The 57,671-nt window shown below is 39.7% G+C and carries 50 protein-coding genes (2 of these 50 cut by a window edge); 40 read left to right on the forward strand and 10 right to left on the reverse strand.

Translation table 11 applies throughout. The annotated features are described in order from the left end of the window. The 8 genes from JXQ92_RS06750 to JXQ92_RS06785 all read left to right on the forward strand — a co-directional run. A protein-coding gene (locus JXQ92_RS06750) for a serine hydrolase (RefSeq protein WP_421985837.1) crosses the window boundary here: on the forward strand, positions 1-817 show its 3' portion. 659 nt of this gene lie to the left of the window's left edge; 817 of the gene's 1,476 nt are visible here — the last part of the coding sequence; its start codon lies beyond the left edge, outside the window; the stop codon is at positions 815-817. A gap of 296 nt (positions 818-1,113) precedes the next feature. Beyond that, positions 1,114-1,248: a hypothetical protein gene (locus tag JXQ92_RS06755; RefSeq protein WP_421985838.1), complete on the forward strand. Its 135-nt coding sequence runs from the start codon at positions 1,114-1,116 to the stop codon at positions 1,246-1,248. Positions 1,249-1,460: 212 nt separating this feature from the next. Continuing rightward, on the forward strand, positions 1,461-3,095 hold the full coding sequence (locus tag JXQ92_RS06760) for a S41 family peptidase (RefSeq protein WP_421985839.1): 1,635 nt from the start codon (positions 1,461-1,463) through the stop codon (positions 3,093-3,095). A 140-nt stretch (positions 3,096-3,235) separates the two neighbouring features. Further along, on the forward strand, positions 3,236-3,460 hold the full coding sequence (locus JXQ92_RS06765; protein WP_421985840.1) for a putative signal transducing protein: 225 nt from the start codon (positions 3,236-3,238) through the stop codon (positions 3,458-3,460). 33 nt (positions 3,461-3,493) lie between these two features. Further along, positions 3,494-4,066 (forward strand): hypothetical protein, encoded by a 573-nt coding sequence (locus JXQ92_RS06770; protein WP_421985841.1) that lies wholly within the window; start codon positions 3,494-3,496, stop codon positions 4,064-4,066. Between the two features lie 104 nt (positions 4,067-4,170). Next, positions 4,171-4,500, forward strand: coding sequence for an ArsR/SmtB family transcription factor (locus JXQ92_RS06775; protein ID WP_421985842.1), 330 nt, complete (start codon positions 4,171-4,173; stop codon positions 4,498-4,500). Further along, complete coding sequence (locus tag JXQ92_RS06780; RefSeq protein WP_421985843.1) at positions 4,493-4,939, forward strand: SRPBCC family protein; 447 nt, start codon at positions 4,493-4,495, stop codon at positions 4,937-4,939. The genes JXQ92_RS06775 and JXQ92_RS06780 overlap by 8 nt, the downstream gene beginning before the upstream one ends. Before the next feature lie 135 nt (positions 4,940-5,074). Then, positions 5,075-5,935 (forward strand): substrate-binding domain-containing protein, encoded by an 861-nt coding sequence (locus JXQ92_RS06785; protein WP_421985844.1) that lies wholly within the window; start codon positions 5,075-5,077, stop codon positions 5,933-5,935. A 48-nt stretch (positions 5,936-5,983) separates the two neighbouring features. On the opposite strand, the gene JXQ92_RS06790 is transcribed toward JXQ92_RS06785, so the two are convergent. The 3 genes from JXQ92_RS06790 to JXQ92_RS06800 all read right to left on the reverse strand — a co-directional run bounded on the left by JXQ92_RS06790 (position 5,984) and on the right by JXQ92_RS06800 (position 8,185). Next, positions 5,984-6,400 carry a Dabb family protein gene (locus tag JXQ92_RS06790; protein WP_421985845.1) on the reverse strand — a complete coding sequence of 139 codons (417 nt, stop codon included), beginning with the start codon at positions 6,398-6,400 and terminating at the stop codon, positions 5,984-5,986. Positions 6,401-6,482: 82 nt separating this feature from the next. Beyond that, a complete protein-coding gene (locus tag JXQ92_RS06795; protein ID WP_421985846.1) occupies positions 6,483-6,899 on the reverse strand; it encodes an energy transducer TonB in 417 nt (138 codons plus the stop codon). Further along, a complete protein-coding gene (locus JXQ92_RS06800) occupies positions 6,899-8,185 on the reverse strand; it encodes a hypothetical protein (RefSeq protein ID WP_421985847.1) in 1,287 nt (428 codons plus the stop codon). Before JXQ92_RS06800 ends, JXQ92_RS06795 begins: the two co-directional genes overlap by 1 nt. 215 nt (positions 8,186-8,400) lie before the next feature. On the opposite strand from JXQ92_RS06800, the gene JXQ92_RS06805 reads away from it, so the two are divergent. The 8 genes from JXQ92_RS06805 (at position 8,401) to JXQ92_RS06840 (ending at position 17,455) form a co-directional block, all read left to right on the forward strand. Continuing rightward, positions 8,401-11,118 carry a VPS10 domain-containing protein gene (locus JXQ92_RS06805; RefSeq protein ID WP_421985848.1) on the forward strand — a complete coding sequence of 906 codons (2,718 nt, stop codon included), beginning with the start codon at positions 8,401-8,403 and terminating at the stop codon, positions 11,116-11,118. Between the two features lie 149 nt (positions 11,119-11,267). Beyond that, a complete protein-coding gene (locus JXQ92_RS06810) occupies positions 11,268-11,750 on the forward strand; it encodes a MarR family winged helix-turn-helix transcriptional regulator (protein WP_421985849.1) in 483 nt (160 codons plus the stop codon). Between the two features lie 2 nt (positions 11,751-11,752). Then, a complete protein-coding gene (locus tag JXQ92_RS06815; RefSeq protein WP_421985850.1) occupies positions 11,753-12,223 on the forward strand; it encodes an OsmC family protein in 471 nt (156 codons plus the stop codon). Between the two features lie 42 nt (positions 12,224-12,265). Beyond that, positions 12,266-12,634, forward strand: coding sequence for a cupin domain-containing protein (locus JXQ92_RS06820; RefSeq protein ID WP_421985851.1), 369 nt, complete (start codon positions 12,266-12,268; stop codon positions 12,632-12,634). Between the two features lie 2 nt (positions 12,635-12,636). Continuing rightward, positions 12,637-13,080, forward strand: a complete 444-nt coding sequence (locus tag JXQ92_RS06825; protein WP_421985852.1) for a VOC family protein — start codon at positions 12,637-12,639, stop codon at positions 13,078-13,080. Between the two features lie 70 nt (positions 13,081-13,150). Next, entirely contained in the window at positions 13,151-14,257 is a 1,107-nt protein-coding gene (locus JXQ92_RS06830) for a flavin monoamine oxidase family protein (protein WP_421985853.1), read from the forward strand. Positions 14,258-14,418: 161 nt separating this feature from the next. After that, on the forward strand, positions 14,419-14,952 hold the full coding sequence (locus JXQ92_RS06835; protein ID WP_421985854.1) for a hypothetical protein: 534 nt from the start codon (positions 14,419-14,421) through the stop codon (positions 14,950-14,952). A gap of 55 nt (positions 14,953-15,007) precedes the next feature. Next, positions 15,008-17,455, forward strand: a complete 2,448-nt coding sequence (locus tag JXQ92_RS06840; protein ID WP_421985855.1) for a ligase-associated DNA damage response DEXH box helicase — start codon at positions 15,008-15,010, stop codon at positions 17,453-17,455. On the opposite strand, the gene JXQ92_RS06845 is transcribed toward JXQ92_RS06840, so the two are convergent. Next, the gene (locus tag JXQ92_RS06845) at positions 17,452-18,339 is read right to left on the reverse strand and encodes a LysR family transcriptional regulator (RefSeq protein WP_421985856.1); all 888 of its coding nucleotides are present in this window, start codon (positions 18,337-18,339) and stop codon (positions 17,452-17,454) included. The two genes, JXQ92_RS06840 and JXQ92_RS06845, sit on opposite strands and share 4 nt — an antisense overlap. 280 nt (positions 18,340-18,619) lie before the next feature. Between JXQ92_RS06845 and JXQ92_RS06850 the strand changes: the two genes are divergently transcribed. After that, positions 18,620-19,312, forward strand: a complete 693-nt coding sequence (locus JXQ92_RS06850) for an aspartate/glutamate racemase family protein (RefSeq protein WP_421985857.1) — start codon at positions 18,620-18,622, stop codon at positions 19,310-19,312. Here JXQ92_RS06850 and JXQ92_RS06855 read toward each other — a convergent pair whose 3' ends face one another. Further along, the gene (locus tag JXQ92_RS06855) at positions 19,313-21,955 is read right to left on the reverse strand and encodes an ABC transporter permease (RefSeq protein WP_421985858.1); all 2,643 of its coding nucleotides are present in this window, start codon (positions 21,953-21,955) and stop codon (positions 19,313-19,315) included. Beyond that, positions 21,952-22,296, reverse strand: coding sequence for a PadR family transcriptional regulator (locus tag JXQ92_RS06860; RefSeq protein WP_421985859.1), 345 nt, complete (start codon positions 22,294-22,296; stop codon positions 21,952-21,954). The genes JXQ92_RS06855 and JXQ92_RS06860 overlap by 4 nt, the downstream gene beginning before the upstream one ends. A gap of 167 nt (positions 22,297-22,463) precedes the next feature. Between JXQ92_RS06860 and JXQ92_RS06865 the strand changes: the two genes are divergently transcribed. Then, on the forward strand, positions 22,464-23,486 hold the full coding sequence (locus tag JXQ92_RS06865) for a DUF6090 family protein (protein ID WP_421985860.1): 1,023 nt from the start codon (positions 22,464-22,466) through the stop codon (positions 23,484-23,486). Between the two features lie 49 nt (positions 23,487-23,535). Here the strand turns inward: JXQ92_RS06865 and JXQ92_RS06870 are convergent, their stop codons facing one another. Continuing rightward, positions 23,536-25,632, reverse strand: coding sequence for a DPP IV N-terminal domain-containing protein (locus JXQ92_RS06870; protein ID WP_421985861.1), 2,097 nt, complete (start codon positions 25,630-25,632; stop codon positions 23,536-23,538). A gap of 399 nt (positions 25,633-26,031) precedes the next feature. Between JXQ92_RS06870 and JXQ92_RS06875 the strand changes: the two genes are divergently transcribed. The 6 genes from JXQ92_RS06875 to JXQ92_RS06900 all read left to right on the forward strand — a co-directional run bounded on the left by JXQ92_RS06875 (position 26,032) and on the right by JXQ92_RS06900 (position 38,783). Then, on the forward strand, positions 26,032-28,554 hold the full coding sequence (locus JXQ92_RS06875) for an ABC transporter permease (protein ID WP_421985862.1): 2,523 nt from the start codon (positions 26,032-26,034) through the stop codon (positions 28,552-28,554). A gap of 198 nt (positions 28,555-28,752) precedes the next feature. After that, positions 28,753-29,280, forward strand: coding sequence for a DsrE family protein (locus tag JXQ92_RS06880; protein WP_421985863.1), 528 nt, complete (start codon positions 28,753-28,755; stop codon positions 29,278-29,280). A 59-nt stretch (positions 29,281-29,339) separates the two neighbouring features. Beyond that, positions 29,340-30,092 (forward strand): DUF6090 family protein, encoded by a 753-nt coding sequence (locus tag JXQ92_RS06885; RefSeq protein WP_421985864.1) that lies wholly within the window; start codon positions 29,340-29,342, stop codon positions 30,090-30,092. Positions 30,093-30,277: 185 nt separating this feature from the next. Beyond that, positions 30,278-32,086 (forward strand): ion channel, encoded by a 1,809-nt coding sequence (locus JXQ92_RS06890; protein ID WP_421985865.1) that lies wholly within the window; start codon positions 30,278-30,280, stop codon positions 32,084-32,086. A 150-nt stretch (positions 32,087-32,236) separates the two neighbouring features. Continuing rightward, the gene (locus JXQ92_RS06895; RefSeq protein ID WP_421985866.1) at positions 32,237-34,081 is read left to right on the forward strand and encodes an ion channel; all 1,845 of its coding nucleotides are present in this window, start codon (positions 32,237-32,239) and stop codon (positions 34,079-34,081) included. A gap of 250 nt (positions 34,082-34,331) precedes the next feature. Then, positions 34,332-38,783, forward strand: a complete 4,452-nt coding sequence (locus JXQ92_RS06900; RefSeq protein ID WP_421985867.1) for a glycosyl hydrolase — start codon at positions 34,332-34,334, stop codon at positions 38,781-38,783. Between the two features lie 85 nt (positions 38,784-38,868). Here the strand turns inward: JXQ92_RS06900 and JXQ92_RS06905 are convergent, their stop codons facing one another. Then, on the reverse strand, positions 38,869-41,904 hold the full coding sequence (locus tag JXQ92_RS06905; protein WP_421985868.1) for a WD40/YVTN/BNR-like repeat-containing protein: 3,036 nt from the start codon (positions 41,902-41,904) through the stop codon (positions 38,869-38,871). Between the two features lie 99 nt (positions 41,905-42,003). On the opposite strand from JXQ92_RS06905, the gene JXQ92_RS06910 reads away from it, so the two are divergent. Further along, complete coding sequence (locus JXQ92_RS06910) at positions 42,004-42,417, forward strand: GNAT family N-acetyltransferase (RefSeq protein WP_421985869.1); 414 nt, start codon at positions 42,004-42,006, stop codon at positions 42,415-42,417. Here the strand turns inward: JXQ92_RS06910 and JXQ92_RS06915 are convergent. Further along, on the reverse strand, positions 42,404-43,705 hold the full coding sequence (locus JXQ92_RS06915; RefSeq protein ID WP_421985870.1) for a M28 family metallopeptidase: 1,302 nt from the start codon (positions 43,703-43,705) through the stop codon (positions 42,404-42,406). The genes JXQ92_RS06910 and JXQ92_RS06915 overlap by 14 nt on opposite strands. A gap of 74 nt (positions 43,706-43,779) precedes the next feature. Here JXQ92_RS06915 and JXQ92_RS06920 point away from each other — a divergent pair, with 74 nt between their 5' ends. From JXQ92_RS06920 to JXQ92_RS06965, 10 genes are all read left to right on the forward strand, one after another. Then, complete coding sequence (locus JXQ92_RS06920) at positions 43,780-44,064, forward strand: DUF3817 domain-containing protein (protein WP_421985871.1); 285 nt, start codon at positions 43,780-43,782, stop codon at positions 44,062-44,064. Positions 44,065-44,151: 87 nt separating this feature from the next. Then, positions 44,152-46,521 (forward strand): TonB-dependent receptor, encoded by a 2,370-nt coding sequence (locus JXQ92_RS06925; RefSeq protein WP_421985872.1) that lies wholly within the window; start codon positions 44,152-44,154, stop codon positions 46,519-46,521. A gap of 100 nt (positions 46,522-46,621) precedes the next feature. Then, positions 46,622-48,925: a DNA topoisomerase 3 gene (locus JXQ92_RS06930; RefSeq protein ID WP_421985873.1), complete on the forward strand. Its 2,304-nt coding sequence runs from the start codon at positions 46,622-46,624 to the stop codon at positions 48,923-48,925. 68 nt (positions 48,926-48,993) lie between these two features. Then, a complete protein-coding gene (locus JXQ92_RS06935) occupies positions 48,994-49,806 on the forward strand; it encodes a crotonase/enoyl-CoA hydratase family protein (protein ID WP_421985874.1) in 813 nt (270 codons plus the stop codon). A gap of 82 nt (positions 49,807-49,888) precedes the next feature. Next, a complete protein-coding gene (locus tag JXQ92_RS06940) occupies positions 49,889-50,578 on the forward strand; it encodes a DsbA family oxidoreductase (protein ID WP_421985875.1) in 690 nt (229 codons plus the stop codon). 127 nt (positions 50,579-50,705) lie between these two features. Continuing rightward, entirely contained in the window at positions 50,706-51,875 is a 1,170-nt protein-coding gene (locus tag JXQ92_RS06945; RefSeq protein WP_421985876.1) for a redoxin family protein, read from the forward strand. A gap of 68 nt (positions 51,876-51,943) precedes the next feature. Further along, a complete protein-coding gene (locus JXQ92_RS06950; protein WP_421985877.1) occupies positions 51,944-52,765 on the forward strand; it encodes an alpha/beta fold hydrolase in 822 nt (273 codons plus the stop codon). 5 nt (positions 52,766-52,770) lie between these two features. Continuing rightward, positions 52,771-52,989 (forward strand): hypothetical protein, encoded by a 219-nt coding sequence (locus JXQ92_RS06955; RefSeq protein WP_421985878.1) that lies wholly within the window; start codon positions 52,771-52,773, stop codon positions 52,987-52,989. A 75-nt stretch (positions 52,990-53,064) separates the two neighbouring features. Further along, positions 53,065-53,367, forward strand: coding sequence for an ArsR/SmtB family transcription factor (locus tag JXQ92_RS06960; RefSeq protein WP_421985879.1), 303 nt, complete (start codon positions 53,065-53,067; stop codon positions 53,365-53,367). 9 nt (positions 53,368-53,376) lie between these two features. Further along, positions 53,377-53,979 carry a short chain dehydrogenase gene (locus JXQ92_RS06965; protein ID WP_421985880.1) on the forward strand — a complete coding sequence of 201 codons (603 nt, stop codon included), beginning with the start codon at positions 53,377-53,379 and terminating at the stop codon, positions 53,977-53,979. 49 nt (positions 53,980-54,028) lie between these two features. Here JXQ92_RS06965 and JXQ92_RS06970 read toward each other — a convergent pair whose 3' ends face one another. Beyond that, positions 54,029-54,463 carry a DUF2147 domain-containing protein gene (locus JXQ92_RS06970; protein WP_421985881.1) on the reverse strand — a complete coding sequence of 145 codons (435 nt, stop codon included), beginning with the start codon at positions 54,461-54,463 and terminating at the stop codon, positions 54,029-54,031. A gap of 73 nt (positions 54,464-54,536) precedes the next feature. On the opposite strand from JXQ92_RS06970, the gene pdeM reads away from it, so the two are divergent. The 5 genes from pdeM to truB all read left to right on the forward strand — a co-directional run. Beyond that, a complete protein-coding gene (pdeM, locus tag JXQ92_RS06975) occupies positions 54,537-55,169 on the forward strand; it encodes a ligase-associated DNA damage response endonuclease PdeM (RefSeq protein ID WP_421985882.1) in 633 nt (210 codons plus the stop codon). Between the two features lie 73 nt (positions 55,170-55,242). Further along, positions 55,243-56,142 carry a cell division protein FtsX gene (locus JXQ92_RS06980; protein WP_421985883.1) on the forward strand — a complete coding sequence of 300 codons (900 nt, stop codon included), beginning with the start codon at positions 55,243-55,245 and terminating at the stop codon, positions 56,140-56,142. A 4-nt stretch (positions 56,143-56,146) separates the two neighbouring features. Beyond that, positions 56,147-56,356, forward strand: coding sequence for a DUF3098 domain-containing protein (locus JXQ92_RS06985; RefSeq protein ID WP_421985884.1), 210 nt, complete (start codon positions 56,147-56,149; stop codon positions 56,354-56,356). A 3-nt stretch (positions 56,357-56,359) separates the two neighbouring features. Beyond that, positions 56,360-57,151, forward strand: coding sequence for an undecaprenyl-diphosphate phosphatase (locus JXQ92_RS06990; protein ID WP_421985885.1), 792 nt, complete (start codon positions 56,360-56,362; stop codon positions 57,149-57,151). After that, positions 57,152-57,671 carry the 5' portion of a tRNA pseudouridine(55) synthase TruB gene (gene truB / locus JXQ92_RS06995; RefSeq protein WP_421985886.1) on the forward strand. 182 nt of this gene lie beyond the right edge of the window, so only the first 520 of its 702 coding nucleotides appear in the window; it begins with the start codon at positions 57,152-57,154; the stop codon falls past the right edge of the window. It begins immediately after the preceding gene.

Genomic DNA, 57,671 nt, shown 5'->3' on the forward strand with positions numbered 1-57,671 from the left:
AACTAGAAACTTTGCCTTGGGCTATGGCAGGCAAGAGGGAAAAACCAAGCTAGTCGCTTATGAAAAATACAACTCTATTAGACCAGCTGGAGCCATTAAAAGCACTGTATTAGACTTAGCAAATTGGATGCGAGTATGGCTTAATAAAGGGCAACTCAATGACAAACAAATTATTCCCGAATCCTATGTCAATCAGGCTACACAACTCCAAAATACTAAGCGTGAAGAATACGCTGAAGGCGCCTTTTTAATGGGCGAAGGTTTTGGATGGAGACTTAGAGCTTATGAAGGGCATTTTCGTGTTCGGCATGGGGGTAACACATTTGGATTTAGCACTAACCTAGACATGTTTCCTCATCAAGAATTAGGCATTGTGGTTCTGACTAACCAAGACCATTCTTTGTTGCCATACATAATTTGTGATTTGATTAGTAGACGTATACTTGGCCTTAATCCTATTGATGAATACCCTATTGTGATTACCGATCTGTATAAGCCTAATTTGGATAAGAAGCCGATTAATAAAGAAAAAAAACCAAATCGACCTATACAAGATTTCGTGGGCCAATACGCAGCAAAAGGTTATGGTACCATTGAGGTTATTTATGAAGATGATGAGCTTTTTGCGCTCTTACCTTCTTATAAATTCAGACTTCAGCACATGCATTATAACACATTTGATATAAGAGTGACTCAGGATTTTAAAGACTCCTATTCGCCTGAATTCAGCGTAAAATTTACAGACAATTTAAGCGGTGAGATTACAACTTTAGAGCTCTTTTCTCAAAACGAACCCATCCAATTCATTAAAAAATAAATCCAAACTCAATACAACAACATAGTCCCCATCATTATATGGTGGGGGCTTATCAAAAGATCAAAATTCCATTTATAACTTCTTCGTCCCCTCCACTACTAAATCAGTATTAATAGGCAACTATACCCATAGAAAAAGACAATACCGGAGTATCTCAATAAGAACGAAGAACTTCTATTAGCATAGATAGTTTTTAGAAAGCCCAGCTTGTTCAGTCTGCGATAATGATACTTCTCTTCCCGCCCTTGGCATAAAATGATTTTCAGGGTAAAACCTCCTTCATTACGTTTAAACATATGAAAATTACGATTACAACAATTGCAATTCTATTGATCTCAAGCATTACTTATGCGCAAGTTCAAAAAGTTATAGAAGAAAAGACAGTTCAGTACGAAGTCATAAAAATGAAAAGCCAGTATGAAGTACTGTAAAAAGAACTTTAAAGAAAATCGTTATTTCAAAATAGCCGATCTAGAAAAGTTTGAGTACCTCAAATAAGCCATCTGTTCCTAAAATTATTTCATCCTCTATAACACTGACGAACAACAGGTTGAAGAAAGGTGATAAGAAATAAATCCAAAATTTAGTTACAAATGCGGATCAAGGACGTCAAACAGTCATAATAAGCCAACACTCACTGAACATGAAACGAGCCTTACTCCTGCTGATAACTTTTGCACTTGGACTAACTGAAATACAAGCCCAAAATAAATTTTCCGATACTGATAAAATCGCAGTCTTTGCCAAGGTGTATGGTTTTCTTAAATATTATCATCCTAGCGTAGCATCGGGTCAACACAACTGGGATCAAGCTTTTGTAGACGAACTTCCAAAAATGCTTGAAAACAACAATACCGAGTCATTATCAGCTTATTATTACCAATGGATTGAAAGCTTAGGCGTGGTAAAACCATGCGAAAGCTGTGAAGAAGAAAAAGATTTTTTTGAAAAGAACTTTGACCTTTCTTGGACTCAAAATTCTACAGCATTTAACCAAAAAGTAAAAGACCAACTGAAGTTCATTGAAAAGAATAGGCATCAAGGAGAGCAGCACTATGTTGCCACACAATCTGTAGGGCAGATAAAGGTGACTAACCAAACCGAATACACTGACTTTGACTACCCATCTGAAGTTTATCGCTTACTTGGTTTTATTAATTACTGGAATATTATAGAATACTTCTTTCCCTATAAACACTTAACAGATAAACATTGGGATGCTGTTTTATTTGAATCCATTCCGAAATTTAAAAACGCAACAGATAAAACGTCTTATCACAATGCTATAAGAGAATTAGTCGCAAGCATTGACGATTCACATGCCCAAATTTTGTTTGACAGTGAACGCCCCAATTACCTACCGGTAAAATTGGGAAACATTGAAGGCCAAGCCGTTATAACTGGCTTCTATAATGAAGAATTGGCGCTAGAAAGCAACTTGAAACTAGGAGATGTTATTCTCAAAGTTGATGGCAAAGATGTACAAGAAGAAAGAAAAAAGATGGGAAAGTACTTTGCTGGATCGAACCCAAATGCCAAGGCAGAGAGCTATTACTTTTATGATATTTTGATGGGCAAACAAACAAGTGTCGATTTTACTATCAAGAGAGGTAGTGAAATTATTAATACCACCGCAAAAAGGTATGAGTCAAAAGCCTTAGGTGGTGGTACAAAAAAAGAGATCGTAAAGTCAAAAATTATCAATGGCGATATCGGCTATATGGACATGGCCAATATCAAAGCAAATGACATTTTGGATATACTCGAATCCTTCAAAGACAAAAAGTCCATCATCATAGACATAAGAAATTACCCGGAATTCATTTATATGATGATTTCGCAGTTCTTAAATTCAAAAAGCACGCCATTTGCGACTACATACAGACCATACTTGAAGTACCCTGGGAAATTCTTACCGCCATTGAATATTTCTACTCGAAGTAGTGCCGATAATTATAAAGGAAAAATCATCATTTTAGTCAATGGAGAAACAATCAGTAGAGCAGAATTTACGGCTATGGCATTTCAGACAGCCGACAATGCAATAACTGTGGGCAGTCAAACTACGGGAGCTGATGGCGACGTAGTCGGTTTCACTTACATGGGAGGCTACCGCACCAGCATGTCAGGCAATGGCATCGAGTATCCTGACGGCACCCCTGCTCAAAGAGTCGGCATTAAAATAGATGTAGAAGTCAAAAGAACTATTGCTGGAATCCAAGGAGGTGTCGACGAAATATTGGAGAAGGCTATTGCTATCGCCTCCGAAGATAATTGAGCCTTAGGGCATCGAACAATTTCCAATCATAATTATTATCTTAATTGCTGTTCAAAAATAGGGATTGAAACTTAAGCTATGTTTGGTTTGAACCTCTCAAACTATTGAACGTAAATATCTACGTCAACAAACAGCACAACATGAGTGATCTCAAACTAATATATGAAGGTACGGATTTCGAATCTCAAATTCTTAAAGCACAATTAGAAGACGTAGGCATAAAAGCCCTTTTAAGAAGCGAAGCTAATGACGGCAATATTGCAGGCTTCGGTACTGCAGGCTCATGCCGATTATTCATTAATGAATTGGATTTGGAACCCGCACAAACAGTAATCGAGGTTTTTAAGACTAGAAACGAAGCCTAGTTTTTCCAACAAAAATTTCTGATTTCTGAAACTATGAATAGACTTTTAATCTTACTAATTTTTCTTTTTTCGAGCATCCTGACTTATGGACAGATTGACGAAATAGATGAGCCCAGCGTTGAGAATTCTACCATTGGAGTTCAAACAGGAATTCTCGGCATATGGCTCTACAGAGAGGTTAAAATCAAGGAAAGTTTTGCTATAAGAACCGAAATAGGTTTTGAAGGAGAACTCTTTGGGGGTATTAATTTTGATGGGGTACAATATGTTTTCTCTCCCATTTTATCTTTTGAACCTCGTTGGTATTACAATCTTGAGAAACGCGATGCATTAGATAAAAACACAAAAAGTAACAGTGCAAATTACCTTTCCTTTCGCACGAGTCTTTCGCCAAATTGGTTTGAAATCACCAATGTTAACAACCTGTTTCCTGTGAACCAGTTAACCCTTCTCCCTACTTGGGGTATTAGAAGGCAAGTTGGTCAAAAGTGGAATTATGAACTTGGTATTGGTATTGGTTATCAATATACTTTTCATAAAGAAATAGTAAACGTTGGAGAAGCAATTCTACAATTGAACCTTCGGTTTGGGTATCGCATCCTATAAATCTATTGCTCTCACCTATCAAAAAACTACCATTTTTCAGACCACAAAAATTGTGTAACCGAATAGTTACACTTATATTTGTAACTAAACAGTTACATTTAATAATGAGACGAGATGTTTTTCAAGCCATAGCCGATCCTATTCGACGAGACATTATCGAATTGCTTTCAAAAGAACCACTTACCGTAAACGAAGTGGCTGAAGAATTCGCAATAAGCCGTCCTGCTATTTCTAAACACCTCAAAATCTTAAATGAATGTGACATCATAGCCATCGACAAAAAAGGACGTGAACGCTATTGCAAAATTCAACCGCAACAGCTCGTTCCCGCTTTTCTTTGGATGGAACAGTATAAAGTGCTTTGGGAAAATAAACTTGACTCTTTTGAGCGCTATTTGATGGAATTAAAATCTAAAACAGAAAACAATGAGTGATGCTAAAGACAGAACATTAAGCTTAGAAAGAACTTTTGACGCCCCTATCGAACTAGTTTGGGAAGCGTGGACGAACTCAGAACACATTGCCAAATGGTGGGGTCCTCAGGGCATGGAAACCCGTGTACTAGCGCATGACTTTAAAGTGGGAGGTGCATGGAAGTATGCCATGACAATGCCGAATAGTAATGAATTCATAGCTGATGGCGTTTATAAAGCGATTACTGAACTAAAACATATTATTTCATCGGCTAACTTTAAACCTATGACTGAAGGAGTGGAAATACAGGCTTATTTTGAATCGGCTGGAGATAAAACAAAGTTTAAGTTTAGTGTGGTTCACCCTACTGCAGAATATTGTCAACAACAAGAACAAATGGGCTTTATGAATGGATGGGGTTCAGTTTTCGACAGACTCTCAACATTTGTATCGGCATAATATAGATTGGAGTGGTCGTACATTTTTAAGCACCCTCAAATCAGATTAATACCCTTTGTCATGAAGAGCTCTTATTATCTCATTCATTCATATAAATTCGCATTCATAATTTAAATGGCTGAAGCGATAATTTAAATGAGCGAAACTCTAATTCGAATTGGCGGTGTACCGGAGCACTTTAACTTACCCATCCATTTGGCTAATGAAAAAGGCCTGTTTAAGGCACATGGCATTTCCATTGAATGGACTGATTTTTATGGTGGTACAGGGCAAATGACCAAGGCATTGCGGGAAGATCAAATAGATGTTTGCCTGCTTTTGACAGAGGGTATAATTGCTGACATTATTAAAGGCAACCCAAGTAAAATTATAAGCGAATATGTAATCACACCATTAACCTGGGGGATACATACCGGGCTAGATAATCCGCTGCAATACAAGGATTTTACTTTTGACAAAAAACACGCTATCAGTCGTTTTGGCTCAGGCTCTCATCTAATCTCCATTGTTAATGCCAACAGTAAAGGACACACCATTAGGCCAGATCAGTTTACGGTTATTAACAATTTAGATGGTGCACTCAGCTCTCTAAATACACTGGAAACGGATGTTTTCTACTGGGAAAAATATACAACAAAACCTTATGTGGATGCCGGAAAGATTCGTCGAATTGGAGAATACTTAACACCATGGCCTTGTTTTGTCATCGCAGCTTCTGATAAGGTATTAAAAAAGCAAGCAGATGCCATAGACAAAATGCTCGATATAATTCAAGACAGTTGCCAACAATTCATGCATGATAATGACATGATCCCAGTCGTCAGTAAGCGATATGATCAGCAATTAGAGGACATAGAACGTTGGTATCATAGTACTGAATGGGCTGCAGACAGTTGGATTAGTGACAAAATGATCAAGAGCGTGGTGTTTCATCTGAAGGCGGCTCAAATCATACAACAAAACGAAAGAATTCCTGAGTTAATCTGGAAAAGATAAGATTATCAAACGGACAAAGATTTGTCCTTTCCGAGAACTACTATTCGATTAACGATTAGCCCAATAATCAAATACTAAGACATCCGCTAATATGCCATCCAATAAGGCACCAAAGGCTTTATGATCTGGATGAGGTAAATAAACAGCCCTATCTTCTTCACTGGCGAAAGTCAAAAAATAGCAGTGCGTAAAGCCTTTCTCAAGTCCTTCGGGACTATTATTCAGGCCCCATTCCAATGCCTTAATCTCTGATATCTTTGAAGGCAAGCCTAAAAATGCATCTTCCGCTTTTTTTACCGCCTGTGGGTCGGCATCTTGATTAAATTTGAAAAGCACGACGTGCCTTAATTCTTTTTCCGCGGTTATTGTTTCCTCAGATTCATTGTCATAATTCGCAAGACAACCAGTAGCTAATGTTGCACACACTAATAGACAAACGAATAATACTTTTGGGTAGGATTTCATGATGTTAGGTTTTAGAATTGCCGAAGTCCTAAGTTATTAATTCGGTTGAATAAATCCTCAGAGCTCTGTTTTTAACAATACCTCAGATGGAAATCTTATAACTGATCTTTTTTGAATCAGTTTTCGGCTTCTCAGAAGCAGTTATAGTGTAATTGATTGCCAATTTCTGTTCCTTCTTTTTGGGAAGTTTAAAATCAATTTTAAGTTTTTTATGGGCTGTAACCGCCCTCCCTTTATTATAGGCTTTCTCAAATTTGAGTAGTTTAACGAGCCTTATGACTTCTTCATCGCAGCCATAACCTAGCGAATGAATTACTTGTACGTTGGAAACCCTACCTAGCCCATCAACACTATATGAAACCTCTACAGGTCCTTCCACTTTAGCCAAAACCGCTTCCTTGGGATATTTTAAGTGTTCATCAACGAACTTCTTCAAGGCTTCATCCCCTCCACGATATCGGGGCATATTCAGTGGTTTGTCTTTGCGGGGTTTTGACATTAATCTAACTTATACCTTCTGATTTCTATAGGTTTAATCTTTTCAATATCGAGGTTATACTTCAAGTCATAAGCACCCCAAGGGCTATTGGCAAGGTAGTAGAAATAGCCATCTTTAACCTGTCCCAAAGTTGGTTCTCCTAAACTCGCTCCTCCTCTATTAATCACCTCTTCCCGTTCAATTACATCACCCGATTCATTTAAATAATACCGCATCACCTTAAATGGTTTTGCACCATTATGGATAGCAATTAATGAATTCTCATGATAATATAATCCATCAACGCCTTTCAAGAGAATACTTCTTGGCGATTTTACATTTCTAATATTGTCTTCGTTGCCATTGGGATCTAAATTGACTCTGAATATACCTTTAATGTAATCGGAGACATATAAATACTTTTCGTCCTCGGTCAGGGTCAAGCCCTGTAAATTAAAATACCCATCACTCAGGTCGAATTGTTTTCCACTGAAAGCGCCCAAATAGCTTGTGGTATCCGTATCGTTTCGAGTTAAATATGGACTCGCACTATTGGATAGCCATATTCTATCTTCTTTGTCTATGGCAATATCTCCAATGGTGGAATTATCTTCAAAAACAAGGCCTTGCAGAATCTGTGCATCCGACATCCTGATCTGGAGTACCGTGGATTTTCCGGTATCGTTTTTTGAGAACCCAATCGTCTCAGGTAATGACGCGCATGTCACCCACAGAATTCCAGATTCATAGTCAGGCTTCATTGCCATTACACCATAAGGTGTTTCCTCTATCCAATCAGTCATTTGACCATCATTAGATACTTTAACAATTTTCTTTTCTCTAATACTGCCAAGCAAGATTTCTCCATTTTCTAGCACCACAAAACTTTCAGGGTGTAAATGAGCTGCGTTAATTGTTTTGAAAAGCTCATCGTTCACTTCCTCGGTGCTCATCTTTTTCTGTAGTTGAAGCAGTTTTTTGTAGTTTTTATGATTTCTGATGTTGTCAAAATCTACATTATTTTCAAAGTCATATGAAGCATCCATGAGCATCATCTGATTTAGGGTTTGCACAGCCTTAATTTTTCTACCACTAAGGGCCCAAGCTGCTGCCAAACGTGGTACGATAACTGGGTGATTCGGTCTCAGCCTATTGGCACTTCGAATTTCTTTAAGAAATTCATCATAGTCCTTTTGCTCATATGCATTTTGAGCAGCGGTGTAATAATCTTGCGCGCTTTTTTCTTCCTGCGAAAGTGCTGGCAATACCCAGCAACTTATCAGCATAGCTATTAAAAAATTCTTCATATTCATCAATTTCAAAAATGCCCGTTCTACGCAAATATGTCTATTAAGACAAACAAAAAGTACATTTTATTAACAGTCAGAACGATAATTAACCTTACAAGTTGGCATTCTTGACTGAAAGCGTCCTTCAATACCACTTATATAATCTTAGATTCTGGCTTTTGAGGTACCCCGAATTTGCTTTAATTTCAAACACTTCTAACCTTAAAAAGACGATGATTAGAACACTCAACAAACTTAAATCAATTGCTATTTGCTTAATGATAGCCGCACTAGGCTTATCCGAGTCAAATGCTCAGCAAATACCGGCTCAAGTAGTCGAAAGCATCAAATTCCGTGAAATTGGACCTACACGTCAAGGTGGACGATACGTTGATTTTGCGGTTGTAGATAAATCTCCAAAAGTAATTTACGCAGCGACCGCTTCTGGTGGACTCTGGAAAACTGTCAACAATGGACAGTCATGGAAGTCACTTTTCGACAATGAAAACATCATTTCCTTAGGAGCTGTTGCCGTAGATCAAAGAGATACCAGCGTAGTATGGGCTGGTTCTGGCGAAGCCAATAACTCAAGAAGTTCTTATTGGGGAAATGGCATTTATAAGTCTACCGATGGTGGTGAAACATGGAAGAACATGGGTTTGCCCGAATCACAACACATTGGAAGAATCCTAATCGACCCTAAAAACTCTGATGTTGTTTATGTGGCAGCATTAGGCCATTTATATTCTGATAACCCAGAAAGGGGATTATACAAAACCACCAACGGCGGTAAGACTTGGAAAAAAGTTCTTGAAGTAAAGAAAGCTGACGGAAAATATATTGGTGTTGTGGATGTGGCAATGAGCCCAAGCAATCCTAATACACTAATTGCTGCAGCATACGATAAAATCCGTACGCCGTGGACATTCAACGAAGGCGGAGAAGGTAGCGGAATCTATAAGAGTACAAACGGTGGCCGTACCTGGACTAAATTAGAAGGCGGATTACCAGGTGGATTCCTTGGTAGAATTGGTGTGGCATATGCACCTGGAAATTCTAATGTGCTTTATGCCAACATTGAGAATGTAAATGTTGATGGTGTTTCTGTAGAAGAAAGAAGAAGAATGCTAGAAGTGGGTATTCCACTTAAAAGAGGTCAAAGCGTTAAAGGCGTTGAAATGTATCGCTCAGGTGATGGTGGAAAAACTTGGAAGAAAATAAGCCCTGACGGAGTAGATATTGGAGGAGCACCTTCTTACTACTACCAACAAGTAAGAGTAGACCCAAATGATGAAGATCATGTTTATGTGATCGGTATTAGAGTTTGGGAAACTAAAGATGCTGGAAAAAACTGGGGTACTGCCTTCCGTTTTGGAGGGGACAACCACGCCATGTGGATTGACCCAGACGATTCTGAACATATGGTTTTAGGTTACGATCACGGTATGGGAATTACGTACGATGCTGGTAAAACTTGGTATCACCCTGATGAAATTCCTTTAGCCCAGTTCTACGCAGTAGATGTTGATATGGCCTATCCTTACAATGTTTATGGTGGTTTACAAGACAACGGTTCTGTAAAAGGTCCGAGTAGTATGAAAGATGGCAGCGCCATTACTTTCGAACAATGGGCAAGAGTAGGTGGCGGTGACGGCATGTACAATGTGGTTGACAGAACAAACAACAGGTTCCTTTATAACGAGTCGCAGTTTGGCCCTCTGAGCCGATTAGATATGAAAACTGGCATTTCTAAGAGTATCCGTTATAGAGGCAATGGCATGCGTTGGAACTGGAATGCTCCTATTGTTGTATCTCAACACAATTCGGATGTAATCTACCATGCGGGAAACAAAGTATTAAAGTCAACTTACCGCGGTGAAAATTGGCAAGAAGTTAGTGAAGACCTAAGTAACAATGACGAAGTAAAAGCGGCTGGAACTGGTAATATTCAGTACGGAACCATTACGACATTGGAAGAATCACCATTAGATGCTAATGAGCTTTGGGCTGGTACTGATGATGGCAATTTACATGTAACTACCAACGGTGGTAAAAAATGGACAAAACTAAACGCCAATATTCCAAACAACCCAGAATATTGGGTCACAAGAATTGAAGCATCCGCTCACAGCGCAGGTACGGCTTATGTAAGTTTCAATGGAATGAGAAGGGACCAGTTTGGTGCTTATCTCTACAAAACGACTGACTATGGTAAAACTTGGACATCTTTAACTAATGGATTACCAAACGAGCCAGTTAATGTTATCAGAGAAGATCACAAAAACCCTAACCTCCTATTTGTCGGTACAGAACTAGGTGTATATGCAAGTATTGATGGTGGTGCTAACTGGACTAAGTTCATGACTAATATGCCAACTAATCCGGCATATGACATGGTTATACACCCGAGAGAAAATGACTTAGTTGTGGCAACACACGGTCGTGGTATTTTCATTGCCGATATTTCTCCATTACAAGAAATGAACTCATCGATGATGAATGGTGCTGAACTTTTCAACATCACTCCTGCCGTTCAGTTCAATAGAGGTTTAAGACATGTTTCAGCTTACACAAACTTTAATGGTGAAAGTAAGCGTCCAGGTTCTCATATCTATTTCTATACTGCCAATGGTGGAAAGGCCAAAATGACCATTTATAATGGCACAAATGAAGTCTACAAAATGGAAATGGATGCCGAAGCAGGTTTGAATCACCGAATTTGGGGTTTCACAAAGATTATTCGAGAAAGATCTGAAAATCAACTCAAGAATTTAGCCAGTCGCTATAAGCGCTTCGGTATGTCGGATGAAGACATTGCTGCTCAATTGGAAAACATGAAGTACATCACCGGACCTGTAGGCCCTGGTACTTACAAGGTTGTTTTAGAAATTGGCGGAAAAACAATGACTCAGAACGCAGTAGTAATGAAAGATTACTGGTCTGGCAACTGATAAGAATACACTCATGAAAAAGCCATTCCGACGATTCGGAATGGCTTTTTTTATACCTCACTCCTAGGCTACCCATCACGATTAAAATTTAGTTGATAAATAATACGCAGTTAACTGCGTATTATTTATATTTGACTAACCTCTTAAAAATGAACGACGACCTTATTAGAACCTTGGGCTATTCCAACCTAGATGCTAGACTTAAAAGAATAAGCGATAAAATGACACATAGTACGCGTGCTATGTATAAGCAACTTAATATCGATTGGGAGCCTAATTGGTACTTAGTGCTCATTTTAGTCCGTGACACACCGAATATTTCAGTGATGGAAATTGCGAACCGTCTAAAGTTTACCCACCAATCCATTGATATTATGGCAAAAAAAATGGTGAATAAAGGATATCTAACCCACTCAAAAGACAAGGACGATAAAAGAAAGACGGTCTTTCAACTGACACAAAAAGCTAAAGACCGATTACCAATTCTGACCAAAATCTGGAATAGAGGAACTGAAGTCATTTTCGAATTAATGAACGAGGACACGGCTATTATCAAGCACCTAGAAGTACTCGAGTCCAACCTCGAAAAGTCTTCATTCGGCGAAAGAATTATTCAAAAACTCAACGATTAGAAATGAAAGACCATCACTACCAAATTGCGCTAGAATGGACAGGCAACCTAGGAACAGGCACAAAAGACTACCTATCCTATAGCCGAGACCACAGCATTAAAATGGATCACAAACCGAACGATATACTTGGTTCTTCTGATCCATCATTTAGAGGAGACAAAAGCAGGTATAATCCGGAAGAACTCTTTCTTTCTTCTATTTCGGCCTGTCACATGTTATGGTATCTCCACCTTTGTGCTGTTAATCACATCAATGTGCTTTCTTATCAAGATAATGCATCAGGCACTATGGAGGAAAATAAAAGTGGTAGCGGAAAATTTAAGGAAGTAACCTTATACCCTAAAGTGCTCATTGAAACACCGTCACACATTGAAAAAGCAATATCACTACACTCCGAAGCTCATAAAATGTGTTTCATTGCTAATTCATGCAACTTTCCTATTGGCCACCAACCCAAGATCACTTCTAAATAGACTAAGGCAATCTGCATTAAAGCGCCAAACTTTTATACTCAAATGATTGAAATTGAAAAAGTAAACCTACAGTCGAAACTTAATACTTTCGATGCTTATTGGACACCTAAAATTGTTGGGGAACTCAATAAGCAGCACGTCAAACTGGCGAAATTCAAAGGTGAATTTGTTATGCACGAGCATAAGCATGAAGATGAACTGTTCTTTGTCATTTGCGGCGAACTATTTATAGAATTGCAAGAAAAAACGTTGCATTTAAGCCCTGGTGAATTTGTAGTTATTCCTAAAGGAGTGCCTCATAAGCCTTATGCACCAGAAGAAGTGAGCGTTATGCTATTTGAACCAGCTACTACCCTGAACACAGGTAATACCGAAAGCGATCTGACAGTAACGGAATTGGATAAGATATAGGGATGAGATACGCGCACACTAATATTGTAAGTAAAGACTGGGAGGCACTTGCTGAATTTTATGTTAGAACTTTTGATTGTACTATCATCCCTCCTATTAGAAACCAATCTGGTAAATGGCTAACTAAAGGTACAGGGGTAAAAAACGCAAAACTTAAAGGAGCACACCTATTGCTGCCTGGACATGGAGAAAACGGACCTACTTTAGAAATCTATCAGTACGAAGAAATACTCAATCTAGAGTCGATTACACCCAATACAAGAGGGTTTTCGCACATAGCATTTGAGGTAGACAGTGTTGAGACAGTATTGAATAAACTTATGCAGAACGGTGGATCAGCATACGGTGAAATAACAACACGTGAAGTACTAGGTGTAGGAACTATCACGTTTATCTATGCGAAAGATCCTGAGGGTAACTTAATAGAACTTCAAAGTTGGAAATAATCAATAGAGACTAGCGGTAATAGTCGTTTCTTAATTCTCTATTTTATATGTCGAAATAAACTGCTAACGCATGAATAGAAAAGAGTTTGTAAAAATATGCGGTATTTTGGGTATTGGCTTTCCCCTTAGCGGAACACTAGCTGCCTGTAGTAATAATGATGACACAACGCCTAATTTTAATGGAAAAGTCATCATTATTGGTGCCGGTGCCGGAGGACTTTCTACCGGATATCTACTCCAACAACAAGGCATTGAATTTGAAATTTATGAAGCCTCTTCCAATTATGGAGGAAGAATGAAAATCGATACCAACTTTGCCGATTTCCCAATACCACTTGGGGCAGAATGGCTTGAAACAAGTACGGATATTTTCGGACAAATTGTCAATGACTCATCAGTAGATGTGGATATACAAACATTTCCAGATAATCCTGATCGCAAATTCATTAATTCATCATGGTTCAACTTCTTCCAATCCTATATACTCCCATCAGTAGCCGATAAAATCACCTACAATACACCCATTCAATCCATTGACTATTCTCAAGACGAGGTCATCCTTTCAACTCAAAACGGTCAACTTTCAGCCGATAAAGTGGTTGTATCCGTGCCCCTAAAAATCCTTCAAGATGGAGACATTACTTTTGAGCCTGCCCTACCTAGCGCCAAATCTGGTGCCATACAAGAGCTTACTATTTGGGAAGGATTTAAGGCATTTTTTGAATTCTCAAATGATTTCTATGGCGAAGGTCTCGTCATCGATGTAACACCATCCACAGACGGGCAGAAAATTTATTACAATGCGGCATTAGGGCAGAATACTTCAAAAAATATACTGGGCTTATTTGTCGTGGGGAAACCAGCGTTAGAGTTAATTTCAAAATCGGGAAATGATCTAAGAGACTTTATGCTGGTCGAACTTGATGGTCTATTTAATAATCAGGCTACACCAAGCTATCTGAATCATATTACACAAAACTGGAACGATGAACCATTTATAAAAGGCGGATACTTAATCGATCATGCTGATTGGCGCACCGTACAACAATTATCCTCGTCAGTATCTAATAAAGTGTATTTCGCCGGTGGAGCCTATACAGATGGGAATGATTGGGTTTCTGTCCATACGGCGGCACAATCAGCACGCAATGCTATTAATGAACTAATTCAGAATTAAGGAAGCTTTTTCGAAAAGTATCTCATTCGAAAAACTAAAGGATTTCATCTGAAATCAGCCTGAGCAGCATTTACTTTATGAATCTTTAACGAATAGGCTACTCATATCATGAATTATTTTATTTACTTCGTGCTCTTAATAAGATAGTTGAGATGAGAGGTTTGAATAAGCTGTTCGTAGCGTTTACCATTCTACTGTTTGTAGCAAGTTGTGGCAAAAAAGATGTACCACAGAAAACATTTTCGTTTACTTTCAAGGTCGCCATCAAAAAGCAGATTCTGGAGCCAACTATTATCAACGGTTACTATGGGCAAATGAATCTTTATAAAGGAGATTTTAGGGCAAAAAACGATTCAACAGGACTTTCCGAAAATCAACCTGTACCCGCTCGATATAGCATTTTACTCTACGAAATGCAGAACAAAGATGCTATCGACTCAGCTGGTTATACAAAAGACGGTAAGCAGTATTACGATTTAAAGAAGCTAAAGAAAGCCGATGTTCAACCCAAATATGAAATCATCCCCAATAAATCTGGCTTCTATCAAATTGATAACAACGGTATCTCTTACTTAACATTGATTTGCTTGAATAAGAAAACTGGCTATTTCCCTGGTAGCGTTGGCACACTGCCAGGCCTCAGCGGTGAACTCAAACAACTAGAAATGCGCATAGACAACAACGCAACTTTCTAAGACTATTCCATATTTCATTTCCATACTTTAGGTGAATAAGCGTAATTGAAGATGCTTGAAAAATTCACCCGAAATCTTACTTAATACTACCATTGCGGAAGATTGGTTTGCTGCCAAAGGTTGGGAAGCCTTCCCTTTTCAAAAAGAAACATGGCAAGCTTATCTGGCCGGTAAAAGCGGTTTATTAAATGCCCCAACAGGTAGTGGTAAGACTTATGCCGTTTGGCTTGGCTGTGTTATGGAAGCTTTGCACCAGGATTCTCAAGCCAAAGGTTTACAAATTATCTGGGTAACGCCTTTAAGAGCATTGGCCAAAGACATTTGCGCTGCTATGCAAGAGGTAAACCTCGATTTAAACTTGGGTTGGAACATTGCCCTAAGAACTGGCGATACGTCGCAGGCCGAAAGACAGAAACAAAAGCGGAATATGCCGCAAACCATTGTCACAACGCCTGAAAGTATTCACGTACTTATGGCACAAAAAGATGCTAAAAAGACTTTCGGTAATGTTAAAGCGGTAATAGTAGACGAATGGCATGAGTTAATCGGGGGAAAGCGAGGCGTTCAAGTTGAATTGGCTTTAGCCTATATGCGACATTTGAAGGCAAAGCCTATTAAAACCTGGGCTATATCCGCTACAATAGGAAATCTTCAAGAAGCCGCCAAAGTGCTGCTTGGCGATCAGTACGAAACGTGTAAAACTATACGCGCTAATGTTAACAAAAAGATTGAAATAGAATCGATTGTACCGGATTCTGTCAAAACACTTCCTTGGGCCGGACATCTAGGAATTCACCTTTTGGATCGCGTCGCGCCAATTCTAGAAAACCACACCTCAACCCTTATGTTTACGAACGTACGGTCACAAACTGAGATTTGGTATCAGAAAATGATGCAACAAATGCCTGAATATGCTGGATTGGTGGCCATGCACCATGGATCCTTAGATATTGGTGTGAGACAGTGGGTAGAAGATCGCTTGCATAGTGGTAAGCTAAAATGTGTCGTTTGTACTTCAAGCTTAGACCTAGGCGTAGATTTTCGGCCTGTAGATATGGTAATTCAAGTCGGTGGACCCAAAGGGGTTGCACGTTTTTTTCAGCGCGCCGGGAGAAGCGGCCATCAGCCAGGTGCGACTAGTAAGGTATACTTCCTCCCTACTCATTCACTCGAGCTGATAGAAGCTGCAGTGTTAAAAGAAGCCATCGCTAAAAAACAATTTGAGAGTAGAATTCCGTTAAAAAAGTCAATCGACGTCTTAATTCAGTATTTAGTCACTTTAGCCGTCGGGCCAGGTTTCTACGAAGAGGATACTTACAAACAGGTAAAATCTACGCATGCTTATGAGGAACTAACCCAAAAAGAATGGGAATGGTGTTTAGAATTTATCACTACTGGCGGCAGAACGCTGAGTGCTTATGACGAATACTCTAAAGTAGACATTGAACCTGATGGTCTATACAAAGTGAATAGCCGCAAAATTGCAATGCGCCACCGTATGTCTATGGGTACAATTGTTTCGGACCCGATGGTAAAAGTAAAGTACCAAACTGGTGGATACATAGGTACTGTTGAAGAGTTGTTTATAGCCGGACTAAGGCCTGGCGATACTTTTTGGTTTGCGGGCAGAAGCCTTGAGCTTATCCGCGTGAAAGATATGACTGCTCAGGTTAGAAAATCTAAACGTAAAACAGGCCCTATTCCACGCTGGGGAGGCGGAAAAGCATCATTTACCTCATTACTCTCCCATGGCTTAAGGTCAAAACTGGAAGAAGCTGCAAACGGAAAGTACAAGGGCTTAGAGATGACTACAATTAAGCCACTTCTCGAAAAACAACGTGAACTATCAACGATTCCAAAGTCCAATCAATTACTGATCGAGCAGCTAAAATCTGATGAAGGCACTCATTTCTTTGTTTACCCATTGGAGGGCAAATACATCCATGAAGTGTTAGCTGCGCTTTGCGCCTTTCGAATTAGCGTTAGTCAACCGATTACCTTCTCGATTGCTTCTAACGACTATGGTTTTGAGCTTCTCACCGATCAAGACATCAACGTTGAAGACTTTTTGGAGTTGGATCTCTTCACACAAGACAACTTAATGGAAGACATATACGCTAGCCTGAATAATACCGAAATGGCGAAACGGAAATTCAGAGATATTGCCACCATCGCAGGCTTGATTTTTCAGGGCTATCCAGGAAAAGGAATCACAAATCGCCACCTTCAGGCCTCTTCAAGCATGATTTATAAGGTGTTTGAGGACTATGATCCAGATAATTTGTTGATGAAGCAAGCCAATGAAGAAGTGCTAAACCTTCAGTTCGAAAAATCGAGGTTAACAGAAGCACTAGAGCGAATTAATCAGCAAGAAATAAAAGTGAACAAGCTACTGAAACCAACACCGCTCTGCTTCCCAATTTTGGTTGATAGATTCAGAGAGAAATTCACTTCTGAAAGGCTTTCCGATCGGATAGAAAAAATGCAAATCGATTTCGACTAACGAACAAACTCCTCCTGAAAGTTTTCAATAAACTCATTGATATGCTTTCGGTTTCTTTGCTCCTCTTTCACCACTAAATAGTGATTTCTTTTCAACCCGTTCTTACCTATTCTCTTAAATAAAAGATCCTCTGGTAGCTTATAAGATTTCAAGCTCCACTTCGGCAAGCAGACCACTCCCATATTAGCATTTACCATTTCAAGCGATACCTCTGTAAAAGGGATTGCCGTCACTTTCTTAGGTATAATTTTATTCGGTTTCAGAAAATGCTCGTAAACGGAAACACTCTCGAGCGGAAATGAATTAATAATAAGATGCAGGTCGGAAAAGTGACTTACATCTAGAAACGGTAAACTGCCAAAACTGTGTTCTCGATGCATAATGGCAAATATTTCATCCTCCAACACCTTCATCTTAAATAAGGAATCTGTTGCCGGTTCTGAGGTTACAATGGCAATATCTACTTCATTTGAAAGCACCTGTGAAACCGTTCTTTGAGAACCATCAAGACTTAAATCAATTTCAATTTCAGGATAGAGAACAGCCATCTTTTGAACAAATGCAGGTAAGCCGTGAAAGAATGATTGACACTCTGCACTCAAACGGATTGTGCCTTTCGACCCTTCTTTAATTTGTTCAATGTTACTAAAACCAAGGTCAATCCTTTCGAAAAGTTCATTAGCTAATTGATGCAATTCCTTGCCCTCTTTTGTGAGGTTCCAATTGTTCCTTGTTCTATGGAAAACCTTAAAACCAAGTCGTTCTTCAAGTTCTCTTAACTGATGACTTAGTGCCGACTGCGTAAGAAATAACTTCTCTGAAGAATTGGCAATATTCCCTTCCTCGGCAATGGTCTTGATCAATCGAAAATACTTAAGTTCCATAACTTTAATTTACTATAGTTTATAATTGATTGTAGCTGAAATAAATTCAATTAATACCGCAAAAGCATTCAAAGATCAATTAGATCAGATGAGTATGACCGGACTAGATTTGAATAAAGAAATGATATGAATTGCGAAACAACATATACCGAGTACTGCACAATTGAAGTAAACAAGCGCCATTATTGGATAAAAATTAAGTCAGATGTATTGACTCGTTTTCTAACGAGTATCGTGATTCATGGTGCCGAAGATATGTCGAAAATCAAATAATAGACTTATGAAAACAATAGGCTTAATCGGTGGAATGAGTTGGGAATCTTCCAAAATGTACTACCAGTATGCGAATGAATATGTAAAAGAACGTCTTGGTGGTTCACATTCATGCCGATGTATCATGGTCTCTGTAGATTTTGCAGAAATTGAGCGATACACCTTTTTGGGAGATTGGGATAAAATTGGAGAAATGATGGCCAACTGTACCCAGCAATTAGAAGCCGCCGGTGCCGATATTATCCTGCTCTGTACAAACACTATTCACTTAGTGAGCCACTACATTGAAAAAAGCACCAGCTTGCCCTTCCTCCACATTGCAAAAGCAACAGGTATAGCAATTCAAGAAAGAGACATTAAAAAAGTGGGTTTAATTGGGACTAAATTCACTATGGAAAAGGACTTTTATACAACCATACTCAAACAAGATTTTGGTTTAGAAGTTATCACTCCCTCACTTACAGATCGGCAGGATATACATGATGTAATCTACGATGAATTAGTCAAAGGTCAGTTTACTGATACTTCTAAAGGAAAGTGTATTGATATCATGCAGAACCTGAATTCAGATGGTGCTGAAGGTATCATTATGGGCTGTACAGAATTACCCATTCTGGTGCCAGCTGATGACGTAAAGATGGCAACAATTGACACCACAAAGGTTCATATTCAGCAGGCAATAGACTGGGCTATTGGGTAACTATTCTTCCTTAATGATATCAACAGGGTTGGTCACTGCTACTTTCAAGATTTGAAATCCCATAATTGCCATTGAAAGCACAATGATTATCAATAATACCAAACCAAGCTCCATATAGCTTGGGAATGACTTGTACTGAAAACTATTGAGCCATTGGGTAGAAACGTAATGATTCACGGGAATGGCAATGCATTCTGCTAGAAGTATCAGTATAAGGATCTGTTTATAGAAAAGGAAAGTAACGTCTTTCACGCTTGCGCCGAGCACCTTTCTTACACCAATTTCAGACTGACGCTTACTAATCGCAAAGCTCAGTAAACCAACAAAACCCAACACCGAAATAATAATAGTTAATGCTGACAAATAGCCCATAGACATTGCTAAGCGCCGTTCGCCAACATATTGCCGATCTAGCTCTACGTCCAAATAGCTATGACTTACCGGTAACTTTGGTGCATAAGTCTCAAAGATTTCCTCCATATCTTGGATTGCTAGGCGATGGCCTCCAGCTTCTAATCTGACCAACAGCTGATTGCCAAAATCTTTGTTATAGAACACCACAATCGGTTCCACTTTAGCATGTAAAGAGCCGATATTGAAGTCTTTAAAAACACCAATCGCTTTCATATGTCGAGGGTTGCCGTCTTCATCGTTGTTAAAGTACATAACCTTACCTATCGGTTCGTCCCAATCAAATTTCAATTTCGCTGCTTCATTCAGCATAAAACTCCAATCTGAATCTTGTTGAGAACCATTAATAAACGCTCTACCTTCTAACAATTCTAAACCTATCGTCTCAGCAAAATCATTATCAACTTGCATGTATTGACTACCCACGGCACTAAAGCCACCTTCAGTCTCTATATTAAGGATGGAGTGATTGAGATTAACCCCTGGTCGATTTGAAGCGAATGATGCATTGGCTACACCAGCGACAGTCTTCACCTGTTGTTTTATCAATTCGCTATTAGCAGAAAGTAGGGAGTCTTCTAGCTGAAAAACAACGACATTATCCTTTTGGAAGCCTAAATCTTTATTTGAAACAAAATCTAACTGGTTTTTCACCACAAAGGTGAATAGAATGACTATGGTCGAAATAGCAAATTGAAGTACAACAAGTCCTTGCTGTAACTTGCCACTGTCTCGCGTATTTTTTGACCTCCCTTTAAGGCCTTCAACTAACTTTATACTCGATAATACGAGTGAAGGATAAACGCTGATAATCAACCCTAGCATAAAAGTACTAGCAGCAAAGATCAATATATTGTCGCCTGTAAATGGTAGAACATCTACCCCAGAAATCAATTGGAATTGTCCGTCAATTATTTTGACAATAAGCAAAGAAAAAGCAAAGGCCAATAGCGTAAACAACAGTGTTTCTACTAAAAACTGACCTGAAATATTGAACCTTGAAGCCCCTATTACTTTTCTGACCGAAATTTCCTTCTTTCTTAATGAGTTTCTTGCCAATGAGAGGTTTAAATAATTGACAAGGGCTATCACCACTAAGAAGATTCCGATAGCCAAAAGGACATAGACACTTGTTAAATCACCATTTTGATTCACTTCCCAGGTTAAATCAGATCTCAAATGGATATCTTCAATGTCTTGGATAATAAGATCGGCAGTCGCGTTAAGCTGCGCAAAATAGGTCGACATATGTTTTTCGAAGAAGTTCGAAAAATCATCTATCAGGTACTGTGCTCTAAATGAATCTTGAAGTTTTACATAACTATATACATGGGCACCATACCATCGACTATTCACCTCAGCATCATAATATTTGTTCCAAGAAACAAGCACATCATAAGGAAGATGTGTGTTGCCTGGAACATCTTCAAAAACGCCGGTTACTTCAAATTTCTTGGCACGATCGGCCAGTTCAATATGTTTTCCAATTGGGTTTTCATTTCCGAATATTTTAGTAGCCATGGATTCTGACAAGGCAATTGTATTAGGCCTATTCAGCATTGTGCTGGAACTTCCTTTTAAAATCTTTCTATCGAAGACTTCAAAAAATGCTGAATCGACTATGTAAGCGTCGTTAGACTTTACAAACTTGTCTTTATACTTAAAAGTGCCTTTATGGACATCTAAGCCATTGACGCCTGCTACCCGGGTAAAGCTGAGCACCTCAGGGTATTCGGTCATCATAGTCGGGCCTAACGGTCTTCCGACATTGCAATATGTATCTTCTTTACCACCAACATTGTAATGAACTCCAAGCCTTTTTATTTGCTCCTTATTCGCATAAAATTGTTCGTATGAAAATTCATAGTTGACGAGCAAAAGCACTAAAAAACTAAAGGCTAAGCCCACAGACAAGCCAAATAAATTGATCCCAGTATAAAACCGATCCTTCCAAAGGTTTCTGAATCCTACTTTTAAATAATTCTTGATCATTCCTAAGTTGTTGTTTGAGTATAATCCTTTTGCAAAACCAATTAGGCCTGGCCTGAAGAGTGAAACCACGTCGATCAGAATCTTGATATTGGCGTAGTTACGCCCCTTCTCATCGGAGCGTTCTCTATATAATTCAATTAGATCTCCTTCTACAAACCGCTGTAGTTCTTTAGAGCAAAACCAGCGGAATAACTTCATAATAAGCCATGGCGGCTTATTATTTTTAGGCTGGGTACTCATAAAAAGGTGACTTTCAAATCAAAAGCCATATTTGGAATATCATTCCACATGCTGTTCCGCATTTCTCGGGCCGATTCTAAGGCCTTTTTACCTTCAGCTGTTATAGAAAAGTACTTCTTGGGTCTTCCGGCTCTTTCCGCAGTGGCCTCACCTTCCCTTGACCGGAGGAAGCCTTTCTCATCAAGCCTTTTCAGTGCCGACTGTAAAGCACCTACGCTCACTCCTCTTCCAGTGCGCGATTCTATCTCTTTTTTGATAGACACACCGTATGCTGCTTCGTGCAGAATGCCTACGGCTAGCATTACTACTTCCTCAAATTCGCCTAATTGTGTTCTTCGCATGATAATATTTTCCTAATTGTAGTATTTGTAAAACAAGGCTATTCAATAATAATTTCCTAATTGTAGTAATATTATTTTAATAGAATGAACCTTATGAGGAGCGTTTTAGCTTGAAAACATGACTTTATTAAAACTTTTGATCAATTTGGGTTAAGATTTACAAGGTTATGATCAACGCTCTCAGAAAAGTTCGCCGCAATCTTCTTTCAAAGAATAGTTTCTTAAAATACCTCCTTTATTTAATGGGAGAGATTGTTTTGGTGATTGTCGGGATTCTCATTGCCTTGAACATTAATAATAGAAATGAAGAGCGGAAGAACGAGGAAAAGGTAACCTCTACCCTCCTACAAATTCAACAGGAATTAGAAATTGATATTAACAAGGCTACAGAACTTATCGAATATTATCGCGTCAAAGATTCACTAATTTCTTTAGTCTTAGGGAATAAGCTTACGCTTAAAGATTACAAAACTCCTGCCAATGGCGGGTTATTTTCCATCATTACTAACGTAGTGGATTTAGTAACTACAAACAATGGTTACAACAGCTTAATGAGGAATATTGATAATATCCCTACACGATTTGAACCAGTTATTGCCGATTTAAATCAAGTCTATATTGACGATAAAACACAAGTAGATTACTATAACAACAGTATTTCGGAGCTTGCGAATAATGTACTTGAAAAGTGGTCATCAGAGCATGCTTGGTATTCTGAGCTATTTACCGGCTTTACTAATGACAAAGCCATCAATTATTTCTTAAATAGTCCATTCTACAAGAATGAAGTGGTTACCTATAACGTTATCTCAATGCAAAATCATCTTCAATTCATTAAGCAATACCGGAACGACGCTATAAAAAGCTATTTGAAGATTGCTGCACTAGTTGACCCTACTCAACCGATTGAAAAGTCATTTATAGTCCCTCGGTATATGTATGAAAACATTGTAGGCATTTATAAAATCAGAGAAGGATTAAACTTGGAAATCAAGTTTGACGAGGGACATTTGATGGCCCAACAAACTGGACAGGAAGTACCTTTCGAGTTATTCCCCTTAACTCACTTACAGTATTATGCCCTTAATGGTCAGGCTATTATAAATTTCCAGAAAGATACTGAGAGAGCATATACGGGCTTTAAGGTTTACCAAAACAACGCATATATCAGCGCCGAAAAGATTAAATAAAAAAGGTGCTCCCGAACGGCAGCACCTTTCTAATTGAGATTGACTCAGTTTATCTTTTGATTTGCATCGCCATACCGTTAGACATCACAAGGTGTTCTATAAAGAACTCCATCATTCTATCGGTATTTACCGCCGTATGACCTCTATCTGGCCCTACTTGTACTTCAAAACTCTTACCCGCATCTTGCAATGCCTTGATTAGTTGTAGTGAATTTGACGGATGCACGTTGTTATCTGCAGTACCGTAATACACCATAATTTCTCCTTCTAGATTTTTGGCGTAGTTCATTAAATTGAATGCATCATAGCCCGCCTTGTTATTCTCCAAGGTGTTCATGTAACGCTCAGTATAGATGTTGTCATAATTGATCCAATCAGTAACAGCTGAATTGGCCACAGCAGCATGATATACGTCTGGGAACCTTAATAAACTCATTGCAGCAGTAGTACCGCCGTATGATGTACCGTACACGCCTACTCTTTCCTTATCGAAATAAGGTCGATCGTAAAGTGATTTAATCCCTTCTGCGAAGTCATCTTGCTCAACGATTCCAAGGTTACCATAAAGCTGATCTAATAATTTCTTACCACGTCCTCTTACATTTCGACCGTCGATATCTACAATTAAGAATCCATATTCAGTTAACGGATTAGGGAAAGTAAATGTCTCTCTAAACTCATTAGTTGCAGGCCCGCCATAATTCGCGAGAATTAATGGATACTTCTTATTCGGGTCAAAATTGGATGGAAAATGAATCAATCCATGCAATTCGGTTACGCCATCGGCAGAAGTAAATGTAAATGCTTCAACTGTTTTAAGGCCTAGTTCTTCCCACTTCGAAATGTCACTTTGAGCCAATTCTGCTATGATTTTTCCTTTTGCAGAAACTAGGTTCGTAAACGGAGGTGTGTTATGCGTTTGTGCTACGTCAATAAAGTGCTTTCCATCAGGCGAAATAGTCACTCTGTGGTTAAAGGCAGGATCTGTCATGCGTGTATCCTTAGTGCCATCCATTTTTACACGATGTAACTGCATTTTCATGTGGTTTTCACCACTTCGCGCCATGTAGTACATATAGCCCGCCTTTTCATCGATTCTTACGATGTTGCTTACCTCAAAATCATGTTGCGTAAGCGCGGTAACTAATGTACCGTCAAAATTATATAAGTAATAGTTGTTAAAACCAGTACGCTCAGATGCCCACACAAAGTGTTTCCCATCTTCTAAGACACGCATTTCTGGCGTATTCTTAGTAAAGCTCGGCAGCCACTCTTCTCGTACAACTACTCTTGATTTTCCAGTTATTGGATCGGCAGCACGGTACTCCATAATATCTTGCTTACGGTTCGTACTATGATATAATAGCTCTTTACCATCAGGTGTCCAGCTCGTTCCATACAAGTATGTTCCTAAGGCACCATCATTAAAAGGCTTCCCATCACGTGTATCGAATTCAGTGATTTTCTTAGTCTCTAAATCATATACCATTAAGTCTACTGGCAAGTTAGGCTCACCAACTTTTGGGTAAGACATTACCTCAAGCGAATCATATAATGCTAATTGATCTAGCAGGACATAATACCTTTTGGCACCTTCTTCTTTGAATCTATAAAAAGCAATCTTCTTACTATCAGGCGACCACCACATGGCAGTATTCTGACCTAATTCTTCACCATAAACCCAAGTAGCAATACCATATTTAACAAGATTATCCATGTTTCCATCTGTGGTAATAGCCATTTCGCCAGAGCCATCAGGGTTGCTGATGTACATATTTCTATCTCTAGTAAATGCCTTTAATTTACCATCAGGAGAATCCGTAGAAGCATACTGTCTGCCTCTTGCCGGTCTGTTAAATCTTCTTCTTGGTGGCGGTGGCGGTGGATCACCCATGTCCGACATCTTCTTTTTGCGAACATCATAAGACCATAGTTTTCCGTCTTTTATAAATTCAAAAGACTTACCATCATCAGACCAATTGGCCGAAAGCGTTCCTGGTTTGACGGAACGTCTTATTTGAGGTGCCATTTTCCTATACTGATCGTAACCAGGCATGTTTTTTAACTTATCCTGTGCTTGCGTTTGAAAGCCAGCAAGACAGAAAAAAGCGGCTAACAGAAGCGTCAGCGAATACTTATTTTTCATATAATTTACTTTAAGAAATTCCTTCTAAGTTTCGAAGCCTAATACTACTACTTTCATGCCTAAAAAAGTAGTGCTAATTGTTTGGGTGGTTTTAATGGAGTATTGCGTGAAAAGGAATTATGGCTACCAGTCGTTGCTTAACTAAAAGATCGTACCCTTAACTCCTTTCAGGGTCTGCTCTAAATAGATGCTGAAATAAATTCAGCATAACGAAACCAATATATATTCACCTTACTGAAGTGCTGCCTCAAGAAGCCGTCCGCCAACGGACGGCATCGTTCTTGACAGAACAGTCGTTTAATTTCTGTTTGCTAGAAACCGCCTTTAAGGTGTTTAAACCTACTATTTATTTGGCATCTCGATTGTATGGGCTGACAATAATTATCTAAATTGATTGCGATGCTGAGAAACATGTTTAAGACTGCTTGGAGAACTTCCATAAGGCACAAGCAGTTCACACTGCTAAACCTTTTAGGCTTATCTATAGGGATTTCCACCTGCCTTATGATTGGTCTTTATGTTCAGGATGAGTTATCATTTGACAGTTTCCATCAGAACAAAGATCGCATTTATAGAATAAATCAATCCTCTATCTGGGGTGACTGGGATCAGCAGGTAGCCAATACAGGTCCCAACGTCTCTATTGCTCTAAGGACCGACATTCCAGAATTCGAACAAGTCACAAAAGTATTGGCCACTGAACCATTTGGAGCTTCTTATAGAACTGAATCGAATGGTATAACTTCTTTTTTAGAAAAGAAGATGTTTGCCGTAGAAGAAAATTTCTTTGATATTTTTTCATTTGAAGCTTCTCGAGGAGACCTTTCTCGTGCCCTCTCACAGCCATTTAAAGTGGTAATTACTCAATCCACAGCACTTAAGTATTTTGAAGAGGAAGATGCCCTAGGAAAAACGCTGCATATGAAAGGTACCATTTTAGAAGGTCCAAATGTAAAACCTGAGGAGTGGCAGCCCTTTGAAGTAACGGCAGTTTTAAAGGACCTTCCCACCAATTCACATCTTCAATTCGATATGCTTACTTCTATGAGTAGCTATCCTGACATCAAGGCCAATGAATCTACCTGGGTTTGGACTGGTTTTTCAAATTATGGATTGGTTAAGGAAGGAACTGACATCGAAGCACTAACATCCAAAATACAAGATATACCCCCAAAATGGGCAGCAAGCACCTTAAATATAGTTTTCGGTCAGTCATTCGAAGAATTGGAAGCAAGCGGGAATTCATGGAACCTTTACCTTCAACCCATAGAAGAAATTTACCTTAAACCAGAAATTGGTAACTTTCTTGGGCCTGTTGGAAGCATAACATACATCACCATTTTTACATCAGTTGGTCTGATCATTTTAATACTTTCCTGTATCAACTTTATGAATTTGTCAACTGCACGTTCTTCGAACCGTTCGAAAGAGGTCGGTGTTCGAAAAGTCCTAGGTGCTCAACGTAAATGGCTTATTAGACAATTCATATTCGAGTCTTTTTTATATGTATTCATGAGCACACTAATTGCCATTGTAGCAACCGAACTATTATTAGGTTTCTTCAATAACATCACCCAAAAAGAGCTAAGTCTTTACCTCTATTTAATTGATATAAAATTCTTGAGTATCATTCTGGGATTCGTTTTAGTTCTTGGTTTTGTGGCTGGCACCTACCCTGCCTTTTATCTTTCTTCATTCAAACCAGTACATGTACTCAAAGGTCAATTAAGTACAGGTGTAAAAGGAAAAGGTTTGAGAAATGCTTTGGTAGTTTTTCAATTCACTGCTTCTGTAGCACTAATCGTTAGCACTTTTTTTGTCCACAAACAGCTTAGTTATAATACAAATTTTGATGTAGGTTACGATCGCGAACATGTACTACAATTGCATAATATTGAGCGATTGGAATTACAGGTAGATGCCATTAAAAATTCACTTGCGAACAATCTAGCAGTAAAGGTAATAGGTCAATCACACGAAGTGCCTCCTAACATCCATAGAGGAGATATTGTGCAAGCCAATGGCAGCACAAAGGAGATCTTTGTAAAGCGAATGAAAGTAGATGAAAACTACCTACCGTTACTCGAGCCCGAATGGTTAATTGGAAGAAATTTTGATAATTCTCGTGCTACTGATAAGCAGTCAAGTGTTGTACTGAATGCTTCTGCAGTCAAAGTATTAGGTCTTGGTGTTCCCAGTACCTATGTGGAAAATTCACCGATTGGTAAATTCATCGTCCGTGGCTTAGACAAGTTTGAGATAATAGGCGTAGTTGATGATTTCCATTACAATAGTCTGAGACAAAAAGTTGAACCCTTGGTCATTTATCACATTGAAAATCCTCGCCTACCTGATAGTGGAACTAGTCCTTCTTATTTATCACTTCGCTTCGATAAAAAGGCAGCAAGTTCAGGGGGAAATTTACAATCATTGATTCGCCAAATTGAAACTGAGTTAGCCACTCTTGATTCCTCGTTTCCTTTTGAATACAGCTTCATGGATAAAAGTTTTGAAAATAGCTTTAGAAATGAACAAAAGATGGGAGGAATACTAAACGTATTCACTGCAATGGCAGTTATCATAGCTTGTCTAGGTCTTTTTGGACTTGCGGCATTCTCCGCAGAACAGCGTCGCAAAGAATTGGGTATCAGAAAAGTTTTGGGTGCTAAGGTGCTGCATTTGGTAGTTCTCTTTTCATCAGAGTTCACCAAGTTGGTCGTCATATCCTTGATAATCGCCACACCGGTGGCCTATTATTTTGTTGATTCCTGGCTAACGGGCTTTGCTTATAAAACACCCATCAACATGTGGGTATTTGTATTAGCTGGGGTTTCAGCATTGCTAATTTCTTGGGCAACCGTTGGTTTTCAATCATTAAAGACGGCACGATTAAATCCGGTTGATGCATTGAAGGATGATTAATTAATTTCACGTAATCATGAGGTACCGCAGCCTGCCTATCGGCAAGCAGTGATCTTCCAACGAAAGAATGAGATTCTTCGATACAATTGCCCTTCATTCAGGTCTCTTGTATTGAAACTTCAGCGAGGGCTCAATGACGAAAGGCATCAAATTACATGTCCTATTTTTCACTAACTTATTGACTCAAACTCAACCAAAATGAAACATCTCCTCACTGCAATACTACTGGCTTTAGGCCTTTCAATAACTCATGCCCAAGAAACAGTCTATCCGGTAATCCAGGGCTATGGAGTCATCAAGGTAGTACCCTTTGAAACTGCTAAACCTAACCCAAATGTTGAGTACAAATTACTGAGAGAGCATTACCAAGGTTATGAAGATAAAACTAAGCTTTATGGTGCCTTGAATTATACTGCACGTATCATCAATGCCCATGCTTACGCCGGGGTACCTGAAGAAAATTTAAAAATGGCCGTTGTGGTGTTTAGTGGTGCTACAGCTCTCGTTTTAAATAACAAAGAATACAATGAACGTTTTGGAGTTAATAATCCAAATTCTGACCTGATCAATCAACTCACTAAAGCTGGAGTTGAAATTATTGTTTGTGGACAATCCATGATGAATCAAAAGATATTACCTGAGCACGTTCATGAGGGAGTTTCCATGGCGGTTTCAAGAATTACGGCATCGTCGAATCTTTTAAATAAAGGATATAAGATATTCTGAAGGGATAACTACAACATTAAGATATGCTCACCTTTTTTCGAAAAATCCGAATACAGCTTATGGAACAAAAGAAAGTTTCTAAATACCTCCTTTACGCCGTCAGTGAAATCATGCTCGTTGTAATTGGAATTTACATTGCAATTCAATTTAATAACTGGAATGAAGGAAGAAAAAGTCGACATGTGGAACTCCAGTACTTCTATAACCTAAAGAACGACCTTAACGCAGACCTTCAAGGCTTAGATAAAATGATTGAACTTTCTAAAACTAAGGTGAGTGCAGCACAAGACATCAAACGAAACTCAGACCTTATGCAAATAGGATCTCTTTACACATTCAATCAAGATCTGCAAGACTTGACCTTTGTAGATGAATTTCGCCCGAATGACAATACATATGAAGAAATGAAGAGTTCCGGACATTTCAGTACGATGAGTATCAATGAACTGAAACTAAACTTGATGAACTTGAAAAAGACTTATTCGGAAATTGCAGCTGCACATGAGCATATCAGGAATGATTATAATGTATTTCTTGAAGACCTGATGCACCACATCGATTTAGGTAAATACTACGATCTCAGTAAATCGGATATTCCAAACCTAAAACTAACTTATGATTCGGCCTATATCGACAGTCACAAAGGTATTTTGGAGAATGAAGTTCGAGACCTTTTTAAGAACAAAGTGTTCTTGAACAACATATACCTACTCGAAATCAACTACACCTTCATCTCTGAAATTTTCAGCAACACCAAAGTGCAGGTCAATGAACTCATTGAGATGCTAGAAAAGGAACTTGATCAAGACTAACAGATCAATTTTGAACGACATGCAGGATCTAGGAAGGGAACTAAACAAACGTATGTGTACAGCTAATGAGAATCTTTGGGTCAAACAATTCTCTAGCAAGAACTACCTTCTCTCAGAATTACATGAAGGAAGACTGATTTCCTGTTTATCTGATTCCTGCTTACCTTAAAGCAACCATCGACCTTATGCGACACCTTATCCTAGCCCTTGGGCTACTCATTCCATTCGTTTCTTTAGCCCAGGACGAGGTTAAAGTCAGTGAATACTCTTACACCGAACTATTTAGAATGATTGAAGAGGAAGAGGATTCCGTCTTTAGGCTTGAAAACGCCAATATCTATTTCGAGCCAAAAACAGATTCCATCTTTCTGACAAAAGTTGATATGACTTCATTTTCATTATTAGCTAATAGTCGAGATTCAATCATTGTTTCTCCTAAAATTGTATTGGATAAAGTCAGTTTTCAAAATCTTTATAAAGGCGATTATCTACTGAGTTTGAGCAAAATTGTTTTTGAAAAAGAGGTAGTGATTAACTCCCCAAATCACCTCGCCATTACAAATTGCTCATTTAAAAACAAGTTTGAAATTATTCAAAGAGACAATGCCAATCAGACTGAATTCGATAATCTATGGATATGGAACAATTCTTTTTCAGGTGATGTAACAATCACTGCAAGACATTCAGACGCAGAACAACTGATGCAGATATGGCTGAAAAGAAATGTGATTAACAACGAAGTAACAACCATTTGGACTAACGCATCTGGTGACTTCGTTCTACATGATAATCACATCAAAGCGAGTAGAGTCTATTTATCCGGAAACAATGATACTGGGCCAACTGATAATATCGAATTGTTAAATAATGTCGTTGCAGCTCAAGACATTGATCTAGTTCTGAACACTAAAAATATTGAATACATAAAAATATCTAAAAATCGTTTTGAAGGCTGGATCACTTTATCTATTGACGATTTATCTGCAAGCTCTAGTATTATCGAATGGAATCAATTCTCAAATAAAATCATTGATAACGAAACCTTGAATTACTGGAAACATGACCTCTTCGGATTATTCGAACATGATGAATATGAAACTAAGTCTTTGAATAATTCGCAAACGGCTATTGAAGATCTGGATTATTACGTTTCATCTGCCAGAATTCAAGATCAGATGGTATACAATTCTGAGATAGCTCTAAGAGGTAAGTTCTATGATTATTTCAATTCTCGCCATGAAAATGAGGCGGCCAATCAAATCTATAGAGAAATGAAAGATTTGGAAACAGAGAGAATGGCTTATTTGTATCAAACCCAACCGACCTTTAAAACCTTCTTCAAATGGCACATTAATCAGTTTCTGAAAGAGTTTTCAGCCTATGGCACTGAACCTGAAAGAGCCATTATCTTTTCAATGTATGTAATTCTGGCCTTTGCCTTGGTCTACCTCTTCTTCCCCAACTACTGGGACAGCCATGGCAAAGACAGAATCCTACATCGATACCGGTTTTTCTTAAAATACCTCAACAAAGATGCAGGCATGCATGATGTATATCTAGAAGATAAAAAGGACGAATTGGCCCATTATGAAGGGTTTAGAAACTTTTTTATAGAGAATGGCAAAACAGTGCCCAAATTCTTTTTGGCCACGGCTCTTCCGCTCTACCGTTGGTCTACAGCCAGTACACGCGGCTCTTCATGGCTGCTCGAAAGAATAGATATTTTTAAAGGTCGTTGGAGTGAATTACCAGCTCCACAGCGTGCCATTAAAACCATATTGTTGGGAATAGTCTTTATGGCCGCGATTCTTTACGACATATTCATCAAGATTCTCAATGCCCTAATGCTGAGCATTAACACCTTCACCACGCTAGGCTTTGGAGAAATTCCCATCAAAGGCCTGCCACGCTATTTGGCTATCATCCAAGGCTTTATTGGCTGGTTTATGTTAACGATCTTCTCGGTGTCATTGATTAGTCAGCTGTTGAATTAGTCGGAAGTCAGAAGACGGATGACCGGTGGCCGGTGACCGAAGTGCAAAAAATATTGAGCCATCAACCGAACACAATAGACTCAACTCAACATTCATCATTCAACACTGACCTAACTGATTTCTGCTTACCTTAAAGCAACCATCAACCTTATGCGATACCTACTCCTCAGCCTTATACTATTCCTACCCCTGTTTTCACTTGCTCAGGAGGAGGTTCAATACGAAGAATTCTCTTACTCAGAATTCTTTAGAATGATCGAAGAAACGGAAGATTCGGTATTTACCTATGAAAACGCTGTGGTCAAGTACAATGAAGCAACTGATTCAGCTTTTGTCAATCGGAATGACCAGAAAAGTGGCAAATTCTTAATTAATGAAAATGCACATAGAATAAGCCTAAAACCTAAAATAACGCTAAATAACGTGCATTTTTTACAAGACACTCAAGGCATTATAGATTTTTTGGATAATGAAGAAGACTGGAGTTTTAAAGGAGTCATTCAACACTATATTTTTGAGGAACAAGTAACTCTAAGCAATACAGGTGAATTCACTTTCAATCAGTGCACTTTCAAGAAGGGAATAGTGGCGAATGCCTCAGGCGCAATAAAAGCGGCAACAGATAAATTCAATCTTGAAGGAATACAGATTTCTAATTCAGTGATCAATGATGAATTACAGCTCTTTTATGGGTTTAGGGAATCGGATAATATTGAGAATTCTATTATGGTTTTAGACAATAACAGAATCAATATAAACCGGAAGCGATCTGAAAACACCTTTAAGCCTGAAATTTTCCTTTTTTTAAGAGCATCCTTTAATTCGGTTTTTATTGACAATGAAATTGTAGGAAAGGGAAGGTTGCAGTTTGTCAGCGATGGAAATCAAGTGACTGATTTCAGCAACAATAAGATAGATAGTATTCAAATCCAGATGATTATAAATCAATTAAAAGGGATTGACCAACTTTCTATTAAAGGGAATCAATTTGAATCCTATGTAAAACTCACGCTTCCAGAATTAAAAACAAATCATAAAGTGGAGTGGGCACAATTTGAAGATAAGCTGATAAACTACCAAGAATATATTGATTATTGGGTTGACCAACCTGACACTTATTTTCTAAACGCTCAAAACGTTCAACCCTATTATGACTCCATTAGAATAGCCAATAAATCAGTCTTTGAAGGTGAAAATTCAGTGCGAGGAGTTTTATACAATCACTATAGCGCTACTTTAAATCACGAAAGCAAAAATGCAGTCTATGTAGAGATAAAAGATATGCAGACGGAGCGGTTGGCATACTTGTACAAGCAAGACCCTACCTTTGATAACTTTTTCAGTCTACAGATTAATCGTTTCCTGAAGGTATTCTCCAATTATGGTACGCGACCATCTTTAGCCATTACTTTCTCGGTCTATGTAATTCTTTTATTTGCCTTGATCTACCTCTTCTTCCCTAACCATTGGGATAGCCATGGTAAGAACCGGATCATGGATCGGTATCGGTTCTTTCTCAAATATGTAAACAGAGATTCAGGCATGCATGAAGTCTATATGGACGAAAAGCAACCTGATTTACTAGCCTCAGAAGACTTTAAACTCTATTTGCAAGAACAAGGTAAAACCGCACCCAAGTTCTTTATGGTTACTGCCTTGCCACTTTATCGTTGGTCTGTGGCAGGTACTAAAAGTGCTTCGTGGTTGCTCTCTAAAGTAGATGTACTCAAAGGCAAATGGTCTGAAACAGAAGACTCAAAAAAAGGTGGCAAGTCCTTTTTACTGATTACTGCTTTTCTGATCGCCCTTCTTTACGACATCTTCATCAAAATGCTGAATGCCCTAATGCTCAGTATCAACACCTTTACAACTTTAGGTTTTGGAGAGATTCCAATAAAGGGTCTACCTCGCTACTTGGCTATTATTCAGGGCTTTATTGGTTGGTTTATGCTGACGATCTTCTCGGTGTCATTGATTAGTCAACTCCTGAATTAAAGCTGTAGCATCAATTTGAAAGCTGTTCGTTCTGGGAAATGCCGAGAATCTGAAGAATGAAGATGACTCGGGGTTGACGACTTTTAGTGTGAGTTTGATTGCTCAATTACTTAATTGGGCCTTTTTAGAAATGCTCGTAAACCTTTGTGGTAATCATTGATGTATGTTTGATGTATAGGTTTATAGGGCAACGAGGCTTTAAATGTTTAGCTTGCTTTCAGGCAAATTTGCCAAATCTAACCTAAATCGAATGCTTCGATCAACCCGTTTATTCAGAGCAGCGCTCATCTTTCTGATTATCATTTTCAACACCGGAGAAACACTACTCATAGCACAAACTACTCAAGTGGGTTCAGCCAGTTACACCACCGTTTTCCCTGGAGTAGACGAAGCAGGGAGAAACGGAGTCCCTCCAGGCACTCCACAGCTGAGTGGCAACGCTCTTGGCAAGCCGGTTCCTACAAACGACTGGTGGTCGGCACTTATCAACAACGATCACACCGATAATCTTTTCAATTACCCCATGGCACTGAAGACTACCAATGCGGGGCTGGTAGTGAGCTATATCCCTTGGGGGGTGTATGATGATCAGGAGCCCATCATTGTGGGGGTAACAGACTTAAATGCCAGCAGGGCCAATGTTTCCGATTATTCGGACTGGACTGTTACCATGGATTTCAATGATGGGTCACATCAACTTGAAGCAACTTCTGGAATTGCCATGCCTTTCCTCTACTTTAACAAAGCCAGTGAGGATGAGGCCCGTGTTACAGTAAATCTGGGTGAAGTAACGGTTAAGGATGAAGTAATTATTGTGAGGGATGCGCGCAATGGTGGAGATTTTGCCATTTATGCCCCGTCGGGCAGTACTTGGATGCAAGATGGAAACACCTATACCTCCGACCTCAACGGGAAAGATTTTTGGTCTATGGCCATGATTCCGCTGAATGCAGAAGACATTGATGCGGTGGTAGAAGAATACAAGGTTTATGCTTACGTATTCCCAGCTAATACTACCACCAGTTGGGACTATAACAATAGCACTGGTGTAGTACGCACCGATTTTACCATTGACACCGATGTAAAAGAAGGTGAAGGTACCAATATGCTAATAGGCTTGCTTCCCCACCAATGGGATAATCTGGCCAGTAATTCAGCACAGCCCGACAAGTACAGCTATAGCTCGGTGAGAGGTGAACTCAAAACCATGGCAGGAAATAGTTTCAGTGTTGAAAATACCTTCTACGGTATTTTACCTACCATGCCCTACTTGGCCAACTACAGTGAGGGCTTTAGTCCTGCTGAAATGAATGACCGAATCAAAGAAATAGAAAACGAGGGGCTAGCTACTTGGACTGATTCTTACAACGAAGGTCAGGTGATGAATCGACTGATTCAGACAGCTCGTATAGCCGACCAGACTGGCAATACAGAGGCACTTGACAAAATTGTTGCCACCATCAAAGAGCGACTGGAAGACTGGCTGACCTATGAGGCCTCTGAGGTAGCTTTTCTCTTTTACTACAACAGCGACTGGTCGGCCATGCTAGGCTACCCTGCTGGACACGGGCAAGACAACAACATCAATGACCATCACTTTCACTGGGGTTACTTCATTCATGCTGCTGCCTTTATGGAGCAGTTTGAACCCGGTTGGGCCGATAAATGGGGCGAAATGATTAATCATCTGGTAAGAGATGCCGCCTCTTCGAACCGAAACGATGACCTCTTCCCTTTCCTAAGAAACTTTAGCCCCTATGCAGGACACTGTTGGGCCAATGGTTTTGCTTCTTTCCCTCAGGGCAACGACCAGGAGTCAACTTCTGAGAGTATGCAATTCAACTCATCGCTCATTCACTGGGGAAGCATTACGGGAAATGATGAAATCCGCGACCTAGGTATCTACCTCTATACCACTGAACAGACGGCTATTGAAGAATACTGGCTTGACATGAACGAAAGGACGTTCAAAGATGACCAGCAGTACAGCCTAGTCTCTCGCGTTTGGGGTAATTCTTATGACAACGGTACTTTTTGGACCTCAGACATCACTGCTTCCTATGTGATAGAAATGTACCCGATTCATGGCGGTTCGCTCTACTTAGGGCAAAACCAAGACTATGTTCAGAAGATTTGGAATGAGCTGAAACAGTATACCGGGATTCTCGACAACAATGATAACAACCCCAACTTATGGCACGATGTAATCTGGAAATATCTCTCTTTTATAGATCCAGAAGAAGCCATAGAACTCTATGATGCAAATCAGGAAAGGACATTGAAGTTTGGCGTATCTGATGCCCAAACCTATCACTGGCTCCATGCCATCAATGCCTTAGGAACTGTGGATATAAGTGTGACGGCAGATCATCCCATTGCTTCGGCATTCAATAAAGATGGCGAAACAACTTATGTAGCCCATAACTATAGCAATACTCCGATTACTGTGACTTACTCTGATGGGTATGCTCTGGAAGTGCCTGCCAAAACCATGGCTACCAGTCGAGATATCAATGCTAAAGGCTCACTTGTGTCTGACTTTGATCGTGCTTATGCAGAAGGCAGTATCAACCTAACAGCTAGTATAGAAGGTGAAGGAATTACTAAAGTTGAATTCCTTGATGGCAATACCGTAATAGGTGAAAAAACTGCTGCACCATTTGAAATACGGGCCACGGATCTGTCGCTGGGTATACATGGTTTCTATGCTAGGGTATATATAGACGAAGATTTTGTGGTGTCCAATATTGTATCTGTGCAGGTTGGCGAGCAAGTGCCCTACAGCGGTACCGCCTCTGCCCTTCCTGGCAGCATAGAAGCTGGCCATTACGATAAATATGAGGGCGGCTCTGGACAAGGCGTATCTTATGTAGATGTATCGGCAGGCAACGAAGGCAACTTCCGTACTGATGAGTCGATGGACGCTACTAACTCAGGTGCTGAGGGCGCCACCATTGGCTGGATAGCCAGCGGAGAATGGGTAGAGTACACCATCAATGTGACTGAGCCCGGAATCTATGACATGGATTTCAGGTACGCTTCGAACAATCAAAACGGAGGCGGCCCATTCCACCTTGAACTAGACGGAAAAGTCATCAGCGATGACATCAGCGTGCCTTTTACTGGTGGCTGGGAAACCTGGGAAACAAAATCAGTGGCAGACCTAAATTTTGCTGGTGGCTCACACGTTTTGCGAGTTGTTTTCGACAATGGCGAATTCAACCTCGGCAAAATGACTTTCAGTTTTGCCGATGCGCTGCCCTACAGCCAGCCGGTCGCCCATGCTGGTAAAAACGTATTGGTGGTATTGCCAAAAACTACCGCGGCTCTTGATGGTTCAGGCAGCAACGACCCTGATGCTAGTGATTTGACTTATAACTGGACTCAGGTGTTCGGCCCTAGCAGTATGGAGTTTTCAGATCCGACCATTGTTAATCCAGAAATTTCAGGTCTGGTTGAAGGTGTTTACCTAGTAAACTTATCGGTAAGCAATAGTGAGTATAATGACGATGACGATGTCTATGTAATTGTAGATGAAGATGGAAGTTTCGCTCCATTAGTCGGTATTATATCACCAGAAGATGGACAGGAGTTTATCGAAGGTAAAACAGTCGACATTAGCGCTAGCGCTTCGGATATAGATGATAACATTAGTCAGATTGAATTTTTTGTAGATGGCAATAGCATAGCCGTTGTCACTTCGACACCATATACCACCAGTTGGACAGCCGTGCTGGGTGATTATGTATTAACCGCTACAGCTACTGATGAAGCAGGAAACACCACCACTTCTGATGAAGTAGAAATCACCGTGATAAAAGCACCTAGCTGCAGTGGTGAATCAGTCAATGGCGAATACAGTTATGAATTTTCTAACGATGCGGAAAACCCAACGCTTACCTTTATTCCAAGCGAAACCGGAGTAGGTGACCAAACCTGTATCCTCTATTATAGAACCGATAGTTCTTCGGAATACGGTGGGTATAACGTGACACCTAACATTCCATTTCAACTCAACGCAGCAGAAGGTAGCACAGTTAGTTTTTACTATACCTACTCATTCCCTGGCCAGGGCGAAAAAACCACAGCTGACTCACCTCAGACTTATGTAGTGGGCACTTGTATTCCTGAAGAGATCATTATCCTGACTATGGAAGACGCTACAATGAGTATAAATGAAAATAGTGAAGTGGGCACATTAGTGGGTACGCCAGAGTCGGAATATTCTGGTACAGGTACATTGAGCTACAGCATTACCAGTGGTAATGGCAGCGGGGCATTTCAAATCAGTAATACGAGTGGTAGTATATCAGTGGCCGATTCCGACTTGATGGATTTTGAGACCACGCCAACTTTTACCATTGGGCTTAGTGTAACCGATGGAGAACTAACGGCCACCGCTACGATTACTATCAACCTCAATGACGAAGAAGAGATTGTAACTGGACTGAAGGAAGCAATAACCAACAGGCTGGAAATTTATCCAAATCCTGTGTCTACTACCCTAACGCTTAACGTTCCTTCTGGTGAGCTCATAAACCTATATGGCATTGTAAATGCCCAGGGCAAAGAGCTGAATGTACCGGTGCAAACAGAAGAAAACAAGATGATTTTAGATTTCTCAGGTCTCAGTAATGGCATTTACCTGCTATTGATTGAGAAGCTTGGGGTGAGGTATTATATGAAGGTGCTGAAGCGGTAGAAAAAGAACCGAAATCAAGTCCCCACTCCGTTTTGTATCGTTTCGGCTAAAAGAAAGTGAAAGAGAGGATTTAAAGTTGGCTTATTTAATCCACCAACCCCTTCCACCTTTCATTCATTGCTAACAGTGTATTTTGAAGCGACTTTATCGCCTCAATTGTTTGAGTAGTAGGTTGTACATCAGCTGCTTGTATCAGGTTCATCATAAATAAGAATTTCTGTTGTAAGCCTACCAAAGTTTCTTGATTAGCATCAACCGAACGAATACTCCCATATATAATGTCAGGGTTTCCTACTTTACCGCTCCCTCGTAATGCCGTCAGTCCCTTAGATGGTTTGTTCATTCCATCAATTGTCTCTACAATTTCCTGTAATTCATGATAAGCCGTATAGCAATCCATGCTTAAATCATGTTGGACTTTTAAAGCTTTTTCGCTAATAATTACTCTTGGATCCATTCGAAGATTCAAAGGCCTTTCACTCACCTTGCCATCAACTGTCAATCTCACACGGTATGTACCGGGGTTAACCATTGGTCCGTGAGGGCCACTCGGAGTACTTTTGTATACAGCGGCTATCGAAAATTGTCGTCTAGATCCTCTTGGCGGCTCATGTTTCAAATCCCAAATAAACCGGTGATGTCCTTTTTCAGTACTAAGTTTTTGTTCGGGCCTAATCCAATACGTAGGATGAGGCATGCTAGTACTATCTCTTACTTCTGGTTTATCATCAGAACGATAAGTTCTAATTACATCACCTTTAGTGTTTAAAATCTCTAGTTGAACTAGGCGTGCGTTCTTATTGAGTTGGTAATCTAGTATCGCACCATCTGGCGGGTTTTGTCCTGTAGGCTCTTCTGGAGGAAGTGGAGTATCATGGAACATGTTATCGCGCACCCTTGTGGTCATAGACGGTGTATACAAATGGATTTCGTTTTTATTGGAATTCGCCATTTCTCTTAAAGGCGCAATATTATCTAGAATCCAAGCTGATCGACCATGCGTCCCCACGACTAAATCATCTTCATGAATAACTAAGTCTCTGATAGAAGTTGCCGGCATGTTATTACGCAGCGATTGCCAGTTTTCACCATCGTCAACAGAGAAGTATACTTCTCGTTCTGTGCCTGCATAGAGTAATCCCTTTCGTTTAGGGTCTTCTCTCACCACATTAACAGGTCCATTAGGATTCAAGCCCTTGGTGATTAGTTTCCATGTTTTACCACTATCATGTGTACGATAGACATAAGGGGTCATATCATCCTTTCTAATCGCATTGATAGCGATGTAGGCAGTACCTTGATCGAAATGCCCTGCATCAATTTGAGACACCTTATCCCAAGTGCTTATTTCCGGCGGTGTCACTTCAGTCCAGTCAGCTCCTCCATTTGTAGTGATATGTACTCGTCCATCATCAGTGCCCGCCCAAATGGTCTGAACATCTAATGGAGAAGGTCCGACAGCATAGATGACGCCTCTTCTTGCCATGGTTTCCATGGCCTTGGTTTTATAATGTCCAACACTAGCAGGAACTTCTGGCTGTTCATAAGTCAGGTCAGGGCTTATGATTTCCCAGCTCTGTCCTTCATTCATGGTTTTCCAAAGTACATTGGTGGCAAACAACAACATGTTGTCGTCTGCTGGGTGAAACATCAATGGCATGGTTCTTACAAACCGATAATCGCCAGAGCGTATTGCTTCAGGGGTAATGTTCTGAGCCTGTCCTGTTTTCTTATCAAACCGCATCACCCTGCCTCCATAAATAATGTTTGGGTCTTTTGGATCTGGCGCCACATAAGCGTATTCATCAGCTCCAACTCCCATAAATTCTCTAAAACTGATCTGTCCACCATCTCCTCTACTCGCAATACCGATTGCGCCGCTTTCCTGCTGACCTCCATAAACCATATAAGGGTAATCATTGTCCGTGCTTACATGATAAAGTTGGGTAGTCGGTTGGTTGTACCAGGAACTCCATGTCCGACCTGCATTCACAGTAACCACAGCCCCTTGATCTGCCACAAAGAGCATGATATCAGGGTTGATCGGGTTAATCCAAATGCGGTGGTAATCATCACCTCCTGGCGCTCCTTTAAGGGAAGACCATGTCTTACCGCCATCGGCAGATGTATAGGAGGCAACATTGGCCACATAGATGCGATCCGGGTTTTTCGGGTGAATCTTGATTTCAGCAAAATCACCTCCTCTGCCCCAGAGTCTTCTATTTTCATGGATTAACGCCCAACTTTCTCCTGCATCAGTACTCTTATAAATTCCTCCATTCTGTCTAGCATCGACAGTTGCAAACATGATGTTTGAATTACTTGGTGCAATGCCTACTCCTATGCGGCCTAGACCTTGTTCAGCACCCGGCAATCCCTTAGTAACCTTCCTCCAGTTTTCACCACCATCTGTACTCTTATACAGGCCACTATTCGGTCCAGAGAATTTCGCGTTCTCCCATGGTCCTTCTTGGTGTTCCCACATATCGGCAAAAAGGATATCGGGATTATTCGGATCGAATTCCACCTGAATGGCACCTGTGTTTTCATTGATATAAAGTACCTTTTTCCAGATCTTGCCCCCATTGGTAGTTTTAAAAACGCCCCTTTGCTCATTCGCTCCATAGGGATGGCCTAAACCGGCGACAATAACAATATCTGGATTTGTGGGATGCACAATTAGTCGGCCTACTTGCTGAACATCTTTTAACCCTATATGTGACCAACTTTTACCACCATCTGTACTTTTGAAAATACCATCTCCTACTCCAAGATCGGGTCTATGAAGTCCTTCTCCGCTCCCGACATAAAGGATATCAGGATTACTCGGTGCCACAGCAATATCACCGACGGACCCCGTTGGTGCATCATCGAAAATAGGGTTCCAGGTTCTTCCATAATCATCGGTTTTCCAAACACCCCCATTATTTACCCCCATAAAGAAAACATTGGGTTGCGAAGGTATTCCAACACCACCTACTGTTCTTGATGCTCTAAAAGGCCCAATCATTCTATAGTCAAGGTTCTGATAGGATGATTTAGATATTTGCTGTGCTGATAGAACTGAAAGTGAAAACAAAAAAATGACCGAAAAGCTAAGTCGAATTCTAGATAATTGCATGAGGTAAAAAATGGTTTGTTGAGTTTACCGATAAAGCCTGATAAAACCAATTGTTAGTTGATGACTAAAGTGTAAACCCTTCTTATCTTCGAGCGAATAATGATTACTATTAACTCCATAAAAGCCGAGGATACTTGGCCTATTAGACACAAAGTAATGTGGCCGAACGAGTCTTTGGAGTTTGTAAAACTAGCCGAAGATATGCGAGGCTTGCATTTCGGTTTGTTTGAAAATGACCGTCTCGTTTCTGTGGTCTCCCTTTTCATTACTGATAGCGAAGCCCAGTTCCGAAAACTAGCAACTTTAGTGGCTCATCAGGGGAAAGGATATGGATCAGCACTAATAAACCACATTTTAGAGGAATCAAAAGCCCTAAATATTTCAAGAATCTGGTGCAATGCTAGACTCGACAAGACTTCTTTTTACCACAAGTTCGATCTAAAAGAAACTGCCCATTCTTTTGTCAAAAATGGGCAGTCTTATGTGGTGATGGAGAAGCTTACCGAACTTTAGCTGGGTCTACCCTTGTTGGGGTATCCTCTCCCGAAATCATTCTTGTTGCCGCTGCAGCCAATGCCTTTATGGTATTTGTCATGTGCTCAAGGTCAATTGTACTGACTTCATCTGAAGCTTTATGGTAATGAGGATCAATGTCAATTTGAGTGGTACTGATTGAATGAGCAGGTACACCTAAACGTGCTAGTGTAGCATTGTCTGATCGATAAAAAAGGTTTTGTTTAGGATATGGATCTGGGTAGAAAGTATATTTAGTACCCTCTACAGCTTTTTGAAGTAGAGTACCAAAGCTTGATTTATCAAAACCAGTGATCCAAGCTGAATTTGTCCCCTCTTTAGCGCTCGTACCAATCATTTCGATATTGAACATAGCTACAATCTCATCCGGATTCAATTGCTGAGAAAAGTAAGTCGAACCAAATCCTCCACTTTCTTCAGCTGTAAAGGCCACAAACATGATCGTTCGCTCCGGTTTCTTACCTGTATCCTTAAAGTACTTAGCTAGTGTCATTACAGCCGTTGTACCAGAAGCATCATCATTAGCGCCGTTATATATCTTATCTTCTCCGTCTCCACTTATACCTAAATGATCATAGTGGGCACTAAACAATACGATTTCATTTGGTCTATTCCCTGTGATTTTCCCTGCAACATTGGCAAGGCTTTGCGTCTTTACATTATTATTCACTGAAACTTCAAGTTCATTGACTTTTTCGGCGTCTGAAAGTACCATAATAATCCCGTTTTCGGCATCAAGCTTCATTACATTGCTTCCTCTAGAAAAGAACCCCTTATAGCGACCAAACAAGCCTTTATGCTTTGAGTGTACAACCATTAAAGTTTTGCCCTCCATACCTCTAGCTTCTCCAAACTTAGCCTGCATGTTATCATTAGCACCTACCATTACAATGTTACTTCCCGTCAGCTCCATTGTAAAAGATTCGGCATTCGCCATCGATATTATGCTTTCAGCTGCAATGTCAATACCATTTATTTTAACAGAGGATTCTTTTGGAGTAAGTGCATACATATTGAACTGTTGCTGATAGCTATCTAGTCCATCGATATACTCCAACCCAGCCTTCTTGAACTCACTTTCAATAAACCTTGCGGCTTTTTCAATGCCTGGAGTAAAAATCATTCTACCCTCCATGTCGTCAGCGGCAAGTGTAGTAATGATTCTAGTGACTTCCGCCTGATCTATAACGGCTTCTTTTTGACAAATCGCGAGTGTAGAATATGAGAGCACAACAAGGCATAAAATGGAACGGACCGACTTATTCATAATATTGAATTGATTGATTTTTTCTGCATTGAATTTAATACTATTTTCGCCAATCTATGAGCCTATCGCCAACTATGTCATTGAAAACACTTCGCATGCTTGCGCTTTGGGAAGGCATCAGTTACCTAGTTTTAGTAGGCATTTGTATGCCTTTAAAATACCTTTTCGACATTCCTGAACCTACCCATCCCATTGGCCTAGCCCATGGAGTACTTTTCGTAAGCTATTGTATTATGGTGCTCATCGTTACCCTTCAATACAAATGGTCCTTTAAGACCATGTTTTTAGCAGGCATTGCATCATTGTTGCCCTTTGGCACTTTTGTGGCAGACAAAAGAATCTTTAAGCCTGCTGAATAAGCGAAATAATATTATTTGAAGTTTTCGAAACAGTTAGAATCTAGGACTGTTGTTAATGTCATATTGAGCTAAAAGAGATTAACCACAATGCAGCCTAAATACTTGCTTACCCTTATTGGACTTATTTGCCTCCAATTTTCTTATGCATTTCAATCAAAGGCGCAGTTAACTGGCTTTGTTACTGACGCCAAAACAGGCGAATCAATTCCTGGTGCCACTGTAAGACTTTTAGACACACAATTAGGTAATATAACCGATGATAAAGGCTTTTATACAATAGAAGACATTATGCCTGCCACCTACAGTGTGCAGGTTTCATATGTAGGTTATGAAACCGTTATCAAATATGGAATTATTATAAAAACAGGTGGTATTCCGGATGTAAACTTCAAGTTGAAGGAGTCAATCGCGGAACTAGATGAGGTAGTCGTGATAGCCAACCCATTTGAAAAGATTGAAGAAACGCCTCTTTCCATCCAAAGGCTTTCTAGAGAAGAAATAGCTACTTATCCGGGTGGAAATAACGACATCGCGAAAGTAGTGCAATCACTACCAGGTGTTGGTGGTTCTGTTGGTGGCTTTAGAAATGATGTGATTATTCGAGGCGGAGCACCAAATGAAAACGTCTATTATTTAGATGGCATAGAGATTCCAAATATTAACCATTTCGCAACGCAAGGTAGTGCCGGTGGCCCCGTTGGCCTTCTAAATGTTAGCTTTTTTGAAGGGGTAACACTTTCTACGAGCGCTTTCGGCGCTCAGTACGACAATGTGCTTTCAGGTGTGCTACAATTCGATCAGAGACGTGGAAATGCTAGAGATTTTAAAACGAATATTCGTGTCGGAAGTAGTGAAACAGCCTTAACACTGGAAGGCCCTCTGTTTAAAAAAGAGAATGAAGACAGCAACACCACATTTATAGTTTCTGTAAGAAGATCTTATTTACAGCTGATTTTTCAATTGATCGGTTTACCTATCCTTCCCGACTACTGGGATTATCAATACAAAATGACTCACAAAATTGACGACTATAATGAATTACTGATTACTGGCGTGGGTTCTATTGATGACTTCCAAGTAAATGAACTCGATGAATTTGACGAAGAGCAACAGGCAACGCAAGATCAAGTTCCCATCATAAAGCAACAAACTAACACCATTGGTGTCAGTTGGAAAAACAGATTCAAAGATGGTACTGGTTTTATGACCACTACGCTGAGTAATAATCGACTGGAGAACGATTTCAGACAGTTTACGGATAACATCAACCAAACGGGGCTTTTCCTTCAAAATGTATCCGTAGAAAGTGAAACCAAACTAAGGTATAACTACACTAAATTTCTGGATGAATGGACCGTAAGCGGTGGTTTGAGTTTACAAAACGTGAACTACGAAAACCAAACGATCGATTTGGTAAATAATTTCCAGTATGATGGCGATATTAATTTCTTTCGATACGGACTTTTCGGCCAAGCAAATAAAAGGCTTTGGGACGATCGCTTGAGCTTATCTTTAGGCGTTCGTTTCGATGCCAACACATTTACTAATGATGGCGACAATCTGCTAGAAACGTTTAGTCCAAGAATTTCGGCAGCCTATACATTCGATGCTCAGCGCAAATGGTCGGTCAATGCATCTTTAGGCAGGTACTTTAAAATACCACCATATACCATTTTAGGTTTTACGAATAATGCCGGTGCTTTCGCTAATCAAAACGCAGAATACATTAGAAGTGATCATGCGGTTTTAGGTCTAGAGTATCTAGTAACACCATCAGCAAGGTTCACTTTAGAAGGATTCTACAAGAAATACGACAATTACCCTGTTTCGATAACTGATAGTGTTTCGTTGGCCAATTTAGGTGGAGACTTTTCGGTATTAGGTAACGAACCTATTGCCAGTATTGGCTTAGGGCGAACGCTGGGACTTGAGTTTCTTTATCAGAAAAAATTCACCAAAAACTATTACTTAATCGCCGCATATACCTTCTACAAGAGTGAATTCACAGCTTTCGATCCAGATGTATTTTTGCCTAGCTCTTGGGACAGCAGACATTTGCTTTCAATTACAGGAGGTTACCAATTCGGTAACAACTGGGAAATAAGTGGAAGAATGCGATACCTTGGAAGAACACCTTTTGCTCCGGTAGACCGTGAAGCAACTCTTGCAAACTACCCGGCCATAATCAGAGACTTTTCGCAGATTGGCGCACAGAGATTAGACACCTATAACCAAGTAGACCTCAGAATTGATAAAAAATGGAATTATACCAATTGGACGTTGAACATCTTCCTAGAAATACAAAACGTTCTTGGCTCGAACATTCCTCAAGAACCAGAATTTGGACTGGCAAGAGATGCTGACGGCATGGAACTATCACCGCGTGGACTCATAGAAATTATGGGGATTGACAATTCGAGTGTTCTCCCTTCTATCGGTGTTGTTATTGACTTTTAGGAGTTTAGCCATCAGCAAGAAATTGATAGTCTTGTAAACCTATTGATTGGGTCAGTTTATTCCCTTATACTTGAGGGATTTTGCTTGTTCCCGATCGTTTATGAAAGTCTGTATTGCCGAAAAACCCAGTGTCGCTAAAGAGATAGCGCAGGTGATTGGTGCAAATGCAAGAAAAGACGGTTACTATGAAGGAAATGGCTATCAAGTCACCTGGACATTCGGCCACTTTTGCACGCTACTCCCTCCCGAAGATTACAAACCGCACTGGAAACGTTGGGATTTAAACACGCTACCCATGCTGCCCGATCGGTTTGAAACCAAAGTAATGGACGACGGTGGCGTTAAAAAACAGTTTAAAGTAATTCAATCCCTATTCAGCAAAGCGAGCTTAGTGATAAACTGCGGTGATGCTGGGCAAGAAGGTGAACTAATTCAACGCTGGGTAATAAAGAAAGCAGGTTATACAGGCGAAGTGCAGCGGCTCTGGATTTCTTCATTAACCACAGAGGCGATAAAATCAGGTTTCGGCAACTTAAAATCTGCTCAAGAATTTGATAATCTTTATTATGCTGGAAGCTCAAGAGCTATAGGTGATTGGCTTTTGGGCATGAATGCCACAAGGCTCTATACCTTGAAGTACGGAGGATTTAAGCAGGTGCTCTCCATAGGTAGGGTACAAACGCCCACTTTGGCCATGCTTGTCAATAGGCATCATGAAATTGAGAACTTCAAGCCTCAACCTTATTGGGAAATACAAACCATATATCGAGATACCATCTTCAACAATTCCACGGGTAAGTATTTAAAAAAGGAAGATGGCCAGGCAGTTATTCAAAAGATCAGTGGGAAAGATCTTTTCATTACTGATGTGGAAAAAAAAGATGGTAAAGAGTATGCCCCAAAGCTTTTCGACCTTACTAGTCTGCAAGTTTACTGTAACAGCAAATTTGGTTTTACCGCCGAGGCAACACTAAAATTAGTTCAGAAACTCTATGAAATGAAGGTCGTGACTTACCCTAGAGTCGATACTACATTTCTGCCCAATGATATGTACCCGAAGATTCCTACAATCTTAAAAGGGCTTACCAAATACAGTCAATTCACAAATTCCTTGATGAATACGGCCATCCGTAAATCGAAAAAGGTATTTAACGATAATAAGGTAACGGATCACCATGCCATTATCCCAACGGGTGAAGAAAAGCACCTTAACAGCGATGAACAGAAGGTTTATGACATTGTTGTCAGAAGGTTTATTGCCGTTTTCTATCCCGATTGCCAAGTCGCCAAAACGCAAGTAAAGGCACAAGTGGACGATATTCCCTTTGTAGCGAAGGGTAAGGAAATTTTAGTTGATGGCTGGCGAGAACTTTTTCCAAAAGAAAAGAAAAAGAGCGATGAGGAGGAGGATGAAAAGAAAGAGGAAGAAGAAAATTTACTTCCTTCATTCGATGTAGACGAACATGGTTCTCATGAACCCTCATTTTTAGAAAAAACCACCAAAGCGCCCAATAATTTCACAGAGGCCTCACTCCTTAGGGCTATGGAAACGGCCGGTAAGCAAGTAGAAGATGATGAACTCCGAGACCTAATGAAAGCCAATGGTATCGGCCGGCCATCTACTCGTGCTAATATTATTGAAACACTCTTTAGACGAAAATATACGGAGAGGAGAAAGAAGCAAGTTGTGCCTACACAGATGGGCGTTCAATTGATTGATACGATTCAAAACCAACTACTGAAGTCGGCGGAGCTCACAGGACAATGGGAAAAACAACTTAAAGAAATTGAAGGCGGAGAATTCAGCGCCAAACGGTTCATTGCCAATATGATGAAAATGGTAGACGAACTGGTATATGAAGTTCGTTCTGAAACCGGCAGACCAAGATTATCAAGCCAACCCGTGGCCCAACCAAAAAAGAAGCCTGTTAAAAAAGAGGCAGCCATGAAGTGCCCAAAATGTGGGAATGGTAAGGTTTTGAAAGGCAAAACAAGTTTTGGCTGTAGTAATTGGAATAACGGATGCAAGCTGCGAATTCCATTTATTTACCTTAAAAAAAAGCTTTCCGATAAGCAAGTAGAACGTTTGGTAGAAAAGAAGGCTACTACCAAACTGAAAGGCTTCAAAGTGGATGGCCAGAAAGCTGAGGGTATTATTAAAATTGATGATCAAGGTGAGTTGTCATTCGAAAACTTAAGCAAAAAGAAGGCTACTGAACAAGTGGGGAAAATGCCTATTTGTCCAAAATGCAAAAAAGGATCGCTGATAAAAGGGCAAACCGCCTATGGGTGCGATCGCTGGAAATCGGGTTGCGATTTCAGGTTCCCTTTTCAGGAAATAAAGCTTAAAGCAAAGGGCAAGGCACTAACTAAGGAATTGGTGTTAGAAATCATAAGCAGCTAAAACTTATTTCCTTCCCTACTTTTATTAATGGGTCAAGCTATTGAAATTGAAACAAATAGTTAAACCCTATGTCATACCAACACTTCAAAGTAGAAATTGCCGATAAAGTAGCACAAGTAAAATTCAACCGACCAGATAAGGCCAATGCCCTCCACATAGAAGCATGGGTAGAAATGCAGAAGATTTTCGAAAGCCTTTCTACTGATGAAACGGTTAGGGTAATTGTACTAACTGGCGAAGGCAAACACTTTTGTGCTGGCATTGACTTAGAGTTACTCATGTCGGTGAACAGCTTTAAAGCCATTGGCTGCAGTGCTAAGCGCAGTGAGAAAATCCGAAATTTCATCTTAGAACTTCAAGATACAATTACGGCCATAGAAAAATGTTCCAAACCAGTTATTGCCGCTGTTCATGGCGGGTGTATTGGTGGCGCAGTAGACATAGTTTCTGCTTGTGATATGCGTTACAGCACCGCAGATGCTTACTTTTCCATTAAGGAAATAGACCTTGGTATGGTGGCTGATATTGGTACTCTTCAGCGATTGCCTAAAATCATCTCCTCTGCTATCGTATCAGAAATGGCCTATACGGGCAGAAAAGTAAGTGGAAAAGAAGCTGAAAAAATAGGACTTGTGAATAGAAGTTTCGATTCACCTGATGAATTGACAGATGGCGTAATGCAAGTCGCCCATGCTATAGCGAGTAAATCCCCGCTTTCCATAAGAGGTACTAAAGAGATTATCCGTTTTACTAGAGATCATAACGTTGATGACTCATTGAATTATATCGCTACATGGAATGCGGCCATGCTGCTTTCTAATGATTTAACGGAAGCATTTAAAGCGACTATGGAAAAACGAGCGCCTGAATTCGAGGATTAATTCTTTTGCGCAGAAACTCACAATTATTTGAACTAGAACCACTGACTTGAGTGTTGGTTGAGCGTAACTCAAATAAACCGAAATGAGTCTAGCAACCATTACCGTAGATATTGTATCAGATGTAGCCTGTCCTTGGTGCTATGTAGGGAAACGTCGTTTTGAAGCCGCCTTAGAACAATGGAAAGGTGCACCAATAAAAGTAGAATGGCACCCTTATCAGCTTGATCCAAATATGGTTGAAGAAGGACTAGACAGAGACACCTATCTCGTCAACAAGTTTGGTAGTATTGAAAAAACTCAAGACATGACCAAGCACTTGACCAATGTGGGCAAAGAGGTTGGTATTAATTTCGATTTCGGGCCTAATTGGTTAGCAGTAAACACGTTGCACTTGCATCAGCTGCTGCATGTAGCCGGCCAAGAAGGTTATAAAGATCAATTAAAAGAAAAGTTTCTCAGCGCTTATTTTGAAGAAACGAAACACTTGAACAAGCGAGAGGTATTGAACGAGATTATGGCCGAATTTGGTTGGAGTTCAGATAGAGTTACGGCAGTAATTGAAGATGATTCTATTGCTTACGCTGTAAAAAGTGAAATAGCGCATTATCAACAATTGGGTGTCTCAGGTGTCCCTTTTTTCATTATTAATAATAAATATGGCATTAGCGGAGCCCAACCAAGTGAGGTTTTCCTTGAAGCTTTAAATTCAGTATCACCAATTGAAGTGGTGGCAGAAGGCGATAGCTGTGACCCAGCCACCGGTGAATGCTAAAACCGCTTATTTGGAGTAATAATTTAGTTGAAATTGCTCACCGCCCATGTGATTGGATTAGTCCTTATTTAAAATGAGTATTATCTTAGAGCATCGGCTAGGCAAATGCTGAAAAAAGAGCAAAACCATGAAAAACAGAGTCATCCCACAATTTTTACTGATCTTATTATTAATAGTTGGACTATTTTCTTGTGACGAAAAACAAGAAGTACCTGCCGATGGATTTATTGTAACTGGTAATATTCCGGGTCTAGAGACTGAATTCATGAGCACTTCCTACAGAGGACCCAATGGCGAGCGCGTAAATGACTCTGTTTTTGTTGAAAATGGCGAATTTACCTACATAGGAAAAATCGCAACACCAAGCTTTATCGTTTTTTGGCCAAACGATGAAAAAACGATCAAAAGATCTGGCAGAGGTTACTACCCTGCTAAATCTTCTCAATTCGCTTTCTTGGCGAGCCCAGGCGATCGCATCGAATTCAAAGGAGAAGTAACAGACTTTATTAATGCCTACCCTTCAGGCACACAAGCAAATGACGATCTGGCCAAAATTAACAGCGAGATCTTCCCGATGCTGAATGATGCAGTAAACCTTCAGTTAGAAATTAATACGCTAGAAGAAGGAGACGCAAAAAAAGACAATTTAAAGTCAAAGATGGCTGGTATTGAAGAGCAAGTCTTAGCCGTTAAAACTGCTTTTGTTCAGAATAACCCGAACTCTAAAGCGGCGGCTTGGTATTTATCCGATATGATGGTTAGAAGTCAAGTAAGTCAGGAAGATGCAATCGCAACTTTCAAATCTTTTGATACTGCGCTAAAAGGTTACACTTTTTATGAGCAAGTAGCCATGCGTGTCGAAGGTATTGAGTCCACATTACCCGGTAAGATCATGCCAAATTTCACTACTAATCTTACGCTTGATGGCGAACCTTTTGAGCTGAATGAATTGCGTGGAAAACACGTGCTCATCGACTTTTGGGGTATCTGGTGTGGACCTTGTGTAGCAGAAATGCCGAAGGTAAAAGAGTACAAGGAAAAATATAAGGATGAGTTAGTAATACTCGGTATTAACAGTGGTGACACTAAAGAGAGAATTGAAAAATTCATCGGAGAAAATGGATACGACTGGACGCAAGTAATGACAGGCCAAGGTGCAAACGATTTAGTTCTTAAACTGAATGTGGCGGGCTTCCCCACGAAATTCATCTTAGATCCGAAAGGAGAAATCTTGCATCGTTATGTCGGTGAAACGATCGATGCTTTTGATGCTATTGATCAGATTCTTCAAGACTAATCCATTTGTAAGCTGAAACACTACAAGGTTTTATGTAGTTATAAGTCTTTCGAAATCGCCACACAAGTATGCTCTTTTTGAAAGCTTATCTTTCTATTCTTCAGTTCATTTCACCTAAACTGGCTGCTAAGCAGATGTTTAGTTTCATGTCAAATCCTCGGATTAGCAAGCTGAGAGATTTTGAAAATGAAATTCTAGAGCAATCTGACAAAAAATTCATCAGATTCAAGGATTTTGATATTCAAACATATACTTGGGGCAAAACCTCATCAAAAGTGGCCATGCTTGTACACGGCTGGGAAGGACAAGCCGGAAATTTCGGTGGCCTTGTAGACCTCCTCTTGGAAAAAGGGTTTAAAGTGGTAGCATTCGATGCTCCAGCTCATGGGCATAGTTCAAAAGGAAGCACCAATATGTTTGATTTTGTGGAGATTATAGACTCGTTCATAATCAAGACAAATCCCGAGCTTATAATAAGTCACTCTTTTGGAAGTGTTACTGCAGCGGCCGCCATCAGAAGACGATCGGAACTTCAATTTAAAAATTGGATTATGGTCACCTGTCCCCATGACTTCAGAGAACGAATTCAAGATGTAGCCAATACCTTGAGCATTTCACAACCAACCATAGAACAGTTATTCGAATTGATTGAAGAAGATACCGGCGAGCACATTGACGACCTAAATATGACCAACTACTGTAGCAAAATTGCTAATGTAGAAAAGGTCACAATCGTCCATTCTATCCATGACAAAATATTGCCAATAAGAACTAGCAGAAAGGTACACGCGGCTTTTGAGCAGTCAGAAATGATTGAACTCGAAAATTTAGGACACTATAAAATTCTTTGGTCCAATGAATTGAAGGAAATCGTAAACAGAATTGCTTAACCCGTATGACAAAGACATTCATCACCTTCATGAAAGCGGCATTAACAGTTTCTGTAATTCTATTTTTCATCAGTCTTTACTATTTACTGTATAATGAAAATATTGGCTTAGATCCTGATTCTATGCTGATCTCCCTCCTCCTAGTTGTTTTTTCCGGACTAGCTTCTGCCGTACTAGTCATAATCCTTACGATACTTCATAAAAGAAAAAATAATTCTCAATAGCCTTATTAAATAGTCCTTCAGAAATTTCACGATATAACATATCGATATTTCTCGATTTATAAATATATTTGTATTGTGAACATCATTGACATCAATAAAGCACTGAGCAACAAAACAAGACTTGAGATATTGGGTTGGTTAAAGTCGCCAGACGAAAACTTCCCTCCACATGTAGATTTGGGGCATTTCAACGATGGGGTTTGTGTTCAGTATATCAAAGAAAAATCAGGCCTTTCACAATCGACCATTTCGCATTTCTTATCGCTTATGCAAAAAGCAGGGTTAATTATTCCAACAAGACATGGCAAATGGACCTATTACAAAAGAGATGAAGTCATGATTAAGAACTATGTAGCTCATCTAAACGAAGCACTTTAAAGAGAAAACATGAATATTTTAATTGTAGGTGCCAATGGCACAATTGGTAAAAAGGTAACGGCCAAATTTTCGGAAAAACATAACATTACCACTGCCGGAAGAAATGGGGCTGAGGAAGTTGTAGATATTTCAGATGCGAATTCAATCAAAAGCATGTTTGAACGAATTCCAGCACAAGACGCTGTCATTTGTATAGCCGGTGAAGCCAAATGGGACTACTTTAAAGATTTAACCGAGGAAGACTTTCATATAGGCCTGAAGAGCAAATTAATGGGGCAAGTAAACCTTGTTCATATTGGTAAAGATTACGTAGGCTCAAATGCTTCTTTCACACTTTCTACTGGTGTACTTGCTGATGACCCAGTGGTAATGACTACGAGCGCAGCCATGGTGAATGGTGCCATACACAGTTTTGCAAAAGCAGCAGCATTAGAATTAGAAAATGGTCAAAGAATCAACGTTGTCTGTTCAGGCTTAGTAGAAGATTCTAAAGAGAAGTATGAAGATTACTTTCCGGGTCACGATCCGGTACCAATGCCTAAAGTGGTTAATGCCTATGTAAAAAGTGTCTTGGGCAAAAACAATGGAGAAATCATACGAGTAAGTGCTTAACTCTTTTATCAAGACAGCCAACCGGTTGGTTAGCCTTCCTTTCTATTTTTTACTTATCCTTAGTCCAAACTACAGTACGGCCAAACATTGAGATGCCGATATAGCCTCTTATTTGAAGTTTACCTCTTTTCAAACGCATATAGCTATCATAAGTCTTTCCGTTTTCAGGGTCATAAATTTCACCCCCCTTCCATCTATCATCACCATCGAAAGTGAAGCCACTGACTAGGTTTATTCCAATAATTGGTCTTTTTCGAAGCGATTTATTGGAGTTGTTTTTGTCTAATTTTGATTCTCCCTCTTCATTTTTCGGCTCTTTTAGCCAAATGATTTTACCATTATACTTTCCCTGATCTTTATAAATCTCAATTTTCGCACGGCCATCATCTGTAAGCCAAACGCCCAAAATTTCGTCACCATTGTTTGCTTTTAAAGCGTTGATTTGAAGACTTGCTAGAAGTATAAGAATAAGTTTAATTTTCATGCTGTTGCTCTCTTATATTTGTCTATTACTTTGACCTTAATTCCTTTAACTCAAAGTAGATTGATTTGTTGGAATGATAGAATACAAATTTCGTAAACAAACGCTATGCCTACTTCCTGAAAAGGCGATTTTCTGGAAAGAAAAAAAACTTTTGATCATTGCAGACCTTCATTTAGGAAAAGCTGGTCATTTTAGGAAATCCGGAATTCCGGTATCCGACTTAGTGCATTCACTCGACATTCTGATACTCGATAAACTAATCGGGAAATATAAGCCGGATGAAGTGATCTTCCTTGGTGATCTTTTCCATAGCGATCATAACCAAGGTTGGGAAGTTTTTAAACGCTGGCTAAAATCGAAATCACCCCTCCCTTTCAAACTAATTCTTGGCAATCATGATGTTTTAACAAGCACTGACTACCGAATAGAAAATATGGAGTGTTTAATGTCGCTTGATATACCACCATTTAACTTCACCCATATTCCTGAAGCCTGTGAACTATACAATTTAGCTGGGCATATACATCCAGCGATTAAGCTAAGAGGGAAGGCAAAACAGAACTTGAGGGTGCCGTGCTTCTATTTCGGATTAGCAGGCGGTATACTTCCTGCCTTCGGTAAGTTTACCGGCACGGCCCGCATAGATATCTCAAAATCGGACGATGTTTTTGTAATTGCAGATAAAGAAGTCATTAAAATCTCCTGACCTCAAATAATATTAACCTCAACTGGAAGTTTACCTTTTGAAAATATAGTATTTTTGACCGAACCCCAGCAGTTTGACGAAGGAAGCAAAGAAATATAAACGCAAGAAAAAACTAGGCTCATATCAGTCTTTTAGTGTTGTTTTTAGTACATCGCTTGCCCTTTTTGTCATCGGTTTATTTGGCATTCTGGTGCTACAAGCCAACAAGCTCACAGCAGTCATAAAACAGAATATAGAAGTCCAGGTATATCTCAACAAAGATATCTCCTCCAGCCAAAGGGCAAGAGTCCAAAGCGAGCTATCGGCTAGCGACTATATCTTAATGAATGATGGAAACCCTGAAATCACCTTTATTTCGAAGGAAGTAGCCGCTGAAAAATTTATTTCGGATACCGGTGAAGATTTCTCTGCCTTTTTGGGTGATAATCCTTTAAAGGATGCCCTAACGTTTAAAGTAAACGAAGCATTTCAAAGCAATGACTCTCTTGAAGAATTAAAGCAACAGATTCAAAAAATCAGCGGTGTATTTGAAGTTACCTATGTAGAAAACTTAGCCGATTCTATCAATAACAACTTAGCTAAACTCAGCCTACTGCTTTTAGGAATTTCAGCGGTGCTTATCATCGTTGTGCTGTTGTTAATTAATAGTTCTATAAAACTTGCCCTCTTTTCGCAGCGCTTCTTGATAAGAAGTATGCAATTAGTGGGTGCTAAAAGTAGTTTTATCAAGTCTCCTTTTCTAAAGAGATCGATTTTACATGGTGCTTTTGCCGGTTTAATAGCCTCTATATTGCTTTTAGGCTTAAAAACTTTAGCTAATCAAGAAGTAGAAGGTCTTGAAGCCCTTCAACAAGAAGAACTAGTTTTTGCACTTTATGGCCTATTAATCATACTAGGTGCAATAATTGCCTATTTTAGCACTTTGAAGGCAATGAATAAATATTTAAAAATGTCTTTAGACGAACTCTATTAATACTATGGCAGAGAAAAAAAACAACTTCGCCTTTGGCAAAGAAAACTATAAATGGATGCTTATTGGATTAGGCGTTTTACTTCTAGGTTTCATTGTGATGTCTATGGATGGCGAACAACACGGTCAGGGATTTCTTGGTCTTACCCTCGGGCCAATTATCATTGTGGCAGGCTTTATCATTGAGTTCTTTGCCATATTCAAAAAGTCTAAATAATACATGAGTTTAATCGAAGCGATAGTCCTTGGCATAGTTCAAGGACTCACCGAGTTTTTACCCGTTAGTAGTAGCGGTCATTTAGAATTAACTAAAGCCATACTCGGAGATAGCAGCGTACCAGAAGAAAGCTTATTAATGACCGTGGTACTCCATGCTGCAACTGCGCTAAGTACCATTGTAATCTTCCGAAAAGACATTATCGAATTACTTTCAGGGCTGTTTCAATTCAAGAATAATGAGCAATTCAAATACTCAGTTAAAATCGTTTTATCAATGATTCCTGCCGCTGCAGTGGGCGTTTTATTAGAAGATGAAATTGAACAATTATTCGGCGGACAAATTCTCCTTGTAGGCCTTATGCTACTGGTAACTGGAACACTTCTATTCCTAGCCGATAGAGCAAAAAATACAGACAAAACCGTTTCTAATCGAAATGCGATAATTATAGGCATTTCTCAAGCCATAGCTATACTTCCAGGAATTTCCCGCTCTGGTGCCACGATCTCAACCTCTGTTTTACTCGGTATCGATAGGCAAAAAGCAGCAAGGTTCTCATTCCTAATGGTTGTACCACTAATTCTTGGTAAAATGGCCAAGGATTTACTAAGCGGGGATTTGATGGCCAGTAATACTGAACCTACACTCCTTTTAGCAGGATTTGCTGCTGCTTTTATAGCAGGTTTAATTGCCTGTACATGGATGATTAAATTGGTTAAAAAGAGCCAATTAAAGTACTTCTCTTACTACTGTTATGTGGTTGGTTTGGCAGCCATCATTTATACATTTGTTTAAATGTTACAGATCGACCCTCAGCTTACAAAGCAAGAAAACTTTACTGCCGGTCAAGTCATTCTAATAGACAAACCGCTCACTTGGACATCGTTTGATGTAGTCAAGAAAATTCGGAATCTGATTCGAATTAAGAAGGTCGGGCACGCAGGAACACTCGATCCTTTGGCAACAGGGCTTCTAATACTTTGCACCGGTAAAAAGACTAAATCCATTGAAGGATTCATGGGGCAGGAAAAGGAATACACTGGAAGCTTTACTATCGGCCAAACTACACCAACATATGACCTGGAAAGTGAAGTAACACCTGCCGTTGATATAAGTCATATTGGTAATGATGAATTAGAAAAGGCACGCCAAAATTTTATTGGCGACATTGAACAAATCCCTCCTATGCATTCTGCCATTAAAGTAAATGGCAAACGGCTATATGAACATGCCAGAAAAGGTGAAACTATAGCTGTCAAAAGCAGAAGCGTTTCCATTAAAGAGTTTGAACTGACAGAAGTAGATCTTCCTGTCA

Source organism: Roseivirga sp. (assembly GCF_049099775.1).
Taxonomy (GTDB): domain Bacteria; phylum Bacteroidota; class Bacteroidia; order Cytophagales; family Cyclobacteriaceae; genus Roseivirga.

What these genes read in the sequence shown, in the direction of transcription:
- JXQ92_RS06755 (WP_421985838.1), top strand. Translation starts at nt 1,114, where the DNA reads ATGAAAATTACGATTACAACAATTGCAATTCTATTGATCTCAAGCATT.
- JXQ92_RS06760 (WP_421985839.1), top strand. Translation starts at nt 1,461, where the DNA reads ATGAAACGAGCCTTACTCCTGCTGATAACTTTTGCACTTGGACTAACT.
- JXQ92_RS06765 (WP_421985840.1), top strand. Translation starts at nt 3,236, where the DNA reads ATGAGTGATCTCAAACTAATATATGAAGGTACGGATTTCGAATCTCAA.
- JXQ92_RS06770 (WP_421985841.1), top strand. Translation starts at nt 3,494, where the DNA reads ATGAATAGACTTTTAATCTTACTAATTTTTCTTTTTTCGAGCATCCTG.
- JXQ92_RS06775 (WP_421985842.1), top strand. Translation starts at nt 4,171, where the DNA reads ATGAGACGAGATGTTTTTCAAGCCATAGCCGATCCTATTCGACGAGAC.
- JXQ92_RS06780 (WP_421985843.1), top strand. Translation starts at nt 4,493, where the DNA reads ATGAGTGATGCTAAAGACAGAACATTAAGCTTAGAAAGAACTTTTGAC.
- JXQ92_RS06785 (WP_421985844.1), top strand. Translation starts at nt 5,075, where the DNA reads ATGAGCGAAACTCTAATTCGAATTGGCGGTGTACCGGAGCACTTTAAC.
- JXQ92_RS06790 (WP_421985845.1), bottom strand. Translation starts at nt 6,400, where the DNA reads ATGAAATCCTACCCAAAAGTATTATTCGTTTGTCTATTAGTGTGTGCA.
- JXQ92_RS06795 (WP_421985846.1), bottom strand. Translation starts at nt 6,899, where the DNA reads ATGTCAAAACCCCGCAAAGACAAACCACTGAATATGCCCCGATATCGT.
- JXQ92_RS06800 (WP_421985847.1), bottom strand. Translation starts at nt 8,185, where the DNA reads ATGAAGAATTTTTTAATAGCTATGCTGATAAGTTGCTGGGTATTGCCA.
- JXQ92_RS06805 (WP_421985848.1), top strand. Translation starts at nt 8,401, where the DNA reads ATGATTAGAACACTCAACAAACTTAAATCAATTGCTATTTGCTTAATG.
- JXQ92_RS06810 (WP_421985849.1), top strand. Translation starts at nt 11,268, where the DNA reads ATGAACGACGACCTTATTAGAACCTTGGGCTATTCCAACCTAGATGCT.
- JXQ92_RS06815 (WP_421985850.1), top strand. Translation starts at nt 11,753, where the DNA reads ATGAAAGACCATCACTACCAAATTGCGCTAGAATGGACAGGCAACCTA.
- JXQ92_RS06820 (WP_421985851.1), top strand. Translation starts at nt 12,266, where the DNA reads ATGATTGAAATTGAAAAAGTAAACCTACAGTCGAAACTTAATACTTTC.
- JXQ92_RS06825 (WP_421985852.1), top strand. Translation starts at nt 12,637, where the DNA reads ATGAGATACGCGCACACTAATATTGTAAGTAAAGACTGGGAGGCACTT.
- JXQ92_RS06830 (WP_421985853.1), top strand. Translation starts at nt 13,151, where the DNA reads ATGAATAGAAAAGAGTTTGTAAAAATATGCGGTATTTTGGGTATTGGC.
- JXQ92_RS06845 (WP_421985856.1), bottom strand. Translation starts at nt 18,339, where the DNA reads ATGGAACTTAAGTATTTTCGATTGATCAAGACCATTGCCGAGGAAGGG.
- JXQ92_RS06850 (WP_421985857.1), top strand. Translation starts at nt 18,620, where the DNA reads ATGAAAACAATAGGCTTAATCGGTGGAATGAGTTGGGAATCTTCCAAA.
- JXQ92_RS06855 (WP_421985858.1), bottom strand. Translation starts at nt 21,955, where the DNA reads ATGAGTACCCAGCCTAAAAATAATAAGCCGCCATGGCTTATTATGAAG.
- JXQ92_RS06860 (WP_421985859.1), bottom strand. Translation starts at nt 22,296, where the DNA reads ATGCGAAGAACACAATTAGGCGAATTTGAGGAAGTAGTAATGCTAGCC.
- JXQ92_RS06865 (WP_421985860.1), top strand. Translation starts at nt 22,464, where the DNA reads ATGATCAACGCTCTCAGAAAAGTTCGCCGCAATCTTCTTTCAAAGAAT.
- JXQ92_RS06870 (WP_421985861.1), bottom strand. Translation starts at nt 25,632, where the DNA reads ATGAAAAATAAGTATTCGCTGACGCTTCTGTTAGCCGCTTTTTTCTGT.
- JXQ92_RS06875 (WP_421985862.1), top strand. Translation starts at nt 26,032, where the DNA reads ATGCTGAGAAACATGTTTAAGACTGCTTGGAGAACTTCCATAAGGCAC.
- JXQ92_RS06880 (WP_421985863.1), top strand. Translation starts at nt 28,753, where the DNA reads ATGAAACATCTCCTCACTGCAATACTACTGGCTTTAGGCCTTTCAATA.
- JXQ92_RS06885 (WP_421985864.1), top strand. Translation starts at nt 29,340, where the DNA reads ATGGAACAAAAGAAAGTTTCTAAATACCTCCTTTACGCCGTCAGTGAA.
- JXQ92_RS06890 (WP_421985865.1), top strand. Translation starts at nt 30,278, where the DNA reads ATGCGACACCTTATCCTAGCCCTTGGGCTACTCATTCCATTCGTTTCT.
- JXQ92_RS06895 (WP_421985866.1), top strand. Translation starts at nt 32,237, where the DNA reads ATGCGATACCTACTCCTCAGCCTTATACTATTCCTACCCCTGTTTTCA.
- JXQ92_RS06900 (WP_421985867.1), top strand. Translation starts at nt 34,332, where the DNA reads ATGCTTCGATCAACCCGTTTATTCAGAGCAGCGCTCATCTTTCTGATT.
- JXQ92_RS06905 (WP_421985868.1), bottom strand. Translation starts at nt 41,904, where the DNA reads ATGCAATTATCTAGAATTCGACTTAGCTTTTCGGTCATTTTTTTGTTT.
- JXQ92_RS06910 (WP_421985869.1), top strand. Translation starts at nt 42,004, where the DNA reads ATGATTACTATTAACTCCATAAAAGCCGAGGATACTTGGCCTATTAGA.
- JXQ92_RS06915 (WP_421985870.1), bottom strand. Translation starts at nt 43,705, where the DNA reads ATGAATAAGTCGGTCCGTTCCATTTTATGCCTTGTTGTGCTCTCATAT.
- JXQ92_RS06920 (WP_421985871.1), top strand. Translation starts at nt 43,780, where the DNA reads ATGTCATTGAAAACACTTCGCATGCTTGCGCTTTGGGAAGGCATCAGT.
- JXQ92_RS06925 (WP_421985872.1), top strand. Translation starts at nt 44,152, where the DNA reads ATGCAGCCTAAATACTTGCTTACCCTTATTGGACTTATTTGCCTCCAA.
- JXQ92_RS06930 (WP_421985873.1), top strand. Translation starts at nt 46,622, where the DNA reads ATGAAAGTCTGTATTGCCGAAAAACCCAGTGTCGCTAAAGAGATAGCG.
- JXQ92_RS06935 (WP_421985874.1), top strand. Translation starts at nt 48,994, where the DNA reads ATGTCATACCAACACTTCAAAGTAGAAATTGCCGATAAAGTAGCACAA.
- JXQ92_RS06940 (WP_421985875.1), top strand. Translation starts at nt 49,889, where the DNA reads ATGAGTCTAGCAACCATTACCGTAGATATTGTATCAGATGTAGCCTGT.
- JXQ92_RS06945 (WP_421985876.1), top strand. Translation starts at nt 50,706, where the DNA reads ATGAAAAACAGAGTCATCCCACAATTTTTACTGATCTTATTATTAATA.
- JXQ92_RS06950 (WP_421985877.1), top strand. Translation starts at nt 51,944, where the DNA reads ATGCTCTTTTTGAAAGCTTATCTTTCTATTCTTCAGTTCATTTCACCT.
- JXQ92_RS06955 (WP_421985878.1), top strand. Translation starts at nt 52,771, where the DNA reads ATGACAAAGACATTCATCACCTTCATGAAAGCGGCATTAACAGTTTCT.
- JXQ92_RS06965 (WP_421985880.1), top strand. Translation starts at nt 53,377, where the DNA reads ATGAATATTTTAATTGTAGGTGCCAATGGCACAATTGGTAAAAAGGTA.
- JXQ92_RS06970 (WP_421985881.1), bottom strand. Translation starts at nt 54,463, where the DNA reads ATGAAAATTAAACTTATTCTTATACTTCTAGCAAGTCTTCAAATCAAC.
- pdeM (WP_421985882.1), top strand. Translation starts at nt 54,537, where the DNA reads ATGATAGAATACAAATTTCGTAAACAAACGCTATGCCTACTTCCTGAA.
- JXQ92_RS06985 (WP_421985884.1), top strand. Translation starts at nt 56,147, where the DNA reads ATGGCAGAGAAAAAAAACAACTTCGCCTTTGGCAAAGAAAACTATAAA.
- JXQ92_RS06990 (WP_421985885.1), top strand. Translation starts at nt 56,360, where the DNA reads ATGAGTTTAATCGAAGCGATAGTCCTTGGCATAGTTCAAGGACTCACC.